At 55.5% G+C, this 57,671-nt stretch carries 49 protein-coding genes and 1 riboswitch (1 of these 50 only partly in view); of the genes, 34 read left to right on the top strand and 15 right to left on the bottom strand.

Features of this window, described 5'->3' with window-relative positions; translation table 11 throughout:
• Window positions 1–167: 167 nt before the first annotated feature.
• Window positions 168–872: an SDR family oxidoreductase gene (locus tag B1748_RS05665; protein ID WP_087566869.1), complete on the top strand. Its 705-nt coding sequence runs from the start codon at window positions 168–170 to the stop codon at window positions 870–872.
• Between the two features lie 53 nt (window positions 873–925).
• A complete protein-coding gene (locus tag B1748_RS05660; protein WP_087566868.1) occupies window positions 926–1,876 on the top strand; it encodes an aldo/keto reductase family protein in 951 nt (316 codons plus the stop codon).
• Window positions 1,877–1,952: 76 nt separating this feature from the next.
• Here the strand turns inward: B1748_RS05660 and B1748_RS05655 are convergent, their stop codons facing one another.
• From B1748_RS05655 to B1748_RS05640, 4 genes are all read right to left on the bottom strand, one after another.
• Window positions 1,953–3,032, bottom strand: a complete 1,080-nt coding sequence (locus B1748_RS05655) for a Gfo/Idh/MocA family protein (protein WP_087566867.1) — start codon at window positions 3,030–3,032, stop codon at window positions 1,953–1,955.
• A gap of 5 nt (window positions 3,033–3,037) precedes the next feature.
• Window positions 3,038–3,976, bottom strand: coding sequence for a helix-turn-helix domain-containing protein (locus B1748_RS05650; protein ID WP_087566866.1), 939 nt, complete (start codon window positions 3,974–3,976; stop codon window positions 3,038–3,040).
• Between the two features lie 6 nt (window positions 3,977–3,982).
• Window positions 3,983–4,972, bottom strand: a complete 990-nt coding sequence (locus B1748_RS05645; protein ID WP_087566865.1) for a Gfo/Idh/MocA family protein — start codon at window positions 4,970–4,972, stop codon at window positions 3,983–3,985.
• Between the two features lie 117 nt (window positions 4,973–5,089).
• Window positions 5,090–5,947, bottom strand: coding sequence for a helix-turn-helix domain-containing protein (locus B1748_RS05640; protein ID WP_087566864.1), 858 nt, complete (start codon window positions 5,945–5,947; stop codon window positions 5,090–5,092).
• Between the two features lie 131 nt (window positions 5,948–6,078).
• Between B1748_RS05640 and B1748_RS05635 the strand changes: the two genes are divergently transcribed.
• Window positions 6,079–7,374, top strand: coding sequence for a Gfo/Idh/MocA family oxidoreductase (locus B1748_RS05635; protein WP_087566863.1), 1,296 nt, complete (start codon window positions 6,079–6,081; stop codon window positions 7,372–7,374).
• Between the two features lie 25 nt (window positions 7,375–7,399).
• Window positions 7,400–8,806 carry a glucuronate isomerase gene (gene uxaC, locus B1748_RS05630; protein WP_087566862.1) on the top strand — a complete coding sequence of 469 codons (1,407 nt, stop codon included), beginning with the start codon at window positions 7,400–7,402 and terminating at the stop codon, window positions 8,804–8,806.
• A gap of 85 nt (window positions 8,807–8,891) precedes the next feature.
• Here uxaC and B1748_RS05625 read toward each other — a convergent pair whose 3' ends face one another.
• The 6 genes from B1748_RS05625 to B1748_RS05600 all read right to left on the bottom strand — a co-directional run bounded on the left by B1748_RS05625 (window position 8,892) and on the right by B1748_RS05600 (window position 15,391).
• Window positions 8,892–9,113 carry a hypothetical protein gene (locus B1748_RS05625; protein WP_087566861.1) on the bottom strand — a complete coding sequence of 74 codons (222 nt, stop codon included), beginning with the start codon at window positions 9,111–9,113 and terminating at the stop codon, window positions 8,892–8,894.
• 69 nt (window positions 9,114–9,182) lie between these two features.
• Entirely contained in the window at window positions 9,183–10,409 is a 1,227-nt protein-coding gene (locus B1748_RS05620; RefSeq protein WP_087566860.1) for an aspartate aminotransferase family protein, read from the bottom strand.
• Window positions 10,410–10,568: 159 nt separating this feature from the next.
• Window positions 10,569–12,068 carry an S-layer homology domain-containing protein gene (locus tag B1748_RS05615; protein ID WP_087566859.1) on the bottom strand — a complete coding sequence of 500 codons (1,500 nt, stop codon included), beginning with the start codon at window positions 12,066–12,068 and terminating at the stop codon, window positions 10,569–10,571.
• Window positions 12,069–12,209: 141 nt separating this feature from the next.
• Entirely contained in the window at window positions 12,210–12,902 is a 693-nt protein-coding gene (locus tag B1748_RS05610) for a response regulator transcription factor (protein WP_087566858.1), read from the bottom strand.
• Entirely contained in the window at window positions 12,899–14,389 is a 1,491-nt protein-coding gene (locus B1748_RS05605) for a sensor histidine kinase (protein ID WP_087566857.1), read from the bottom strand. The genes B1748_RS05610 and B1748_RS05605 overlap by 4 nt, the downstream gene beginning before the upstream one ends.
• A 129-nt stretch (window positions 14,390–14,518) precedes the next feature.
• Window positions 14,519–15,391, bottom strand: coding sequence for an AraC family transcriptional regulator (locus B1748_RS05600; RefSeq protein WP_087566856.1), 873 nt, complete (start codon window positions 15,389–15,391; stop codon window positions 14,519–14,521).
• Between the two features lie 164 nt (window positions 15,392–15,555).
• Between B1748_RS05600 and B1748_RS05595 the strand changes: the two genes are divergently transcribed.
• From B1748_RS05595 to B1748_RS05565, 7 genes are all read left to right on the top strand, one after another.
• Entirely contained in the window at window positions 15,556–17,544 is a 1,989-nt protein-coding gene (locus B1748_RS05595) for a glycoside hydrolase family 127 protein (protein ID WP_087566855.1), read from the top strand.
• Between the two features lie 238 nt (window positions 17,545–17,782).
• A complete protein-coding gene (kduI, locus tag B1748_RS05590; RefSeq protein ID WP_087566854.1) occupies window positions 17,783–18,613 on the top strand; it encodes a 5-dehydro-4-deoxy-D-glucuronate isomerase in 831 nt (276 codons plus the stop codon).
• An 88-nt stretch (window positions 18,614–18,701) separates the two neighbouring features.
• The gene (locus tag B1748_RS05585; protein ID WP_087566853.1) at window positions 18,702–19,496 is read left to right on the top strand and encodes a DeoR/GlpR family DNA-binding transcription regulator; all 795 of its coding nucleotides are present in this window, start codon (window positions 18,702–18,704) and stop codon (window positions 19,494–19,496) included.
• Between the two features lie 4 nt (window positions 19,497–19,500).
• On the top strand, window positions 19,501–20,256 hold the full coding sequence (gene kduD / locus B1748_RS05580; protein ID WP_087566852.1) for a 2-dehydro-3-deoxy-D-gluconate 5-dehydrogenase KduD: 756 nt from the start codon (window positions 19,501–19,503) through the stop codon (window positions 20,254–20,256).
• Window positions 20,257–21,299: 1,043 nt separating this feature from the next.
• Window positions 21,300–22,292: an ABC transporter ATP-binding protein gene (locus tag B1748_RS05575; RefSeq protein ID WP_087566851.1), complete on the top strand. Its 993-nt coding sequence runs from the start codon at window positions 21,300–21,302 to the stop codon at window positions 22,290–22,292.
• The gene (locus B1748_RS05570; protein ID WP_087566850.1) at window positions 22,289–23,095 is read left to right on the top strand and encodes an ABC transporter permease; all 807 of its coding nucleotides are present in this window, start codon (window positions 22,289–22,291) and stop codon (window positions 23,093–23,095) included. The genes B1748_RS05575 and B1748_RS05570 overlap by 4 nt, the downstream gene beginning before the upstream one ends.
• Before the next feature lie 10 nt (window positions 23,096–23,105).
• Window positions 23,106–23,888, top strand: coding sequence for an ABC transporter permease (locus tag B1748_RS05565; RefSeq protein ID WP_087566849.1), 783 nt, complete (start codon window positions 23,106–23,108; stop codon window positions 23,886–23,888).
• Between the two features lie 117 nt (window positions 23,889–24,005).
• Here the strand turns inward: B1748_RS05565 and B1748_RS05560 are convergent, their stop codons facing one another.
• A complete protein-coding gene (locus B1748_RS05560) occupies window positions 24,006–24,449 on the bottom strand; it encodes a hypothetical protein (protein WP_087566848.1) in 444 nt (147 codons plus the stop codon).
• Between the two features lie 3 nt (window positions 24,450–24,452).
• Window positions 24,453–24,629, bottom strand: a riboswitch (cyclic di-AMP (ydaO/yuaA leader).
• 165 nt (window positions 24,630–24,794) lie between these two features.
• Between B1748_RS05560 and B1748_RS05555 the strand changes: the two genes are divergently transcribed.
• On the top strand, window positions 24,795–25,751 hold the full coding sequence (locus B1748_RS05555) for an aldolase catalytic domain-containing protein (protein ID WP_087566847.1): 957 nt from the start codon (window positions 24,795–24,797) through the stop codon (window positions 25,749–25,751).
• 154 nt (window positions 25,752–25,905) lie between these two features.
• Here the strand turns inward: B1748_RS05555 and B1748_RS05550 are convergent, their stop codons facing one another.
• Window positions 25,906–27,927 carry an eCIS core domain-containing protein gene (locus B1748_RS05550; RefSeq protein WP_087566846.1) on the bottom strand — a complete coding sequence of 674 codons (2,022 nt, stop codon included), beginning with the start codon at window positions 27,925–27,927 and terminating at the stop codon, window positions 25,906–25,908.
• A gap of 256 nt (window positions 27,928–28,183) precedes the next feature.
• Here B1748_RS05550 and B1748_RS05545 point away from each other — a divergent pair, with 256 nt between their 5' ends.
• From B1748_RS05545 to B1748_RS05535, 3 genes are all read left to right on the top strand, one after another.
• Window positions 28,184–30,376, top strand: coding sequence for an ATP-binding protein (locus B1748_RS05545; RefSeq protein ID WP_179215409.1), 2,193 nt, complete (start codon window positions 28,184–28,186; stop codon window positions 30,374–30,376).
• 154 nt (window positions 30,377–30,530) lie between these two features.
• Window positions 30,531–31,109 (top strand): Pvc16 family protein, encoded by a 579-nt coding sequence (locus B1748_RS05540; RefSeq protein ID WP_087566844.1) that lies wholly within the window; start codon window positions 30,531–30,533, stop codon window positions 31,107–31,109.
• Window positions 31,110–31,112: 3 nt separating this feature from the next.
• The gene (locus B1748_RS05535) at window positions 31,113–31,919 is read left to right on the top strand and encodes a hypothetical protein (RefSeq protein WP_087566843.1); all 807 of its coding nucleotides are present in this window, start codon (window positions 31,113–31,115) and stop codon (window positions 31,917–31,919) included.
• A 491-nt stretch (window positions 31,920–32,410) separates the two neighbouring features.
• Here B1748_RS05535 and B1748_RS05530 read toward each other — a convergent pair whose 3' ends face one another.
• The 3 genes from B1748_RS05530 to B1748_RS05520 all read right to left on the bottom strand — a co-directional run bounded on the left by B1748_RS05530 (window position 32,411) and on the right by B1748_RS05520 (window position 34,486).
• Window positions 32,411–32,722, bottom strand: a complete 312-nt coding sequence (locus B1748_RS05530) for a hypothetical protein (RefSeq protein ID WP_087566842.1) — start codon at window positions 32,720–32,722, stop codon at window positions 32,411–32,413.
• An 82-nt stretch (window positions 32,723–32,804) separates the two neighbouring features.
• Complete coding sequence (locus B1748_RS05525; RefSeq protein WP_087566841.1) at window positions 32,805–34,184, bottom strand: Glu/Leu/Phe/Val family dehydrogenase; 1,380 nt, start codon at window positions 34,182–34,184, stop codon at window positions 32,805–32,807.
• 122 nt (window positions 34,185–34,306) lie between these two features.
• Window positions 34,307–34,486 carry a hypothetical protein gene (locus tag B1748_RS05520; protein WP_087566840.1) on the bottom strand — a complete coding sequence of 60 codons (180 nt, stop codon included), beginning with the start codon at window positions 34,484–34,486 and terminating at the stop codon, window positions 34,307–34,309.
• Between the two features lie 152 nt (window positions 34,487–34,638).
• Between B1748_RS05520 and B1748_RS05515 the strand changes: the two genes are divergently transcribed.
• The 19 genes from B1748_RS05515 to B1748_RS05425 form a co-directional block, all read left to right on the top strand.
• Window positions 34,639–35,988 (top strand): copper resistance D family protein, encoded by a 1,350-nt coding sequence (locus B1748_RS05515; protein ID WP_179215407.1) that lies wholly within the window; start codon window positions 34,639–34,641, stop codon window positions 35,986–35,988.
• A 32-nt stretch (window positions 35,989–36,020) separates the two neighbouring features.
• Entirely contained in the window at window positions 36,021–36,878 is an 858-nt protein-coding gene (locus tag B1748_RS05510) for a sensor histidine kinase (RefSeq protein WP_087566838.1), read from the top strand.
• Window positions 36,875–37,597: a response regulator gene (locus B1748_RS05505; RefSeq protein WP_373271252.1), complete on the top strand. Its 723-nt coding sequence runs from the start codon at window positions 36,875–36,877 to the stop codon at window positions 37,595–37,597. The genes B1748_RS05510 and B1748_RS05505 overlap by 4 nt, the downstream gene beginning before the upstream one ends.
• A gap of 145 nt (window positions 37,598–37,742) precedes the next feature.
• Entirely contained in the window at window positions 37,743–38,189 is a 447-nt protein-coding gene (locus B1748_RS05500; RefSeq protein ID WP_087566837.1) for an ATP-binding protein, read from the top strand.
• Window positions 38,190–38,207: 18 nt separating this feature from the next.
• Entirely contained in the window at window positions 38,208–38,552 is a 345-nt protein-coding gene (locus B1748_RS05495) for an STAS domain-containing protein (RefSeq protein WP_087566836.1), read from the top strand.
• 42 nt (window positions 38,553–38,594) lie between these two features.
• Window positions 38,595–39,797, top strand: a complete 1,203-nt coding sequence (locus tag B1748_RS05490; RefSeq protein ID WP_087566835.1) for a PP2C family protein-serine/threonine phosphatase — start codon at window positions 38,595–38,597, stop codon at window positions 39,795–39,797.
• Between the two features lie 380 nt (window positions 39,798–40,177).
• Entirely contained in the window at window positions 40,178–41,881 is a 1,704-nt protein-coding gene (locus B1748_RS05485; protein ID WP_087566834.1) for a phage tail sheath subtilisin-like domain-containing protein, read from the top strand.
• 40 nt (window positions 41,882–41,921) lie between these two features.
• On the top strand, window positions 41,922–42,356 hold the full coding sequence (locus B1748_RS05480; protein WP_087566833.1) for a phage tail protein: 435 nt from the start codon (window positions 41,922–41,924) through the stop codon (window positions 42,354–42,356).
• A gap of 364 nt (window positions 42,357–42,720) precedes the next feature.
• A complete protein-coding gene (locus tag B1748_RS05475; RefSeq protein ID WP_087566832.1) occupies window positions 42,721–43,101 on the top strand; it encodes a hypothetical protein in 381 nt (126 codons plus the stop codon).
• A gap of 17 nt (window positions 43,102–43,118) precedes the next feature.
• Window positions 43,119–43,292, top strand: coding sequence for a DUF6760 family protein (locus tag B1748_RS37930; RefSeq protein ID WP_087566831.1), 174 nt, complete (start codon window positions 43,119–43,121; stop codon window positions 43,290–43,292).
• A 7-nt stretch (window positions 43,293–43,299) separates the two neighbouring features.
• Complete coding sequence (locus tag B1748_RS05465; RefSeq protein WP_087566830.1) at window positions 43,300–43,761, top strand: phage tail protein; 462 nt, start codon at window positions 43,300–43,302, stop codon at window positions 43,759–43,761.
• A 38-nt stretch (window positions 43,762–43,799) separates the two neighbouring features.
• Window positions 43,800–47,450 carry a hypothetical protein gene (locus B1748_RS05460; protein WP_087566829.1) on the top strand — a complete coding sequence of 1,217 codons (3,651 nt, stop codon included), beginning with the start codon at window positions 43,800–43,802 and terminating at the stop codon, window positions 47,448–47,450.
• 68 nt (window positions 47,451–47,518) lie between these two features.
• On the top strand, window positions 47,519–48,145 hold the full coding sequence (locus B1748_RS05455; RefSeq protein ID WP_087566828.1) for a CIS tube protein: 627 nt from the start codon (window positions 47,519–47,521) through the stop codon (window positions 48,143–48,145).
• Window positions 48,146–48,150: 5 nt separating this feature from the next.
• Complete coding sequence (locus B1748_RS05450; protein ID WP_087566827.1) at window positions 48,151–49,230, top strand: phage late control D family protein; 1,080 nt, start codon at window positions 48,151–48,153, stop codon at window positions 49,228–49,230.
• Complete coding sequence (locus B1748_RS05445) at window positions 49,227–49,952, top strand: phage baseplate assembly protein V (protein ID WP_218781614.1); 726 nt, start codon at window positions 49,227–49,229, stop codon at window positions 49,950–49,952. Before B1748_RS05450 ends, B1748_RS05445 begins: the two co-directional genes overlap by 4 nt.
• A gap of 285 nt (window positions 49,953–50,237) precedes the next feature.
• Complete coding sequence (locus B1748_RS05440; protein ID WP_087566826.1) at window positions 50,238–50,639, top strand: GPW/gp25 family protein; 402 nt, start codon at window positions 50,238–50,240, stop codon at window positions 50,637–50,639.
• Window positions 50,640–50,657: 18 nt separating this feature from the next.
• Window positions 50,658–53,759 (top strand): baseplate J/gp47 family protein, encoded by a 3,102-nt coding sequence (locus B1748_RS05435; RefSeq protein ID WP_087566825.1) that lies wholly within the window; start codon window positions 50,658–50,660, stop codon window positions 53,757–53,759.
• Between the two features lie 21 nt (window positions 53,760–53,780).
• Window positions 53,781–56,012, top strand: coding sequence for a putative baseplate assembly protein (locus B1748_RS05430; RefSeq protein WP_179215405.1), 2,232 nt, complete (start codon window positions 53,781–53,783; stop codon window positions 56,010–56,012).
• 94 nt (window positions 56,013–56,106) lie between these two features.
• Window positions 56,107–57,671 carry the 5' portion of a phage tail protein gene (locus tag B1748_RS05425; protein WP_087566823.1) on the top strand. The gene runs 493 nt beyond the window's last position, so the window shows 1,565 of its 2,058 coding nt (coding positions 1–1,565); the start codon lies at window positions 56,107–56,109; its stop codon lies beyond the right edge, outside the window.

The following is a 57,671-nucleotide window of genomic DNA, read 5'->3' as shown; positions in this document are numbered from 1 at the left end:
AAATGCGTTGCTGTGCCTGCCGAGAGGTTGGGTCTGTCGTTGTGTGTACGCGCGTGCATAAAGTTATCCGTTGATTCTTGATGGGAACGAGGCTCAACGAGAAGATGGGCTTTGCGAGCAGTCAAGATGCTGGAGTTGCTGGAGAACGGTAAATAAGGAGTGTCATCATGAAAAATATCGTCATTACAGGAGCGAATCGCGGTCTTGGATACGAATTAGCCGCCGAAGCGGCGGCGAGAGGTTATCAAGTATGGGCTGGCGTGCGGGGACCGGGCTCCTCGGCCGAGAAGCTGCTTGCGCTGGCGGAACAATATCCGGAGCAAGTACATGTTCTGCCGCTCGACGTTACGGATGAAGCGTCGGTTCGATACGCATTCCAAGAGCTCGCCGCCCGCATCGACTCGCTGGATATCGTCATCAACAGCGCGGCGATCCTGCTTGGGCGGGACCAGAAGCTTGAAGGGCTTGAGATGGAATTGGTCGAGCAATCCTTCCAGACGAACTTGTACGGTCCCATGTTGGTCATGAAGCATGCGCTCCCGCTGCTGAAAAAAGGGTCGGACCAGGCCATCATCAATGTGAGTTCGGAAGCGGGCAGCATGGCCGGGGCTTACGGCGGCGATTACGGTTATGCGTTGTCCAAAAGCGCGCTGAATATGTTTACCGCGCAGCTGCGCAAACAATTCTCGCCGCTTGGATATGCGGTATACGCGGTGCATCCCGGTTGGATCCGCACGGATATGGGCGGAGAGAAGGCGCCTGGGGATGCCGGGGAATCAGCTGCCGGCATCTTGGATCTGGCGGAGCGTAAGCAAGGAGATGCGGAAGGCGCCTTCTTCGTAAATCAACAAGGCGAACCTATGAAGTTGTAATCTTACGAATAACGGATTCGGCAATATAGCAAAAATAGAGGAGGAACAAACAAATGGAATATCGCAGATTAGGAAGAACGGGGCTCAAGGTAAGCGAGATCAGCTTAGGGAGCTGGTTGACCTACGGCAACTCGGTAGATGACGGCACCGCGGCCCGTACGATCGAACAAGCGTATGAGCTCGGCATCAATTTTTTCGATACGGCCAACGTATACATGCGCGGCGCGGCCGAGGAGGTCGTCGGCAAGGCTCTCAGAGCCTATCCTCGCGAATCTTACGTGCTCGCGACCAAGGTATTTTGGCCGATGGGTGACGGAGTAAACGACCGCGGTTTGTCCCGCAAGCACGTGCTGGAGCAGGCGAATGCGAGCTTGAAACGTCTGGGACTGGATTACGTCGACATCTATTACTGCCATCGTTATGACAAGGAGACGCCGCTGGACGAGACGCTGCGCACGATCGAGGATCTTGTGCGGTCCGGCAAGGTGCTGTACGTGGGCGTAAGCGAGTGGACGGCAGCCCAAATCCAGGAGGGACTCGGCTTGGCGGATAAATATCTGCTCGACCGGATCGTCGTCAATCAGCCGCAATACCATATGCTGAACCGGCAGATCGAGAAGGAGATCATTCCGCTCAGCGACAGCAACGGCATCAGCCAGGTCGTATTTTCTCCGCTTGCTCAAGGCGTGCTGACGGGTAAATACCGTCGGGGAGAAGACGGAACGCCATCAGGCAGCCGTGCGACCGATAGCAGCTCCAACATGTTCATCGGCGGTCTTCTAAGCGACGAAAATCTGGAGAAGGTGGAGAAGCTTACCGGGATAGCGGGCGAGCTAGGCATCTCCATGGCTCAGCTTGCTATCGCATGGATTCTCAGGCTGCCGGGCGTAGCCAGCGCTCTCGTCGGCGCGAGCCGCCCGGAGCAGATCGTCGAGAACGCGCAGGCGAGCGGCGTGAAGCTGCCGGAGGAAGTTCTGGCGCGGATAGAGGATATTCTGGCGTAAAAAAACGGCAGTGCAACCGGGAGACGCGTCTCCCGCTGCACTGCCGTTTCTTTGTGACAGCCGAAAAATATACGGCTTAGAAATAGATTGCTTTACCCGTCTTCGAGGACTCGTAGATCGCTTCGAGGATCTGGGAAACCACGTAAGCTTGCTCCGGCGTGACGACAGGCTCCGTATCTTCGTCGATCGCCTTGATCCACAGTCTCATCTCCAGATCGGAATCCTTCTCGGACTTGCCCTCGTAGAAGGCTACGCCGCCCGCGTTCAGGTCGATCTCCTTCGTAAACAAGCGGCTGTGCTGTTCGCCGTTGATGCGAAGACCGCCCTTCATGTCGGCTCCGCCTTCGGTACCGCTCAGCGTACATTTCGCTTCGTCCACTTCCAGCGTGTTCAGCGCCCAGCTGGATTCCAGGACGATGGTAGCGCCGTTCTCCATGACGATCATACCGAAAGCGGAGTCTTCTACCGTAAAGAGCGCCGGATCCCATGGACCCCAGGCATTAGCGGAATTAGCGCGGCCGGACAGCTTGTGGTAAGCCTGGCCAAGCACGACCTTCGGCTTGTAGTTGTCCATCATCCACAGCGTAAGGTCAAGCGCGTGCGTGCCGATATCGATAAGCGGGCCGCCGCCTTGTTTCTCTTCGTCCAAGAATACGCCCCAAGTCGGAACGGCGCGGCGACGAATCGCGTGCGCCTTGGCGTAATACACTTCGCCGAGCTCGCCTGCTTCGCAGATTTGCTTGAGGGTTTGGCTGTCGGGACGGAAGCGGTTGTTGTAACCTACCGTCAGCTTTTTGCCTGTACGTTTGGCAGCTTCCAGCATGCGGCCAGCGTCGTGAGCCGTCTTGGCCATCGGCTTCTCGCTCATAACATGTTTGCCGGCTTCCAGCGCGGCGATCGCGATGTCGGCATGGGAATCGTTCGGCGTGCAGACATGAACGATATCGATGGACTCGTCCTTCAGAAGCTCCGTGTAATCCGTGTATACTTTGGCACCCTCAGCGCCGTATTTGGCCGCTGCTTCAATAGCGCGATGCTCCACGATATCGCAGAATGCGACCATTGCCACATTGTTTAATCTCTTCAAGCTTGGCATATGCTTGCCGTTTGCGATGCCTCCGCAGCCAATAATTGCAATGTTGTACGTTTTGGACATAAGAATTAGCCTCCCGTAATGGTTTGTTTCCGATAATCGGATGGAGTCATGCCGTACCGCTTGCGGAATACGGCATGCAAATAATTGCTTGTGGAGAAACCCGTCATCGTTGCAATCTCCTCAATCGACTTGACGCCCTCGGACAATTCCCGGCAGACGGCCGAGAGCCTTATATCTTCCAGCACGCGGCTGAACGTATGCTCTCCGTCCCGGTTCATTTCCTTGAACAGCCTTTGCATTTGACGAGCGCTTAGACGTTGCTTCTCCGCAACTTCCTCGAGTGACAACGGGCCGCCGTAGTTGGCTTGCATAAATTCCACCGCAAGCTGGTACCGGTAAGCCTTCATATCCTTCGTTGGAAGAAGTCTTGTCTCATTTACTGTATCATAGGCGCGGACGGAGCGCAGCAAAATTTGAATGACATTCTGCTTGATGGTCGTATAGCTGCCTGCATAATATTCGCTGCAGGCTTCGTACGCATTCAGGAAACAACGCATCGCGTCATAAGTATCAAGCGCCGGGAACAAAGGGAGACTCTTCAGCTTGCCGATGCAAGAACGGGCCTCTGCCCATTCCCAGTCCTCATCCGCCTCGTCGCCGGTCGCAATCCGTTCCGCGATATCGATATGAAGACACAGTTCATCCATTCCCTCGCGTTCGCCCGCCTCCTGATAATGCATGACGCCAGGTCCGGTCAAGTAGAATTGGCCAGGCTTGAGCGAATACTCTTCATTGACCAGAATCACCTTGCCCTTGCCCCTGGGAATAAAATGAAACTCATATTCCGCATGCTTGTGAAACGCGACGGCGCGTCCGGAAGGAAAATAGGTCAAATGAAATCGGAGCACGTGGATATCGAACGGTCCCCACTGAAATCGAAGATCGAGACGTTCCAGCGCATCCGGCCGCTCGCTCATGACGGAGTAGGGGAATACCGTTGCCACGGGGAGTTACCCTTCCAACTCGTCCAGACGCACGGCGCGTCCCTCGGAATTGGAGCGTCCCGCCGCTTCCATCAGCATCGTCAGCTCGCGTGCGTAGGCGATGTTTTCGTCCGCCGTCGTGCCGTTCTGAACATGCCCGACCCACTGCTCAAAGGCGCTTTCGCGGTTGGCAGGAATCTCGACCGACTCCCAGGCCTGATCGTCGCCTGTGCGAACCAACAGCTTGTTCTCCGGCGTGCCGTAGAACAGGGAACCCTTCGTTCCATGCACTTCGATGGAGAACGGCGAATGCGGATTGACGAATCCGGCTTCCACGATGCCGATCGCGCCGCCTGCTCCCCGTACCAGAGCAACCGCGTTGTCCTCTACTTCGCGTCCCGTCACATACCCGAATTGAGCCGATACCTCGGATGGCAATTCGCCAAGGAAAAGGCGGGTTAGATACATCGGGTGGCAGCCCAGATCGATCAGCGCGCCGCCGGCGCATTGCTCCAGACTATAGAAGTGTTCCGGCAGCCAATTAGCAAGCGCGCCGTTATGGGATAGTCTGACGCGAACTTGCGTAATTTGCCCCAAGGCTTCCTTCTCCAGAAGCCCGCGAATGGCCAGCGTGTAACCATCGTTCAGACGAGGCAGCGATACGGTCAGCTTCAAACCGTTGTCGTCAACCGCTTTCAGAATCCGATTTACTTCTTTAAGCGTAGGCGCGACAACCTTCTCCGTGAAAATATGTTTGCCGGCCGCAGCCGCGGCGAGCATAACCTCCGTATGGCGATTCGTCGGCGCGTCAACGATGACGGCGTCGATTTCTCCGCTCGTCAGCATATCGTCCAGATTGGCATAAAACGGTACGCCAAGCTTCTCGGCAGCGGCGCGACCGCGCTCCTCGTTCTCGTCCCACACAGCGGCCATGACCGTGTCCGGATGTTTTAAAGCCTGATTTGTATAATCCCAGGCATGTACGTGCCAGTAGCTAATTTTACCGATTCTCAACATTTCATCGTCTCCTTTGGGTCGCCTGACCACAGACTGATACATGCAAATTTATGACAACAAAACAAATTTACCATATTTATTATCCCAATATAAGTGTGAAAAAACGACTGTTTGAGTTTAAAATTGCGACATCGATTTTCGATATTCTCTTGGCGATACGGAGGAGATCTTTTTGAACGTCTTGCCAAAGTGAGAGAAATTATCGAAGCCGACGCGCTCCGCCACCGCGGAGACGGTAAGCTCCGACTCGCGGAGCAGGCGCTGAGCCTCCTTTACCCGCGTCAGCACAACGTAATCCGTAAACGCGAAACCCGTCACTTCCTTGAACATGCGGCTAAGATAATGCGGGCTGATGAAGAAACGCTCGGACAGATCCGCAAGCCGCAGCGACTCGTCGTAATGTCCGTTAATGTAACGGACGATCTCCGATATTTTGGCATGGAGAGGGGAGACGTGCTGGAACGGCTCCGGCTGATGGCTTGCCGAGTAGCGTCCGCACAGAAGCAGCAGACTTGCCGCGGCATTGCGGATCGCCAGGTGGTAGCCCGTCTCGCGAACGTCTGCCTCGAGACGCATGGCCCGGACGGACGCCTCGGCGGCAAGGCTTTCTTGCCGGGGCAGCCTCAGCACGCGGATCTCCGGGGAGAATAACGCGCCGAACATCCCGGACAGCTCGGCTCCAAGATCGCGCAGCCATTCATCCGAGAAGTGAAGAATCAGCCGTTCGTGTCGGGCGTCCCCGGTCTGCATCGTTCGATGGAGCATCTCTTTGCCGATAAAGACAAGGTCGCCTTGCTCCACGAAATAGGAGCGGTCCTCAATGAAATAGATTCGGCTGCCGGACAGCAAGTAATACACCTCGTAATAAGGATGGAAGTGATCGATTGTCATCGTGTACGGTTCGGTTCGTTTCATATATTCGATATAAAGTTTGGCGGGATCGCCGAAGCTGACGTAATCGGATAGAGCGGCCATATGAGATCTCCTCTTTTCGCAAGATATGCGTGGTTTGATGCAATTTGAGCATTAATTGACAAGTATTATAGCATTTCCTTGCTGTAAGATGAAGATGAGAATGGATAAGCGATAACTAGGAGGATAATCATATGACGAAAAAAAGATATGTACTGGTCGGAACAGGCGGACGCGCGGAGTTTTTCTACGGCGCAATTGCCAAGGACTTTAAGGAAACTTCCGAGCTTGTCGCGTTCTGTGATCTGAACTTGACGCGTATGGAATACGCCAACAAAATGCTCGTGACCAAATACGATTACGAGCCGGTGCGCACGTATGCCGCGGACCGCTTCGACGAGATGATTGAAGTCGAGAAGCCGGACGCCGTTATTGTGACAAGCGTTGACCGCACGCATCATACGTATATCATCCGCGCATTGGAGCTCGGCTGCGACGTCATCACCGAAAAGCCGATGACCGTGGACGAGAAAAAATGCCAGGAGATTCTGGACGCGGTAGAGCGTACGGGCCGGAACGTCCGCGTGACGTTCAACTACCGATATGCGCCGCATCATACAAAAGCGCGCGAGCTTATTGACAGCGGAGTCATCGGCAAAGTGACCTCCGTACACTTCGAATGGCTGCTCAACACGCAGCACGGCGCGGACTACTTCCGCAGATGGCACCGCAACAAAAACAACAGTGGCGGCCTGCTCGTCCACAAGTCGACGCATCACTTCGATCTCGTCAACTTCTGGATCGGTTCGGAGCCTGAATCCGTATTCGCCTACGGCGACTTGTTGTTCTACGGCAGGGAGAACGCAGAAGGCCGCGGCGAGACGAAGTTCTACGAGCGCGCCACGGGCAACGCCAATGCGAAGGAAGATCCTTTCGCGCTGCATCTGGACAGCAACGACCATCTGAAAGCCATGTATCTCGACGCCGAGCACGAAGACGGCTACCGTCGCGATCAGAGCGTATTCGGCGACGGAATCAACATCGAAGATACGATGGGCGTGCTCGTCAAATATAAAAACAACGCCATTCTTACTTATTCTTTAAATGCCTATATGCCTTGGGAAGGTTACCGTATCGCGTTTAACGGTACGAAAGGCCGCATCGAGATGAGCATTATTGAACAGTCTTACGTCAACTCCGGTGGCGACAAGGCGCTTGAAGGGGCGGTCATCGGCAAGACGCTGAACGTATTCCCGATGTTCGGTACGCCTTACACCGTCGAAGTCGAAGAAGGCAAGGGCGGCCATGGCGGCGGCGACCCCGTGCTGCTTAACGATCTGTTCGGCGTTCCGAAGGAAGATCGCTTCCGCCGCGCGGCGAACCATGTGGACGGCGCTAGATCGATTCTGACCGGCATCGCCGCAAACCGTTCCATTCAGACGGGGCAAGCCGTACAGGTTGATACTTTGGTGAAATTCCACCAGTCCTAATGAACCGATAAGAGGAGGGATACGTTTGAAGCCATTTTTGGACGATAACTTTCTGCTAAATAACGAGACGGCGGTGCAGTTGTACCATAACCGGGTAAAGAATCTTCCTATCATCGATTATCATTGCCATCTTAGTCCGCAGCAAATCTACGAGAACACAAGCTTCTCCACCATTACGGAGGCTTGGCTCTACGGCGATCATTACAAGTGGCGGGCGATGCGCGCGAACGGCGTGGAGGAGCGTCTGGTAACGGGGGGCGAAGGCGCTTCCGATTACGATCGGTTCCTCGCCTGGGCGAAAACGGTGCCGCAGACGATCGGCAATCCGCTCTACCATTGGTCGCATTTGGAACTGCGCCGGTTCTTTGGCGTGGAGGAGCTCCTTAACGAAGAAAACGCTCCCGTCATCTGGGAGAAAGTGAACGCGCAGCTGGCGACGGGAGAATTTAAAGCCCGCGATCTGATCAGGAAGTCCGGCGTCGAGGTCATCTGCACGACCGACGATCCAGTCGATTCGCTGGAATATCATAAGTTGATCAAGGAGCTCGACGGCTTCGATACGCTTGTCCTGCCATCGTTCCGACCCGACAAGGCGCTGGAGATCAACCGGCCGACGTTCCTCGGCTGGATCGGGCAGCTCGGAGAAGCCGCGGGGGTTACGATCAAGGATTATTCCGAACTTCTGGCGGCGCTGGAGTCCCGAATCCGCTTCTTCCACGAAGTCGGCTGCCGCGTGTCGGATCACGCTTTCGATTACGTGCCTTACGCGGAGACGACGGCCGAAGCGGCCGCAGCGATCTTTGCGAAAGCGCTGAACGGCGAAGTCGTTACCCTCGAAGAAGAGAAGCAATACAAAACGTTCACGTTCCTGTTCATGGGCCGATTGTACGCGGAGCTGGGCTGGGCGATGCAGCTTCATATCAATGCTTCGCGCAACAACAATCGCCGGATGTTCGGCAAGCTGGGGCCGGATACGGGCTTCGACTCCATCGGAGATGCCCCGGTCGCAGGGCCGCTGACGCGACTCCTGGACGAGCTTGACGGAGACGACGCGCTGCCGAAAACGATTCTGTATTCCTTGAACGCGCGGGACAACGAAGTGCTTGCGGCGCTGATGGGCAGCTTCCAGGGCGGAGGCGTGCCGGGCAAGATTCAGCTGGGTTCGGCCTGGTGGTTCAACGATACGAAAAACGGCATGCTGGATCAGATGAATTCGCTCGCGAACTTTGGTTTGCTGAGCCGGTTCGTCGGCATGCTGACGGATTCCCGCAGCTTCCTCTCCTATACGCGGCATGAATATTTCCGTCGTCTGCTCTGCAATCTGCTCGGCGAATGGGTAGAGAGCGGAGAAGCGCCGAACGATCCCGAGCTTTTGGGATCCATCGCGGAAAACGTCTCTTACCGCAACGCGAAAGCGTATTTCGGCTTCTAGATCGACAAGCGGTCAAGGCTCCTGAGCCTTCGACTGGAACGGCAGTCTTAAGTAGACACGAAACAGCGTCTTTCAGGAACGCCCATCAGGACGGTCCGCGAAAGACGCTGTTTGTGTATTTTAGCATCTGAGGACCTGCTACATTGGCGGCGATGCAGAACCATTCGGCTTGAGACATAACTTTGCCCGCAAGATAAAAGGCAAGTCCCCCTAAAAGCTCGAACGCAAAAAATTCCTTCCATTGCCATGCTTGCACCACCACAATGACATAACGCTTGTTTTTCGCCGACGGTATTCGTCCAATCATCCGTCATTCGCCCCTTCGCCTTCTCGAAATAACCGTAACTAAGGTATGCGAAGGGGCTTTTCCAAAATGCTAAGAAATATCAAGCAGGGCGGCGGTTAGAATGTCCGCCATCTCGTCGATATGCCGCTGCTCCGCGATCAGAGGCGGCATGAGCCGAATCGTCGATTCGCCCGTCACGTTAACGAGCAGTCCCAGCTCCATGCAGCGCGCGGCGAGCTTAGCCGCCAGTTCGTTCGGCATGTCGAAGGCGGCCAGCAGCCCAAGCCCACGCGGATTACGGACGAGATTATGCGACTCCAGCAGGCGGAGCTTCCCGAGCAGGTAGCCGCCTTGCCGCTGCGCGTTCTCCGTCAGACGGCGATCCAGCAGCTCGCGTACGACGGCATAGCCCACAGCCATGCCAAGCGGCTGGCCGATATACGTGCCGCCTTGGTCGCCCGGCTCGAAGAGATTGAACTTGTCGACGGCGAGCGTAGCCGACAGGGGGTAGCCGCCGCCGATTCCTTTGCCCAGCGTCATGATGTCCGGTTTGATGCCGTAATGCTCCCAGGCGAACAGCTTGCCCGTCCGGCCGAGTCCCGTCTGCACCTCGTCGAATATCAGCGCGATGCCGTACATGTCGCATATTTTGCGAAGTCCGAACAAGTACGCTTCGTCGACGGCATGCACGCCGCCTTCGCCTTGCACGAGCTCCAGCATGATGGCGCACGTCCGGTTGGAGACGGCGGAGAAGCAGGCGTCGAGGTCTCCCATAGGCACATGGATAAACCCGGGGACCTTCGGCTCGAACAGGCTTTCCCACTGCTGCTTGCCGGTTGCGGACATCATGGCAAGCGTCCGGCCATGGAAGCTGTTCCGCATCGTGATAATCTCGTACGCGCCGTCCAGATGGAGAGCGCCATGCTTACGGGCAAGCTTCACGGCGCATTCGTTTGCTTCCGCTCCGGTGCTGCCGAAGAATGCTTTGTCCATGCCGCTGATGCCCGTCAGCAGCTCCGCGAACCGAATCATCGGCTCGTTGAAATAGGCGGGACTGGCTAGCACGAGCCGGGAAGCTTGCTCCGTCAGCGCCTCGCGAAGAACAGCCGGGGAATGGCCCAGGGCGTTGACCGCCCAACCGCCGACAAAGTCAATATAGGATCGTCCTTCCGTATCCTGTATATACATGCCTTGACCGGAAGCCATGACGATTTCGGGCCGATTGGCGGTAAATAATAGATGCTTGCGGGCTGCCTGAAGCAGTTCGGCGGTCGTGCTTGCGGCCGTCGAGGGTTGCCCTGATAATACTTGTTCCATTGCCGATCCCTCCGTTTATTCAGTAATACTGTATAAATATACATTAATATAAATAAATATTCAACTTTATTTTAAAGTGTGCATATTTCTAAACGAGAATAAAGCCGATCCGGCCCTCCAAGGGCGCGAATCGGCTTTGTAGATTGAAAAAGGAAAGGATTAGTTGTCGAGCGTCACGGTAACTTGCTCGGAGACGGACCAGCTCCCGACCGGCACCACCTCATACGCTACGCCAGCCGTAAGTTTGCCATCGTTCTGGATCTCGAACGTGCCTGTGGCGCCCTTGCGCGTCTGAACTTTGTACTGCGCGGATAAAACGGAGCCGTCGGCACCTTTTAATTGGACGGAGCGGTAAGCGAACAGTTCATCGCCCGGATCCTCCGACAAGGTAACGAGGAGCGTCTTCTCGTCCTGCGCTTCTGCGGATGCGATCGTCAACGGCTGGAATTCGGAGGCTACGAACTCGTTTTCCTTTAGCTCGAACCAGTCGGACGTCAACGTGTACCGGACACCGGATTTCAGCGTTTGGCCTTGCGGCAGTCGGAATTTAGGCTCCTGCTTGCCATCCGTCGATTGCGTGAAACCTACATAGCTCACTTCGATCGGCTCGCCGGCTTCCGGCGTGAGAGTAGCTTTCCGCGTCGCCAGCGAGGAGATGATGGACATCGGTTTGCCGTTTAGCCGGTTTTCCTCATCCAGTATCACTGCATTGGCCCCTCTGCCTCCTGCATAAGCCGAAATCATGTAGCCGTAGTCGATGATGCCGTCCTCGCGGGAGGATACCGCCTCGATCGTATCGGCCGTTACCTGGCGAACATTGTTCAGGACGAGCAGGTCGTGATTGGAGTCGATCTCGAAAGATTGTTTGCCCTTGTAGCTCAGGGAATACGAATCCTCCGTCATCGTTTTGACCGGAACGATGTATGTGGCGAAGGAGCCGGTCTTAAGGCGAGGCTGGTTAACGAGTCCCAAGTCGCCGTCGAACTTAAAGTTTTCCGAAGCCGCGGCCGTCGTCTCGTCCTCCAGCGCAAGAGGGGCGTCGAACGTGACTTCCAGCGTTATCCGGTTAAGCGCCTTGACGGATACGATCTCGGCGTCTGCCGACCGAATTCCTTGCTCTGCGGATACTAAAAGCGCAGCCGTCTCGCCCCGCGTCAGCCCGTCCGCGCTGTTGATCGACAGCTGCTCCATCCAGTAGGCGACGGATTTGGCATCGCGTTGCAACGCCTTGGCAATCAGGCCGGTCAGCGAAGATGTCGTAGCAGAATCGTTCGGCACCAGTTCGTCCGCGCCGGCCAGAAGGCCATGCTCGACAGCCGATGCGATATAAGCGTCATACCAACGTGCGCCCGATCCTTGCGAAGCGGGTTCTGCCTCCACCTCGAGAGCCAGAAGCACCATTTTGATGAGCTCCGCGTTCGATACGTTGTTGTTGGGGCGAATATCGCCATTGCCGTATCCTTGCAGGACGCCTTTCTCGATTAGTCGTTCTATGGCATCGCTGTAAGCTGCGTCGAGCTTAACGTTGTTCAAGTTCTGTACGAGGGGCGCCGGCGCCGCTGAATTGGCGCTTGCTTGGACGGGCAGCAGGCTTCCGCCTCCCAGCAAAGCGGATATAAGCGCGATCGCGATTGCTTTTTGATTCGTAGCGTTTTTCATATTGGATTCCTCCCGAGAATGTGGTGAGTGGCTATAGCAATAGCATAAACGCCGACTCTAAACGGGAGGATAATAAAATATAAACATTTTATAAACGGAGCGTTAACAATCGGAAAAGGCGGCCGCCGGGCAGCGATGCGGCTAGACGTTGAACCGGTAACCGGCACCCCACACGGTCTCGATGAACTGCGGATTGGAGGGATCTCCTTCGATCTTCTCCCGAATGCGCGAAATATGAACGGTGACGGTGGCGATGTCGCCGTTGGAATCGAAGCCCCAGATCCGCTCGAACAGCTCGTCCTTGCTAAATACGCGGTTTGGGTGGGACGCGAGGAACAACAGCACGTCGTATTCCCGCGCCGTCAGCGCGATCTCGCGATCCCGGACGTAGACTCGCCGCGAGGTCTTATGCAAGGACAGCTCGCGAATGGCGATGACGTCGGCAGTGCCGTTATCGCGGCCGCCGTTGTATCGCTCGTACCTTGCCAGATGCGCCTTCGCCCTGGCGACAAGCTCGTTCGGACTAAAGGGTTTCGTAACGAAATCGTCGGCGCCGAGACCGAAACCTCTGATTTTGTCGATCTCTTCTTTTTTGGCGGAGACGATCAGGATCGGCATATCCCGCTTCTCCCGAATTTGTCTGCAAATTTCGAATCCATCCACGCCAGGCAGTTGCAGATCGACAATGACAAGAACGAAATCGCCGCGAAGCGCCTCCTCCAGACCTTGCTTGCCGTCCCCGCATATCGTTACAGAGAAGTCGTGAAGCTGGAAGTAATCCCGCTGCAGCTCCGCGATATAGTTGTCGTCTTCGATGATCAGTATTCGTCTCATGGCTCCGTACTCCTTGCTTCGTCTTCTAGAATAAGCGGGAATTCCAGCACGACCACGGTTCCTCGTCCAGGGCTGGACTCCGCCCGGATTAAGCCTCCGTGTCCTTCCATAATACCCTTCGCAATGGCCAAGCCGAGTCCGCTTCCCGGCGTATTGGGGCTCCGGGAAGCTTCTCCCCGATAGAATCTCTCGAAAATATGGGGGAGCGTCGAAGCATCAATGCCAATGCCGTTGTCCTTAATCGTGACGATAGCGAGCTCGTCTCGTTTCGACATGCCGATGGTCAGAATCTTCGGCTCTTCCTTCATGAACTTCATGCCGTTGTCCGTCAGGTTGACGACGACCCGCCGGAGCTTCTCTCGATCGGCCAGAACCGTTAGTGGCTTGCCGTCGCCGTGATCCCATACGAGCTCAACGCCTTGCTGCTCCAGCTCGATCCCCATTTCGTCCAATGTCGCGTGAAGGAAGGCGTGGAGATCCAGCTTCTCGAACGAATAGGGCTCCTTGTTCATGTCCAGCTTGGAGAAATAAAGCAGCTCGTCCACGAGCCGTTCCATGTCCGTGGCTCTCGTATGGATGGCGTTTACGTAACGCCGAAGCTTCTCCTCCGTATCCGTCACGCCGTCGCGAATGCCTTCCGCATACCCTTTAATCGTCGTGATGGGCGTTCGGAGATCGTGAGAGATGTTGGAGAGGAGTCCCTTCCGGTTCTCCTCGTAACGGAGCTGCAGCCTAATGGATTCGTCCAGCTTCAACCTCATTTCCTCGAAGCTCATGACAAGTTGCCCGACCTCGTCGCCGGATTGCGGACTCAGTTGGTAGGACAAGTTGCCTTCCTTGATAAATTCGGCTGATTTCCTCAGCTCGTCGAGCGGCTTGACGATTTTGCGCGTGACGTATCTGTATAGCAGCAAGCCGGTCAGAAGCAGCACCGCGACGAAGACGGCGATGAGTATGGGCAGCAGCGTGCGTACCAGCTCGGCGAACGGACTGCGCTCCCGCAGCACGTAGATGCTTCCAAGGTCGTTTGGAGAGTCGGCGAACGCGAAGTCGAATTTGGAGTAGGAGAAAAAACGGCTCTCCAGATTCATCGTGCCGCGTATGCCGAAGTTGCCCAACTCGTAGGGAGGAAGCAGCTCTGGGAGATTTTTTTGATTTAACGTCGGCGTCGCGTAGACGATCCGTTCGTTTTCCCGGACGACCAGGTTGGCTTGCACCATTTTGAGCGTCATGTCGTAGCTCTCGAGAAGCTCCGGGTCGCGCAATTGTCCGGGGTCGTGTTTGGCCAAATATTTGAGCTCCAGGAAGATGTTCTCTTCTTCGCCGGACAGCGGGTGAAGCGAATAATGGATGCGGTAGAAGCTGCCGATGCTTCGGAAGTCGCCCGTGACGGCTACCGAGAGCAGGTAGGCGGCCGCGACGAACAAAACGACGGACAAGAGGACGACGGACGAGAAAGATAGCAGCAATCGGAATCGGATGGACATGGCTGGCGGAAACCTCCTGCGCGGAGCGTGCTTGCAAAACATGCAAGTCCCGCGGTTTCTGTTGTTCGCCATTGTCGCACAGAAGCACGACCGATGCAACATGGTAGAAAGAGGGGCTGCAACGAAGGGCTAGAAGTGCGTGCGGTACCTGTCGCGGAATCTGGTGGGAGCAAGGCCGTGGGCCCTCGTAAAGCGGGTCGTGAAATAAGGGACATGCTCGAAGCCGACGCTGGCGGAGATCTCGGAGACGGGCCAGTCCGTCTTTAGCAGCAAGAGCCTGGCTTGCTCCAGCCGGAGTTCCATTAGATATTCCATGGGCGTCTGGCCGAATACGCTTTTCATGCAGCGCGTAATGTAGTTGTAATGAAAGTTGAGCGCGGCAGAAAGCATCCCCCCCGTTACGGGAGAACGGTAGTGGGTTTTCAGGTAGGCTTCCGCGTTCTCGGCGACCATGACGGCAGGACTCGCGTAACCTTCGTGCTGCCGCAAATCCAGCAGGCGCAGCAGCTCCTCGAACGTCTGCTGGCGCGTCCAAAAGGAACGGGACTGCTTCTCCGACGATGCCTCGTTCAGCTTGGACATTAGACGGAATGCCTGTTCCGGATACGGCAGCGTCCAGCTTTGACGGATTTGGAGAACATACGGCGCCGTCAAATATTGTTGCTTGTGCGGCTCGTGACTTGGCATGGGGGCCTGCGCATCCTCCGATACGGACCAAAAAGCCGGCACGTGGAAATGAACCCAATAGAAAACGGTCCGCTCCTCCGTGCCTTTTACAGAGTAATGGGTCCGATCCGGCAGGAGCAACACGCACTGACCGCCCGTCAGACTCCATTGCTGCTCTTCCTCTCCGATAAATAACGTGCCGGATTCCACTGCGATGAAATCGAATACGCCGAGGGCGGTTCGATTGGGATGGGCATCTCCAGGCTGATAGATCGTTTTGCCGCTCTCCAGACAATAGGGCAAAGGGGGGACGGCAAGGTTTAGGATGGATGACATGACAGCGGCTGCCTCCTCTAAAATGAAATGTAGTCATTGGAGTGTGAAATCGAGTAAGCGAATGGTTGCTTTTATTGATTTTATTACGCAGAAACCGTCATTACAATATAACTAAGAAGGATGAAAACGATTAAATAACAAAATGCGCGAAAGGGTGGAATGGAATGGCTGGTACGAATAGATTATTTGCGCCCACTGGAAATAACGTGAAGGTGGACGATGTTTTCTGGAACGGATATCGCGATCTTGTACGCAACGTGGTCGTTCCGTATCAATGGGAAGCGCTGAACGACAGGGTGGAAGGAGCCGAGCCAAGCCGCGCTGTACGAAATATGAAGGCTGCGGCAGGGGAACTGGAAGCGGAATTCGGCGGTTTTGTGTTCCAGGACAGCGATTTGTACAAGTGGCTGGAGGCGGTCGGATACTTGCTGCGGGAGAGACGGGAGCCGGAGCTTGAGGCCGTTGCGGACGAGCTGATCGCCACAATAGAGAGGGCGCAGGAAGCGGACGGTTATCTGAACACGTTCTACGCGTTGAAGGAGCCGGGCAAACGGTTTACGAATTTGACGGAATGCCACGAGCTGTATTGCGCGGGCCATCTGATGGAAGCGGCGGTGTCTTATTACGAGGCTACGGGCAAAACCGCGCTGCTGGACATCGCATGCCGATTCGCCGACCTGATCGGCGAGACGTTCGGGAACGGTCCGGGCCAAATACCGGGCTACGACGGCCATCAGGAGGTCGAGCTGGCGCTGGCAAAGCTGGCCCGCGCGACCGGCAACGACGGCTATATGGCGCTTGCGCGGTATTTCATCGACGAGCGGGGCAATTCGCCGAGTTTCTTCGAAGCGGAAGCGGATCGCCGCGGCCGGACGACGCATTGGCATAAAGGCGAGATCGGCAAGATCAACCATGCGTACTTTCAGGCGCATCTTCCCGTCCGGGAGCAGTCGGTCGCCGTCGGCCACGCGGTGCGCGTCGTCTATATGTGCGCCGGGATGGCGGACGTGGCGAAGGCGACGGGGGATGTTGCGCTCGCGGAAGCGTGCGAGAGGCTGTGGCGCAACATCACGGAACGCCAGATGTACGTAACTGGCGGCATCGGCGCGACGGCTGCTGGGGAGGCGTTTACAGTAGACTACGACTTGCCTAACGATACAGCCTATGCGGAGACATGCGCATCGATTGGCTTGATTTTTTTCGCCAAACGAATGATGGAGCTGAATCCTAAGGGGGAGTTCGCCGACGTTATGGAGCGCGCGCTCTACAACACGGTGCTTGCGGGCATGGCGCAGGATGGGCGCAGCTTCTTCTACGTCAATCCGTTGGAGGCAGCCCCTCATGTGTGTGAAGGAGGGAATCCTGGATTCAACCATGTGAAACCGGTACGTCAAGAATGGTTCGGCTGTGCATGCTGCCCGCCGAACATCGCGCGGCTGTTGGCATCGCTTGGCGATTATGTCTATACCGTTCATGGCGATGTCATCTATTCCAATCTGTTTATCGGCGGGGAAGCTGCCTTTGATCTGAGCGGCGGCTCGATTGGTCTCAAGCAGCGTTCGAGTTTGCCTTGGAGCGGCGAGACCGGCTATGAGATCAAGCTGGACGGATCGCTTGAATTCGAGCTGGCAATACGCATGCCAGGTTGGAGTCCGTCTGTATCCGTGAGGCTTAACGGCGAGACGTTATCGGGACTGCCGGTCGAGAGCGGCTTTATCCGGCTTCGCCGGCACTGGCAGGACGGCGATGTATTGGATATCGTCTTCGTGATGCCGGTACAGCGCGTTAGAAGTCATCCGCTTGTGCGTTACAATGTCGGCAAGATTGCGCTGCAGCGCGGCCCGCTCGTCTATTGTCTGGAGGAGGCGGACAACGGCTCTCAGCTTGACGGCATCATGTTGGCAGCCGGTACTGCTCTAGAAGCCCAGTGGCGTGCTGATCTGCTAGGCGGCATCATGACGGTGCAAGGAGCTGCATGCCGACTGGCCGATGACGACAGCGGGCAACAGGGCTGGGGTTCGGCGTTGTACAGAGCGGACGAGGCAAGGACTACGGTGCCGGCTTCCGTCACGTTTATCCCCTATTATGCCTGGGCGAACCGGGGCAAAGGCGAGATGGCCGTATGGATCAAGGAGCTTGCAGCTCAAGCCTGATCATCAGTCTTTATCATGATAGCGATGGAAGCGGGATAGGCCTCTTCGAAGGCCATTCCGCTTCCATTTATTTTTGGCAGGGAATTTCCTTTTTACAAAAGGAGTTTAAAAAATGGGGTCTATTTAAGTTCGAAAATGTGTGATATGATTATAAATGAACAAAAACAAACGTTTTCGGTATGTTTAGCGCCAGATGGTGCGAAGATGCCGGACAAAATCCTAAGGAGGCTATTCATTCATGGATATTCGTCATACGACCAACCCAACCGATGTAAAACAATACGATACGGAGAGACTGCGCCAGGAGTTTCTGATCGAAAGCCTGTTCGAGCCGAACAAGCTCAACATGACATACACGCATTATGACCGCATGGTAGTCGGCGGCGCTCAACCAGTGGGCGAAGAGATTGCTCTGGATGCGGGCGACGCGCTTCGCACGGAATATTTCCTGGAACGCCGCGAGATCGGCTTTCTCAGCATTGGCGGTCCTGCCATTATTACGGTGGACGGCGAAGCGTACGAGCTGGACAAGCTGGACGTGCTGTACGTTGGCAAAGGCAAACGCGATGTGAAGCTGGCGAGCAAGGATTCCGCGAATCCGGCCAAGCTGTACTTCTGTTCTGCGCTGGCTCATGCAGAGCTGCCTACCCGCAAGATGACGCGCGAAGAAGCGAACCCGCTTAATTTGGGCGCGCAAGAGACATCCAACGAGCGCGTCCTGTACAAATACATTCATGCCGACGGCATTCAAAGCTGCCAGCTGATGCTGGGCGTAACAAGCCTGCAGACGGGCAGCGTATGGAACACGATGCCTTCCCACGTGCATGACCGCCGCATGGAAGCCTATCTCTACTTCGATATGGCCGAAGAGACTCGCGTCTTCCACATGATGGGCGAGCCTTCGCAAACGCGTCATCTGGTCGTAGGCAACGAGCAGGCGATCATCTCGCCTCCATGGTCGATCCACTCCGGCGTAGGCACGAGCAACTACACGTTCTGCTGGTCGATGGCCGGCGAGAACTACACATTTACGGACATGGATGTTGTTCCGGCAAGCGGCCTGAAGTAAAAAAATTCGATCGAAGTTCTTCCCAGGTCACTTATAAATTCCTATGTGGTAGAATAGCTCCATGAAGCTTTAATGGAGGAGGGGCGCCATGCTTGCTGCAGAACGCCATCGGAGAATCATCGAGAAGCTGGGCGAGAGCGGCGCGGTTAAAGTGTCGGAGCTGAGCGAGTTATTTTCGGTAACGGAGAAGACGGTCCGCGAGGATCTGGAGAAGCTTGAGGAGAAGGGCCTGCTCAAACGGACGCATGGCGGCGCGGTACTGGAGCAGGGAGGCGAGGACAGCTTCCTGCCGCTTCAGATTCCGAATGCCAAACATCAGGCGGAGAAGGCGGCAATCGCAACCCTGGCGCTTAGCTGCATCGAACCGAACGACATCATCGCGCTCGATGCGGGCAGCTCCACGCTGGAGCTGGCGAGGCAATTGCCCAATATGCCGCTTACGGTGTTGACCAACGATCTGCTCATTATTCGAGAGCTGACAATGAAGGATGCGATACGGCTCGTCGTTCCCGGCGGGTATCGCTATAACAACTTGCTCATCGGCGGAGAATCGCAGGAGTGGATCAACCGGCTTAACGTACACAAGCTGTTTCTGTCGACGACGGGCATTCATCCGGAATACGGACTTACGATCTTTACCGAAGAGCTGGCCAAGCTCAAGCGGCTTTATATCGACAACGCCAGGCGGACGTATGTCATCGCGGACCACAGCAAATTCGACAGGGGCGCGCTTATTACGTATGCGGCGTTAAACGATGTTCATTGCATCATAACGGATGGCGGCATTTCGCCCGAAGTGGAGGAGCGTTACGAAGCGCTGGGACTGACGATTATGAAGGCGGAGGTTCCGGCTAGCGGAAAACGAACGAGAGGAAAGGTGTAGGCAAATGGCTTTATTTGATCTGACGGGCAAAAAAGCGATCGTGACCGGAGCGGGCCGAGGACTCGGCGAGGCTATCGCATTAGGACTTGCCCATGCGGGCGCCGATGTGGCGCTGGTCACAAACCGTACGCCGGCGGACAAGTCCGCTGCAAAAATCGCGGAGATGGGACGCAAAGCGATTACGATTCAGGCGGATGTGGGCGATCGCACCAAGCTTCCGGGCATAGTTGAGCGTACGGTAGACGAGCTTGGCGGCGTAGACATCCTGGTCAACAACGCGGGCATTATTCGCCGTACCCCTGCCGTAGAGCACAGCTATGAGGACTGGCAGGACGTAATGGACGTCAACCTGAATTCGGTGTTCGTCCTTTGCCAACTCGCGGGCAAACATATGATTGCCCAGGGCTCCGGCAAAATTATCAATATCGCGTCGATGCTCTCGTACCAAGGCGGCATTACGGTGCCGGGCTACGCGTCGAGCAAACATGCGGTTGCCGGCCTCACGAAGGCGCTGGCGAACGAGTGGGCGGCCAAGGGACTTCAAGTGAACGCGATCGCGCCGGGCTACATGAGCACGGACAACACGGAAGCGCTGCGCGAAGATCCTGTTCGCAGCACGCAGATCCTGCAGCGCATCCCGGCCGGCCGTTGGGGCACGTCCGAGGATCTGATCGGCCCGGCCGTCTTCCTCGCTTCTTCTGCATCCGACTACATGAACGGCCATATCCTAGCCGTTGATGGCGGATGGCTGGTTAGATAATAGATTGCAGGTAATATCTCCGAGCGGATAATGACTCCGCTTGGAGATTTTTTTTTGGAATTATACGACATACCAAACTGTGGGTAATGAGCTTCAGCAGTAAGATTAGCGTCCATAGGCGTTAGTCACGCTTATGGCACCAAAAAGTAGGCGAACGAGCAGCTGTAGGCGTTAAAAACGCCGATGGGTCGTAAAGTAACTCTGATTAGCAGCCATAGGCGTTAGTTACGCTTATGGCACCAAAAAGTAGGCGAACGAACAGCTGTAGGCGTTAAAAACGCCGATGGGTCGTAAAGTAACTCTGATTAGCAGCCATAGGCGTTAGTTACGCTTATGGCACCAAAAAGTAGGCGAACGAACAGCTGTAGGCGTTAAAAACGCCGTTGGAGCAGAAAGTAACTTTGATTAGCGTCCATAAGCGTTAGTCTCGCTCATGGCACCAAAAAGTAGGCGAACGAGCAGCTGTAGGCGTTAAAAACGCCGTTGGAGCAGAAAGTAACTCTGATTAGCGTCCATAAGCGTTAGTAACGTTTATGGCTCCAAAAAGTACAAGTTTAGCCACCATCGTGCATGCAAATCCGGTGAAACGCAAACGAAAGGACGAGAAAAGAAAAGGAAGAAAGGGAGCGAGTTTGGCGCCGGATCGAAAATTTGTGCTTGCCAATCACCCGTCAGGGTGAGCTTGTTCTGCAGCGGTAGACTTTAAAGTAGCGGAGTGGAGTTTGCCTTCGGTCTGCAGCGCATGAGCTCAAAACTCGGGATGCAGCCAGGTGGGGAGATCGATCTGGACGCTGCAAGCCGAAAAAATCGGGTTACAGAGAGCTGAGTTGCGGAGTCGCCGTAGCGTGGCCAGTTTAGTTGCAAAAGCCAGAAAATCAACTACTTCGCCGCACGATGCAAATATTGTGCAACGGCACCGGAAATCGGTGGAATGGGATAGCTTTTCTTTATTCACGAATCTTTTTTAAATTACCCCTTTACAAGCTCCGTCGTATGAGATATATTCTTCTTCCGACTCTAACAGGAGGATAACGCTTACAACTATGGAAAAAGGTATTATTCAGTTAACTGGCATCGGCAAAAGCTTCAAGGTAGCAGAGCGCACCGCGGGGCTGCGTCAGGCGGCGAAGGCACTGTTTGTTCGCAAGCATCGTATCGTGGAAGCATTAAAAGACATCTCCTTCACGGTCAACGAAGGAGAGATAGTCGGTTATATCGGGCCAAACGGCGCCGGGAAGTCGACGACGATCAAGGTGATGAGCGGCATTCTTGTGCCGGACGGCGGCACCTGCTCCATCATGGGGTATACGCCGTGGAAGGAAAGAACGGATTATGTACGGCATATCGGCGTCGTATTCGGCCAGCGCTCGCAGCTCTGGTGGGATGTCCCGGTCATCGACTCCTTCGAGCTGCTGCGCGACATCTATCGGATTCCGGATGAGATGTACAGGGAAAACCTGGTCGTATTGACGGAAATGCTTGCGCTCGCAGATCTGCTCGGCGTTCCGGTCAGGCAACTTAGTCTCGGACAGCGGATGCGCTGCGAGATTGCGGCATCGCTGCTCCACAGTCCCAAGATTCTGTTCCTCGACGAACCGACGATCGGGCTGGATGCCGTCAGCAAGCTTGCGGTCAGAAGCTTTATTCGCAGGATCAATCAGGAGCGGGGCGTCACCGTCATCCTGACGACGCATGACATGAGCGATATCGAGGCGCTCGCGGACCGGATTCTCATGATCGGCAAAGGAACGTTGCTTTATGATGGTTCGTTGGAAGAGCTGCGAAGCCGCTTCGGCACAGGACGTACGATTACGGCAGACTACCGCGAATACGTGGGGGAGCCGGTCGATATTCCTGGCGCGACGAGACTGCAATGGTCGACAGAGCGTGCCGTCTACAGCTTCGATACGGAATCCGTCGTACTGGCGGACGTCATTGCGCAGCTGTCGGGATCGGTCGAGCTGTTGGATATCAGCGTCGACTCCAAGGACATTGACGAGATGATCGTGCAGCTGTATGAGGAGCATCAAATATGAGAGCCTACGTTTCGATCTGGCGGCTGCGCTTTATCAACGGCATGCAATACCGCGCGGCGGCGCTGGCCGGCATGGCCACTCAGCTGTTTTTCGGATTTGTCTTCATTATGATCTTCGCGGCCTTCTACAGAAGCGGCGGCGGGGATTCCACTGCTTTTCCCCTTCAGGACTTAATTACTTACGTATGGCTCCAACAAATTTTTCTTTCCTTAATTATGTTGTGGATCAGGGATAACGAAATATTCGCCATGGTTACGAGCGGCAATATCGCATACGAGTTGTGCAGGCCGATGGGGCTGTACCCGTTCTGGTTTTCCAAGCTGCTTGCCCAGCGGGTGGCGGGCGCCGTGCTTCGCTGCTTTCCCATTACGACGGTTGTGTTTCTGCTGCCGGAGCCTTACGGGCTAAGCGCTCCTCCAAGCTGGACGGCGCTGCTGCTGTTTGTCGTGTCGCTGCTGCTTGGCCTGATTCTCGTCGTGGCGATTTCCATGCTGATTTACATCTCGGTATTCTGGACGATGTCGCCGACGGGATCCATGCTTATGATCTCGGTGGCGGGAGAGTTTCTGGCGGGCATGGTCATCCCTGTGCCGCTTATGCCGGAGTGGCTGCAGCGAATAACGTATGCGCTGCCGTTTCGCTGGACGACAGACTTCCCGTTCCGCGTCTATTCGGGACATATCCCGCAGCAAGAAGCGCTAATCGGCATCGGCGTACAGGTTGGTTGGATAGCGGCATTGGCGGCGTTCGGCATGTGGCTGATGCGCAAGGCGCTTCGCAACGTCGTTGTGCAAGGAGGGTGAGGAGAACACGATGTCATTATATTTCCGTTATTTGAATATTCAACTCAAGTCGCAGCTGCAGTACAGAGCCTCGTTCTTGCTGCTAAGCATAGGTCAATTTTTTATCCCGTTTATGGTATTCGGAGGGCTGTACTTCATGTTCGAGAGATTCGGGCAGTTGGAGGGCTGGAGTTTCTTCGAGGTGACGCTTTGCTTCGCGGTCATTCACTTGTCGTTTTCTCTTAGCGAATGCTTCGCCAGAGGATTCGACGCCTTTTCCAGCCTGGTCGCCAGCGGAGACTTCGACCGCTTGCTGGTAAGGCCGCGCGGCACTGTCGTCCAGGTGCTGGGCTCGAAGTTCGAATTCACGCGTATCGGACGTTTGCTGCAGAGCACGATTGTGCTGATCTGGTCCATCGCGAATCTGCCTCAAGTATGGAGTTTTCCCAAAGCGATTACGCTGTTCTTTATGGTATTTAACGGCGTGATGATCTTCACGGGCATCTTTATCCTGGCGGCTACATTCTGCTTCTGGACCATACAAGCGATTGAGATCGCGAACGTGTTCACCGACGGAGGCCGCGAGATGGCTCAATATCCGCTGACGATCTATGAGAAGTGGGTGACTCGCTTCTTTACGTTTATCGTCCCGTTCGGGTGCGTGACGTATTTGCCCCTTATGTATTTGCTGGACAAGGAGGAGGGGAGCTGGGTAACAGGAATGCTGGTGCCTTTCGGAGGTCTGTTATTTCTGCTCCCATGCCTGCTGGTATGGAGGATCGGTGTCAGGCATTACCGCTCAACCGGTTCTTGACGGCAAGAAGTACAGACCAAGAGCCCGAACAACATCCACCGTGGATGGTGCCCGGGCTCTTTTTCATTACGCGGCCCCATGAATTAAGGAGTCCGACATTTCCACTTGCAGTGCTCCCTAATCCAGCGACAGGTAGGCGACGGCGCGTTGTTGCAGCACGGATTCCTCGGCCTGGAAGGCAGTGACAGAACCGATGCCTGGCATCATGCCCATCTCCCGAATCTGCTCCATGCCGGTGATGAACATCTGACACACCCGCTTGTCGGATTCCCCTCTGCTCATAATAATTTCGGTCAAACGTTCGGTTACCGAAGTAAGCGGGAAGCGGCCAATGAACGATTGAAGTAGTTCTCTCCAATGCTCCAGATCGAAGCTGGCGTCGTTCTCGCAGATGAATTGTTCGCTCCAGCCGATGCCAAGATCGCTGGTCAGCCTGAGACATACACGAAATCCGGTCGAGTCGACGGCGAGAGCGGGAATGACGAATAGTTCGATGCGGCTGATGTTGACATGCTGAGGCAGCTCGATGGGGAATGAAGAATTTTCCAGGAATAAAGACATGTTCATCTCTCCTTCTTCCGCTGACGAGGTTAGCTGTCGGATTCGGGTTAGAGAGAAAACCCTACCGGGGGCACAAATCCCCGGATTCACCCCCTGCGTGCGGTCCATGCAGCCATGCGACCGGTTCGCGTTGGTTCCCCCGTTTTCTCCCTGGAAGGAGAAATTAAGCGTTATTGTTTACATAATATTTTAGCGTTAAAATATCCATTTGTAAATGAGGAGTTATTAGGACAAGAGGAGCGAAAAAATCGCAAAAAGCGACATATTTTCTTTGCGTTCCCGCGGCTTATCAAGTATGATGGTAGATAAAAATGAACTCATGTTCAATTCAAAGGAGCAGTACGTATGCAATCGAAAACAAGTCACTGCAAAATCGTCGACTGTACTATTCGCGATGGCGGACTCGTCAACAACTGGGATTTCAGCATCGAGTTTGTCCAGCACCTTTATAATAGCCTTAACGAAGCCGGAGTCGATTATATGGAGATTGGCTACAAAAACTCTCCGAAACTGCTCAAAGGCGCCGAAAACGCCGGTCCATGGCGTTTCCTTAACGACGACTTCCTAAAGAAGGTTATTCCAAACAAAGGCAATACGAAGCTGTCCGCGCTTGTTGACATCGGGCGCGTCGACGAAAACGACATTCTTCCCCGCAGCGAGAGCCTGCTGGACCTGATCCGCGTTGCCTGCTACATTCAAGACGTGGACAAGGCGCTTGAACTGGTAAAAGTGTTCCACGACCGCGGCTACGAGACGACGCTTAACATTATGGCATTGTCCAATGTCATGGAGAACCAATTGATCGAAGCGTTCCAAGCGATTAACGAGAGCGTAGTTGACGTAGTCTACATCGTAGACTCTTACGGCAGCCTGAAGCCTGAAGACTTCACCTACCTGGTGGATAAATTCCAGCAGCATCTCCCGAACAAACGTCTTGGCATTCACGCCCACAACAACTTGCAGCTGGCATTCGCCAATACGCTTCTTGCTGCTGGCAAAGGCGTAGAGCTTTTGGATGCTTCCGTATACGGCATGGGCCGCGCTGCGGGCAACTGCAACACGGAACTGCTCGTCTCCCAGCTTCAAAATACGCGCTACAACGTGCGTCCAGTGCTGGACATGATCGAGAAATACATGATTCCGCTTCGCGAGAAGGAAGAATGGGGTTACATTATTCCTTACATGATCACGGGCATTCTCGACGAGCATCCGCGTTCCGCGATGGCGCTGCGCGCTTCCGAGAACAAGGACAATGGCGTGGATTTCTACGATCAACTGACTACTCCGGAAATATCCAAATAAGAAGAGTCAGGAAAGTCACGCTCTAGTTAATCTTGTAAGATAGCTAAGCTCGCACAATGAAACACATCATAGACGCCGCAACAAAAGCGCCGTTCTGGTAAGCTAATCAGCTTCCGAAATGGCGCTTTTGTTGTTTTTAATATTACAGATGCGGTTATTCGTCTTCCGACGAGGGATCCTGCTGCGCCGTCTTAGACCGCGAATGCGACGCTGGCATGTCGAGGTACGAGCCATAATCCGTGTCGCCTTGGCTCAACCTTTCATTGACGGTACTCCATTCCTCTCTCGCCAGCAGTCTCGACGATTCTTTGCGAAGATGATTCTGGAGCTTGACGAGCCGGTCGACTAGAGCGTTAATCTCCGCAGGAGCAAGAAGATCCTCCATCAGTGCTCGCAGATCGTCCGGCTTGAGAGCCAAGATGCGTTTCGCCAGTTCTCTGTCTACGAACTTGCTAATGCCAGGGTATTCCTGATGATTGGAATCCAGATCAGTCTGCGCGCCGATTGCCGTATCGTTGCCTAGTCCCTTCACTCCAAGCACATTGCCGTCATCATCCCGTTCAATCATGAAGTTTCCGCCTTGGAGGTCAACTTGCATGGCGAGCGTATCGATTAACTGCAAGCGCGACATAGCCCGTTGGAAGACTGGGTCATCCACGTTAAACGATTCTTTGCGGCTCGCTTCGATATCATCGTTTAAAGGCTTCAGTGATTTATATCTTCCGCCGGATCCGCTAATTCCCGAGTTGTGTAATGCCAACTCCGCGCCGGCGATGACGCCTGCGTCTAGCAGCTTGTCCAATCGGGACATAGCTGCCAGGCGAGCGCTCGCCCGATCGATTCTGCTATCTATTGTCGCGTTGCCGTTTTCATCGTCTGCCGAATCCTTTTTATTCTCGGACGCCATCTCGGACATCTCCTCATAGGATCGCAGCGCGAGCTTTGTTTCCTTGAACATCCCTTTTTTATCTGGCCCGATTTCGAAGAGCGCGATCGTATTGCTGCCGCCCGTGCCCGTAACTCCGTTTATATCTTCCGCAAGCCCCGGCAGGCCTTTGCTCGTGAGGAGTGCCCATAACGGGCGATCCTTCGCCGGATCCAGCTTGTATTCGGCCGCGGAGGAGCGAACGGCTCTTTTCTCAAGAGGCAAGGCTTTCTTTAATCTGCGGATATAGTCAGCCCTTGAGTCCTTGTCGTCATTCTTATTGTGACTGATGCAGGCATCGCTTACGTTCTCGACTTCGTTGTAGAGCGACATTATCACATTGAGCTGATCGTCGATTTCCTCAGGCGTATTCCCAACGATCTCTTGGTCTACGTAACGGTCGAAGAGCTCCAGCTTCTGCAGGAGAGCGCGATAATGCGTGTTGTTCTTCGAAAGCGTCTCGCCCATGCCCAACTTCTTGTCCGGCTGAATCGTGGCATGCTCCTTCGGTTCGCCAAGCTGCTTTTTCGCTTCGGAAGGACGGGGCATACGCTGGATGGGCGAATCGGCGTAAGTGGATGAGATTGAGCTCCGTCCGCCTGTATCCTCGGTTTGGCGCTGAACGACATCCTGGAATTCCTCACTCTCGGACTCCGCTTGATTTTGATGCTCCGGTTCTGGGGCATTTGCTGCCATGGCTCCCATTCGATCGGCTTCTTGTTCGAGCGCAGGACTATCGTTAAGCGCGTGTCCGGTAGAGAGCTGGGCGGTAGGTGCGACGCGTCCTTCGCGCTGCTGGATAACGTGGGACAGCTCATGTCCGAGCAACTGCTGACCGTCGCGGCTATCGGGCTTATACTGTCCCGGGGCGAAGTGAATATCCGAACCTTGCGTATAAGCGAGCGCCCCGACTTGACTTGCTTGAGATCCGACATGGATGCGCACATTGGAGAAATCTGCTCCGAACGATTGTTCCATCTTGGCCTGCAAATCCTCGGGCATGCCTTTCCCCCCTCCGGAAGGGGAAGATGATGACGGCGATGCGGCATGCAGCTCCGTAGATTCGTCCTTCAGTCTCTGCAGAACCGCTTGATTGCCCGCAGATGCCTGGAGCCGAGCTAACTGGCCCGTCGGACTTCCATCCTTTCGGCGCTGAATGGCAGCCGAGTCCGGCTGGGACGATCGCGGCTGCCTTGATAGTTTAGGCTCATGTCGCGTTAGAGCGCGTCGTCGTTCAGCAGATTCCTTCATGGATTCACCATCTTCCTGGAGAATAAGCGCAAGATTCGTTTACTACGTTCATTTAAACTCTCGTAAACCGATTATATCCCATTGCCGCGGGAGCTGTCATACCCTTTTGCAAAATATGCCAAGCGCTCTGTCGAATTGGCCCTTGCATTCTATCATTCCACTCCGACGTATTTGGCAATCCTGTGATATAATGCAGAAATATAGGTTATTATCGCACGGGTTGACGGACTGTGCCGAATGCGGGGGAACGCTGGAAATGAATGCTGCGGACGAGACGATTGGCGTCTATGGAGCGGTTGATCATATTAGGGACGAACTAATCTGGCTGGACGCTGGCCTGCGCGCGCTGCTTGATCTCGGAGGCAACGATCCGTTCGTGGATCCGCTTGCAGCCTTTAGAGGACTGGTCGTGAGCAGGGAAGAGCTGCTGGAAGAGGAATCTGCGGAGATGGCCGAGAGCAAAGCTAGGGCTTGGCAGGATTATGCGGCGTTTCGGAGGGAATCGGAGGAACAAACCTCCGAACGGGCACGGGACATACCCGGTCTGCCGCTATACGCTCTGGCATCGTCGCTCCGGCTTACGGTATGGGAATATCGCTGCGTCGTGCTTTGCCTAGCCGTAGAGGTAGATCGCAACTATGAGAAGTGGTATGGCTACCTTAACGACGATGCAACTGCAAAAACGGCAACGGTTGATTTGGCCTTGAGGCTGTTGGGAGATTCGGAGGATGACAGGAAGCTGGGCAGAGTCCTGCTAGGAAGAGACGGCAAGCTCCGCCGCTGGCTGCTTCAACCGCCAGGGGACGAATCCTCCGCTCAGGCGCTCAAGTCGCCGCTTCGGCTGGACGAACGTGTCGTAACCTTCCTGCTGGATACGGAGAAGCTCGACGGAAGGCTGGGCGAATGTGTGGAATCGCTCGATCCGGAGCAATACCCCGAGCTTGCCTGGGAGGGAGCGGGGGAAGTTGAAGACGTGCTTCGACAGGTGATCGACAGCTGGCCGGCGGACAGTCTGCCTGTTGTCATGCTGTGGGGGGCGCGAGGCGGAGGCAAGCGGTCGCTGATGCACCGTCTTGCTGCCCGTCGGAGGCAGCGGCTGCTGGTCGTGTCGCTTGCTTCGCTGCCATCCGAACCCGAGAGACTTCGCACCGTCATGGATCACCTTATCCGCGAAGCGCTTATGACGGACTCCATTATCGCTTTCGAGGAAGAGAACGGCGGATGGAAGGAACGTTTGTCGCAGGGACAGCTGCGAGACTCTCTGCAAGAATACGCAGATCAGGCGGTCCGTCCGCTTGTCGCCTGGATCGCTCGCGATCGAAGCGCCGTCGGCGAATTGCCGTTGCCGGAAGGATCCGCCTTCTGGAGCACGGAGCTGCCGCCGCCCGTTGCCAGGGTTCGCGCGGAGCTGTGGCAAAAGCAAGCGGCTGAGCTTGGAGAAGCTGCCAGCTCACCGGGCGCTCCCGACTATGGGACTTTGGCCGTTGAGCTCGCGGATCGTTTTCATTTCACTCCTGGACAGATCGCGACGGCATGGCGGCAAGCGCTGGTGCTTGCAGCAGGGCGGGGGGACGTGCTGCCGAGCCGGGCCGATCTGGCCGCGGCGGCCAGAGGGCAGTTCCGACATCGGCTCGCGCAGCATGCCGTTGCCATCGAGCCGCGCCGAAGCTGGGAGGATCTCATCATTCCGGATGAATCGCTTGACCTCATTCGGGAGGCGTGCAAGCGTTACATGCTGAGAGAGCAGGTTCTTGGAGGATGGGGACTGGGCGGCAGATTGACTTACGGTACCGGAGTCCATCTCCTGTTCGCGGGGCCGCCGGGCACGGGCAAGACGATGGCTGCTGAAGTTGTGGCGGGAGAGCTCGGCCTGGAGCTGTACAGGGTCGACCTGTCGCGGATCGTAAGCAAGTATATCGGGGAGACGGAGCAGCGGCTGCGAGAGCTGTTCGAGGAAGCTCGGCAGAGCGGCGCCATCCTGTTCTTCGACGAAGGCGATGCGCTGTTCGGCAAACGGACAGAGGTGAAGGATGCACACGATCGTTACGCCAATATGGAGGCGGCTTATTTGCTTCAATTAATCGAGGCCTACGACGGGGTAACGATTCTGGCCACCAATCTTATGCAAAATTTGGACGAGGCGCTGCTGCGGCGCATGAGCGTCATCGTTAAGTTCCCATTCCCCAGCGCTGAAGATCGCGCGAGAATATTCGCGTCTCTCCTTCCCGTCGGCGTTCCCCGGGACGAGGATTTGGACCTGCCGTTCCTGGCTCAACGCGTAGAGGTATCGGGCGGCCATATCAAAAATATTGTGCTCGCCGCCGCATTCCTTGCCGCATCCGGACATCAGCCTATCGGAATGACGCATATGGTACGTTCGGCACGCGCCGAGCTTCAGAAACTTGGCAAAATTCCGATGCGGGGAGCTTTCGCGCCTTACAGCGAATGATAGTGAAACGAAGGTGCAGGACGGAAAAAGAGTAGAGTAGTCCGGTCGTAGTATTCGTAGTGTATGGTTGTATTCGCAAGGCCAATCATCATTATTTTTCCGGCCCGTACTTCGGCATGAAACCGATTGCCGGGCAGGTGGAGGAGAGAAGACAATGGGAAGCTACACGGTAATTGCCGACGCCGGCGCCAGCCTGCTCAAGCTGCTGCGCGAGGAAATGACGCCGGATCCGGTATCCCGTCCGGAGCTGATCGGGATGGCGAGTCCGGCGGACAAGGGAGACTTGAACATATCGGTATACATATGCGCGGTGAGGGAGAACAACGAATCGCGCCGAACGGAAATGCTGATCGAAGGCGATATGCTCCGTTATCCGCCGCGTTCCATTGATCTGGAATGTCTAATAACCGCACATTCCAGTGCGGATATATTGACTCGCACGCTTGACGAGCACCGACTGCTGGGCAAGGTTGCGCAGATTCTTCATGACAATAGCGTATTGCGGGGGCCCATGCTGGAGGGAACGCTGGCCGATTCCGATGCCGGGCTCAAAATATCGCCATTGCCTTACGGAACGGAGGATCTGACGCGTCTGTGGCAATTCGGGGATGCGCCTTACAAGCTTTCGCTGGCGTATCGGATCGGTCCCGTGCATCTGGATTCCAATCGCGTCAAGCCGGCCGCCCGCGTTGTGGAGAGACGCATCACGCTGCGCGAGAAGGAGCGGGGATAAGTCATGCACTCCTCTCAATCCACTACCGTATCCCGTTGCTCGCTTGTCATTCGGACGACTGATGTATGGACCGGCCGACCGGCCGCTGCTTCTGCGGTCAGGGTGAGACTCGAGGATGTCCGGGCGACTCCGCTTCGCACGTCGGAAGGCAGCTGGGCGTTTCTGGACATCCACGGTAATTTTTGCACAATAATCGTGGAGTCCGACATGTATCTGCCATGTACCAGACAAGTCGATCTGTCGACGTTGAAGCAAGGTCATCCCGTCGTCGAGCTCTTTTTAATGCCAAGCAGAAGATACACTCCTCCGGCATCCGCCTCCGGTATTATTCGCAGATTGACGGACGGTGCAGGGAAACCGTTGTCGGACGTGGAGGTTTTCGCTTATGTGGAGGACGACAGCATGGCTAGAGGACGAATTCTGGACGAGGAGGTTGCCACGGGCAGCACGAAGCTTCGTTGCTTGCCCGGCGCGACGAAGCTTAAAAACGGCGACGCGCTGGCCGTGCGCGGCAAAGACGGCAAGGGGGCCGAATGGTTCCGCGTGCTGCCGACCGAGGACGGGGAGGAGCTGCGGCTTGAGCTGGACAGGCCAACAGCAGGGCGGTGGAAGCGTCATACGCTGCTGCTTCCGGCAGCCGCTGCGGTGAGTGATCGGGACGGCTGGGTATTGCTGCCGTTCCGCGGACGCGTATCGCCAGTCGGTGGCGTCGCCGTCCGGCTAATGCACGAAGATCGTACGCTGGAGGAACGCTGGCCGCTGGAGCAAGGGAAGACAGACGTACTGCCTGACTTCGTCTGGGTGAAGTGAGTGGCTGGCGGCTGCCGAAGCGAAGCTCGCACTATCATAAAGGTACCAATGGTGCTTTTGAGTCGCGGCAGGTGTGGATGTGTATGGAAAAACATACACAATACATCGCTGAAGCGCCTGAAGAGGCAATGTGTATGAAATTTCGAGTAGAATGGTGCCGTAGAGGCGCAACTGGTGCGAATGTGTATGAAATTTCGAGTACAATGGTGCCGTAAAGGCGTAACTGATGCGAATGTGTATGAAATTTCGAGTACAATGGTGCCGCGGAGGCGCAACTGGTGCGAATGTGTATGAAATTTCGAGTACAATGGTGCCGTAGAGGCCCAACTGGTGCGAATGTGTATGAAATTTCGAATATGATCAAGCGCCAGGGTGACTGTAAATCCTATCTGAGCAACAAAAAGACCCGCGTCGTTCGCAAACGATAACGGGCCTTTTTCGTATTGGCGATAAAACTTGCTTTTATGCTACCGCACCGAACCGTCAACGCGTTACAGCCTGCTAAGCTCGCCCTCGCCGCGGATTGCGAGTCCGCGATGAGCGGCGTTGGGATGCGCGTAGGCAGCGCCCTGCAGCCGCTCGCCGTTATCGGCGACGGCGACGAATGTGACCCGAATGTTCTCGTTTTGCGAAAGCCAGTCCAGCACTTCCGCATCGTCCAATTCTGCCACGTCGACGTACCAAAGCTTATCCCCGTATTGAGTGACCAGCATCAGCTTGGCATCTTTGAAGCGGAGCTCGCGGTTCTCCCACTCGTTATTGCCGATTGTGATGCTGATTAAGTTAAATTCTTCTACTTCCATAGTTACCTTCCACCCCCAGCCGCCCGAAGCGATTGTTTCGCCGTTAAGTTACACCAGCCTCAGGCCGCAGCCGACTCAACTCTTAATACAGCTTGCCTTGCCTGAACAAGACCGAGGACAGCTTCATGACCGCATGCACGTAACAGCTCTGGCGAAGCGTCATCGAATCTCCGAAGTAGGCGGGAAGGATGCTGTTCATCGTCTTTTGCATCTTCGCGAACAGCAGTTTAAATATTTCGGTTTCTGTATAAAATTGCGTCTCCCGTCCCTGCAGCCATTCGAAGTAAGAGACGATTACGCCTCCGGCATTCGCCAAAATGTCGGGGATGATGATGGTTCCTTTCCCGGACAGGATAGCGTCCGCCTCGCCGGTAATCGGGGCGTTCGCTCCCTCCACGATAATGCGGGCTTGCACTTGCGATACGTTGTCCTCGCGGATCTGATCCTCCAAAGCGGCAAGGAAAAGCACGTCTACGTTTAATGACAGCACATCCTCGCGTCCGAGCACCTGCGCTTTGAGCCCAATCCCGTCCAGCGCTTCCGTCGTTCCGGGAAGATCGCCTTTGTTTGTGGAAGCATATTCGATCAAAGCGGGAATGTCCAGCCCTTCTTCATTGTACAAGGTGACGTTGCGATCGCTGACCGCTACGACACGGTTTCGCAATGCGGAGCACTTGTACGCTTCCAGAGCCGCGACCGAACCGACGTTGCCGAAGCCTTGTACGGCGACGGACAGCGGTCTGCCCGCGTGTTCCCGCGCCGTTTTTGCGAACGGGTTATCGCTGCCTGACAGCCAGCCGCCATGTTCGTTCAAGTAATCATGCAGCAAGTAGCGGAACGTGAAGTAGACGCCTTTGCCCGTTGCTTCGCGCCGGCCGAGAGATCCGCCGCTGACGATGCTTTTGCCTGTGAAGCTGCCAAGATAGGGATGGCCGGGATGAATGTTTTTGTATTCGGCCATCATCCAGTCCATCTCGCGTTCGCCCGTGCCCATATCGGGAGCGGGGATGTCCTTGTCGGGACCCAGTACGTCACTGAAGTATTGCACGTATTTTTTGCAGATGAGATATAAATCTTTATCCGAGAAGTTGCGGGGGTTGATGACCACGCCGCCCTTGCCGCCGCCGAACGGCACTTCGTGAAGCGCGTTTTTAAGCGTCATTAACGCCGCGAGATTGGTGACTTCCTCTTCGTTTACCGTCTCGTGAAACCGAATTCCGCCTTTGTAGGGTCCGAGCGCGTCATTGTGCTGAATCCGGAATGCGGGAATTCGGACGACGTTTCCATCCCCGAGCGCGATACGAAGAAATGCCTTATGTACTTTGTTCGGCGTGGACAGAATGGCGGCAAGCGACTGGAACGAACGTTCGCGGAGCTCGCCTTGCAGCTGTGATAGGAATTTGGGATCATCCATTAGAGCGGATAACGATTGTTGTACGATTGCGCCTGTCTGGCTAGCCATTAGTGATGTCCTCCTAGCAAGCGTATTGGTGTTAGCGACCCCATTGTACCATATGTTGCCTGCTACATTGAAATCGCTTATGTTTTGCCGAACAGGGCAATCGCGTTCACAATATTGTCATGTCAATGCGATCCGTTATCCGAACCGTCGAACCCGGACTGCTCTTTTTTCTCTTCGGCCGAATAGGCGACCAGAGCGATTTGACTGCCGTTCTGCTTCGAAAGCCTGTTTTCCAACTGGCGAATGGCGTCCAGCGCATCTTCTTGGTGACGAAGCTCCGCCACATGGTACTGATTGTCCACTACGATTCCTCCTTTCCGCCAATGGTCAACCCTCTACATGATGGGCGTTTTCCATCGCCGTTATGCACGAGTAGCCCTTCCGGGCCAATTGTCCTTTTCTCCGCGGTCTAGTACACTAGATGCTGACTTGGCAGGAAGGACAGGTGGTTTCATTGCATAACAAACAGGACTATAGTTCTAAAATAATATCCGGTACGGTTTTCGCCGCGCTGTTAATAGCAGGCATGGCGCTGCTGCCCCAGACTGCAGGCGCCGGCAGCGGCTTCGGTCCGGGGACGGCTCTGCATGCGCACGGAGAAGGCGGCGATACCGCCTACTGGTTGAAGGAAAGCGCAGTATACACTCTTCGCGCGCTCTATTATGGCATCTTGCTCGTCACGACGGGCCATATGTTGACATTCCTTGCCGTATCGCCCGGCGAGAGAGGCGCGCGGCAGCGGGAGTGGATGGGGAAGTGGTCCGGGCTGATGGCAAAAACGTTGCTTCTGGTCGTTCTGCTTCATGTGTTCGTTCAGTCGAACCGGGTGGCTGCGGGGCTTCAAGGCGGCTTTGACGACTGGCTGCGGGTTTTCACGCTGACATCGTCGGGACAAGCCTGGCTTGTCATGGTTGGACTTGCGGCTTTTGGTTTGATCGCAGCTCGCCTTCCGGATGCCATCAAGGCCGTTTGGGCATTGCTGCTGATTGCAACGGAGAGTTTGATCGGGCATCCGGCGGCATCGGACGAGTTAACGGTCGCGGTTTTATCTGATTTCATTCACTTGGCGTGTTCGTCTATGTGGGTATCCGGCGTTGTGCTGTTGCTGCTGTTCTGGAGGTACGACCGGAAGGAAGCTGGACGTTTCGCCGAGACGTTCTCGGGTATCGCTTGGCTAATGATCGCCATCTTGGTTGTTACGGGCGCTATAATGGCATGGCTGTTGCTGCCGGACTTGTCGGCGCTCTGGCGCGGCGCTTGGGGGAGATGGCTCATGGGGAAAACGGCGGTCGTGCTGCTGGTTATCGGGATCGGCGCCGCGTTGCGAAGGAGCGCGCGGCGCGGCGAGCTGCCGCGAGGCAGCCTGCTTAAGCTTGACGGGATCCTGATGGGGGCGCTCCTCATTATCGTGGCGGTGTTTACGACAATCAGCCCCGCTCCAGCCAGCCATCCCGTCAATTATCACAGAATGGGCAACGATCTGCATTATACCTTAAAGATCGAACCCAATGCGCCGGGACCGAACGACGTCGAACTCCAGATCTGGCTGCCGGAGGACAAAGGCGAGCCAGCGAGCATCGGCATGGTCATCATTCCGCAGAAGAAGCCGTCCGCTGCCGTTAATATAGAACTAGAATCCCGACCGCCGGGCATCGATATCCCGTTCCCGGGTTATAACGAATTCCGATTCGTGGCGAAGAAAACGGAGCTGTCCGGCGCGGGGAACTGGAAAGCGCGGTTCACCGTGCGGCTTGGAGACGGGACGGAGTTGGAACGGGAATTCGACTTTAAGCTGGGCTACTAGAATATGGATAGGGAAGGCAGGAGGACGCGATCATGACTTACAATTGGCTTCGGGGACTAATATTGTGGGTGCCTACGGCCGTTATTGGCATCTGGGAGTATGTCCGGCATGCGTTCCTGCTGCCTTACGTATCCATGGAGCTGGGCAACTGGCTGGCTCCCGTTATCGTGTTGCTGGTGACGCTTACGCTGCTCCGTCCCTTGTTCGGCAAGCTGGAGCATATGCAGCAGGCGCTGCAGCGGGAACAGGTGGGCAAGGCGGCGCTTGAAGAACGCGAGCAACTGGCGAAGGAGCTTCACGACGGAATTTCGCAGTCGTTATTCCTGTTGTCGGTGAAGCTCGACAGCCTGGACCGGTCTCGAAGCAAGGAGGAGTCCGGCCGGACCATGGAAGCGATTCGCGGAACGATCCGTCATGTACACGACAGCGTAAGACAATTTATCGCGAGTCTGCACGAGCCTCCGGCAGCCGCGGATACGGCTTGGGTGCAGAGCGCGCAAGCGCTCGCGGACGAGCTGGAGGACGCAAGCGGGACGGCGACTATTGTAGAGTGGGACATTCCCGACGGCTTGTTCGGACGCAAGGAGAAGGTGGAGCTGCTGGCGATTTTGCGGGAAGCGACAATGAATATTCGCAAGCATGCGGGTGCGGGAAGAGCTTCCATCCGGGCTGCGATTCTTAATCAAACAGGGCATGGGGAGACGTCATTCCGCTGTATCGTGGAAGATGACGGAATCGGCTTTAAGCGGGAGGATTTGACCGGGAAGGGCAAGTACGGCGTTCGGATGATGTCCGAACGGGCGGTATCGATGGGCTGGAACCTGCGGATCGACAAGGCGGAGCGAAGCGGAACGATCATTACCATTGAGGGCAGGTGCAATGAAACATGATGGAGAATGGACCGGTTGGTCAAGTGAGCGTACTGATCGTAGACGATCATCCGCATGGCAGGGAGGGGATGCGGGATCTGCTCGGCGCGGATCCGTCCTTTCGCGTCGTCGGCGAGGCCGTGAGCGGCGAGGAAGCGATCGCGAAGGCAGCCGACCTGATTCCCGACCTTGTGCTGATGGACATCCGCATGCCCGGCATGGGTGGGCTGGATGCGACCTTCAGGCTTAAGCAGCTGCTTCCCTCCGTCAAAATCGTCATGGTGACCGTATCCGACGATATTACGCATCTGTTCGAGGCGATTAAGCGAGGCGCGCAGGGATATCTGCTCAAAAATGTATCGCCCGCGTCCTGGCTGAGCTATTTGCGATCGGTCGCAATGGACGAAGCGCCGCTCTCCAAGGAGCTGGCGCTGCGCATGCTGCGGGAATTCACGGCGAAGGCCGACGGAGGCGAAATCGGCGATTCTGCCGGCACCGTTCCCGAGGCGGGGAGGGGCGCGGGCGTCGGCGTTCCGTCTAACGGGCTTACTCCAAGGGAGAAGGAAGTGCTGGAGCATATATCGACGGGCGCTTCCAATCGCGAGATCGCCTCCACGTTGTGCCTGTCGGAACACACGGTCAAAAATCATTTAAAAAATATTCTTCAGAAGCTTCATCTGAACAATCGCGTGCAATTGGCCAGATATGCAATGGAGAACGGTTTGCAGCGCAGAGAGTAGCAACTATGACAAAAACTTCAAAAATACGACGGCATCCGGCAGGAAAGCGGACGCAAGTGGAGAACTACAATTAAGGTTAACAGAGCTTACGCCGGGACGAGTCTGCGTCATTGAGATGTCTCCCGGAGAAATCGGAGGTTCGTGAATGTCCAATGAACCGCATTATACGGTTGACCGCTCGCTCCAATTGCGCAACGATATGCAGGAGCTCATGCGATTAAACGAAGAACTTGAAGCAATCGGCGCAGAGCTCGACTGGTCTCCGCGTGCCGTGCTGGATCTGTCGCTTGCATGCGAGGAGCTGGTGGTAAACATCGTCAACTATGGCTATCCTGTTGGCAGCGAAGGTTTTATCGAGGTTGGTCTCAGAGCCTCCAAGGATGAGGTGGAGATTACGCTGGCCGATCGAGGCAATCCGTTTGACCCGTTTAAGGATCCTGATCCGCTTGATCTGCTGGAGATGGATGTCGATGACAGGCCGATCGGCGGACTCGGCATTTTTTTTGTAAAGCGGTTGATGGACGAAGTGCATTACCAATTCGCGGACGGGATGAATCAGGTACGACTTCGCAAGAGATGGTCGAAGCAATAAATCGGGAGGTATGACATCATGAATATTCAAGTAGAAGAGATTGGCGGAGTAACGATTATTCCGCTTGAGGGAAGGCTGGACGGAAACAACGCGGGCGTGGCGGAGGGCGTATTTCTAGGGCTGTTCGCGGAAGGCAAGGGAACATTCGTCTTTGACTTCTCGGAATTGCAGTACATCAGCAGCGCCGGGCTGCGGGTCGTTTTGGTAGCGGCCAAGAAGCTGAGGGCCTCCAAGGGGCGCATGATCTGCGCGAATCTGGCGGAGCAGGTATACGACGTGTTCGAGATGTCGGGCTTTACGAGCATTCTGGAAATCGCGGGGACGAAGGAAGAAGCGCTGGCGAAGCTGCAGGCCGGTGCGTAACGGGACTGCGTCAATGCGACAGCACGAAAGGCGGAACTTATCTTGTCAGTAATTTATTTGGTCATCGGGGCGGCTGGCGTCGGCGCAGCCATCTGTGCAGCCATTGTCAATCGCCGTCTTGCCGCGAGATTAAAGGCTGCCGAGAAGCTGTTCGAGCTTAGCTCGGGACTCCATTCGTCGCTGCGAAGATCCGAGCTGCTGCAAACGGCGGAAGCGGCTGCCCGCGAGCTGGCGGGAGCCGGAGAGTCGGCGGTATCGGTCACGTATGGCGATACAACTGCTGATACACATGCGAATGTACCAATGGAGGGCGGTGGCGCGATCCCGATCGAAGCGGACGGCAAACGTATCGGGTCGCTGCAATGGACTGGCGGAAGGGATGCCGGGGCAGGAGCAAGAGGTGAGTTGTTGTCCCGGTTCGCGAGACCGCTTGCGCTGGCCATGGACAATGCCAATCGGTACGAGGCGCTGGAGGAATCCGTGGGCGAGCTCCAGACGGTATCCTCCTTAAGGGAACGACTGGAGAGCGAGCTGCAGATTGCGGGCAGCATACAACTCAGCTTCTTGCCGACTACAATGCCTTCTTCCAATGAACCGTTCGATGTATGCGCCTTGCTGAAGTCGGCCAAGGAAGTCGGAGGGGACTTCTACAACTTCTACAAAATCGACGACCGCCACCTGTTCTTCACGCTTGGCGACGTATCGGACAAAGGGATTCCCGCAGCCCTCTTTATGGCGATGACGTTGTCGCTGATCAAGGGAAGCATGCGGGCGGGACTGACTCCGGGCGAATTGCTCGGGAAGGTAAATGACATGCTCTGCGCCGACGACGCCCAGTTGTTCGCTACGATCGTATGCGGCGTGCTCCAGATCGATACGGGAGAAATCGTATTATGCGACGGCGGACATTGCACGCCTTATATCGTCAAAGCAGACGGCACTGTTATGCCGGTCAAGCTTAAGAAGGGGATTCCTCTCGGCTCATTTCCCGAGTTCGAATATACCAACGTGTCGCTTCAGCTTGACAAGGGGGATCGTCTGGTCGTCTATACGGACGGGATAACGGAAGCGGAGAACGGCGCTCAGGAGCAATATTCGACGAACAGGCTGGAGCGATTCCTGTCTCTCACGAAGGATTATTCCAGCGCGGAAATCATAGACGCCCTGCTCATGGACGTCTTTATGTTTGCCGACGGCGCACCGCAATCGGACGATATCGCCGTGCTTTGCCTGTCGCGGAGATAACGAAATCCCGAGACGGTTCATCTATCATTCGCAAGGAACTGACAGAACACTCTACGATGTGACAACTTTAGTTGTTTTCTCACAAAATATGATCAAATTTACGTAGTCATATGGACGTATTACAAGTATAATATGAAATGGACTTGCTAGAAATGACGACATTCGTAATAGGATGCAAGACGCATGGGCGATGCCAGGCCTGGCCGACCTATGCTTGTTCGTCTGCTGCTTTTCTACAAATGCCTGCACGCATCACGTTCAGTCATACGCCTGTGGGACCAACGGTCCCTGCATTCAGGCCATCTTCGGTCTTGGGGTGGCAGAGGACCTAAAGTCCCCGCCGAATGCCAATACATATATCGTTTGAGAGGAGATCACACATGGCTGAGTATTTATCGCCAGGCGTTTACGTGGAAGAATTCGAAAGCGGCGCTAAACCGCTCGAAGGAGTAAGCACCAGTACGGCCGGCTTTATCGGACTAGCGGCACGGGGGCCGGTATCCGGACTTCCGCTGCTAATCACAAGTCCTGCCGACTTTGCTAGGGCGTTCGGCTCTTACCTGTCGGAGAGCGCTTTCGGCACTTACCGTTACCTGGCGTACGCTGTCAATCAATTCTTCATGAATGGGGGTTCCCGTTGTTACGTGATGCGGGTTGCTTCAGAGGACGCGAAAGCCGCTTCGGGAGGCGGAGAGGTTTTGTCCGTAACGGCCAAAAATCCAGGCGCATGGGGCAATCAGATTCGCCTGTCGTTCGTTCCTGCCAGCAAAGCGAAGACTCAAATCTATGAAGAGCTGGACGGCAACCGCTACCGCGTGAAAAACGCATCCGCCTTCTATCCGGGCGATGTAGTCGTTTTTACGGACGGCGCATCCAAGCAAGGCAATACGGTCGTATCGGTTCACGACGGCGTAATTGAGCTGGCGTCCGCCCTGAGCGGAGACGTAACGGACACTTCGCTCGTCCCTTCCAAGGTCATCGCGACTTCGGAATTCACCCTTCAAGTAGCCTACGGCACGGAAAGCGAGACTTACGAAAAAGCGTCTCTTAACCCTGAAGCTCCGAACTACGTCGAAAAGCTTGTTGGACGCTCCAATCTGGTAGACCTCAACGTTGTTGCGGCTTCCTCCGCAGATGCTCCTTATGCGCTGATCGCAGGCTCCGCAGGCGGCGAATCGTATTCGTTCGCGCTCGCGGGCGGCAGCGACGGCTCTGCATCCAGCTTGTCCCCGGCTGACTTCATTGGCGTGGACGAAGGTCCTGGCCGCAGAACGGGCATTCAATCGTTTATCGACAATGACGTAGTCAGCATCATGGCTATTCCCGGCGTTACGGATCCTAACGTGCAGCTGTCGCTCGTTGCGCACTGCGAATCGCTGGGCAGCCGCTTTGCCATTTTGGATCTTCCGCGCGAAGCGACGAAAGTTCAAGACGTGCTGGCTCACCGCGATCTGTTCGACTCCAGCTACTGCGCATTGTACAACCCGTGGCTGCAAGTGTTCGATCCGCTCGACAAGCGCAACATCTTTATCCCTCCATCCGGCACGATCGCCGGTGTCTACTCCCGTTCCGATTCGACTCGAGGCGTGCAGAAGGCTCCTGCCAACGAGACGCTTCGCGGCGTAGTGGGATTGGATGTTCAATACAATAACGGCGAGCAGGATGTTCTGAATCCGGCCGGCGTCAACTTGATCCGCGCTTTTACGGGCCAAGGCATCCGCGTATGGGGAGCCCGTACTTGCTCTTCCAACCCGATCTGGAAATATATTAACGTTCGCCGTCTCTTTATCTTCCTGGAGAGCTCCATCAAAAACGGCTCGAACTGGGTCGTCTTCGAACCGAACACCGAGCAGCTGTGGGCTCGCGTTCAACGTACGATCGACGCGTTCCTGACGCGTGTATGGCGCGACGGCGCGCTGGCGGGCACCAGTCCATCGGAAGCGTTTTACATCAACATCGGACGCGACACGATGACGCAGGATGACATCGACAGCGGCAGACTGATCTGCGTAATCGGCGTAGCTCCCGTTAAGCCTGCGGAGTTTGTCGTGTTCCGCATGACTCAGAAGACGGGATCGGAATAATAGATTCATTTTTAATACCGAATAACGGAAGGGGATTCCCATGGCAGGAGATCGCACGGATCCATATCGCAATTTTAGATACCGGGTCGAGGTAGAAGGCCTGGAGCAAGCCGGCTTTAACGAGGTAACGGGATTCGACGCATCGCTGGACGTCATCGAATACCGCGAAGGCAACGAATTGACGACGCCTCGCAAGCTGCCGGGTCTGACCAAGTATGGCAACATTACGTTGAAGTGGGGCACGACGGAATCCATGGAGCTGTACGAATGGATCCAGGAATGTATGGAAGGCACCATCGAACGCAAGACGATCACCATCATCGCGCTTGACGAAGAAGGCAACGACGTTGCGACTTGGCAAGTTATCGAAGCATGGCCTATGCGCTACACCGCACCATCGTTTAACGGTCTTGGCGCCGAAGTCGCTATCGAGGCGCTGGAGTTCGCGCACGAGGGCTTGCTGAGAACGGCTTAGATCCTATAATGCGGCTCCCCCTGTCATTAAGTTTGAGGTGGGCGGAGCCTACACCGGACAAACAAGGGCCGGCCTCCGGCGTCGCGACGTCTAGGCGCCCCTTGTTTTCCGCATTTTAAATTGGAATCAAATTCAAAAAGTTCGGTTTTCAGTACCGAGAAGATTGGAGGCAACTAGAACCTGAGGAGCGGAGCGTAGTGGAAGCTACGTGAGCACCTGCAATGTTTCCGGAGGAAACATACTTCGTAAGCATATGCTTAGGTTCGGTTGCATTCAATATTCGACGTCGAATAAGCTTCTTGGATGACTTCGTAATGGAAAGCGAACTTTTTGAATTACCTTTAAATAATGGAGAGATGAAGAGATGGCGTTTCAGACGGAGTACGACTTTGAATTGCCGCGCGGTTACGTGGACGATCAAGGCAACCTGCACAGACGCGGTACGATGCGTCTCGCGACGGCTGCCGACGAAATCTTGCCGATGAAGGATCCAAGGGTTCAATCCAATCCTAGTTATTTGGCCGTCATTCTTATGGCGCGGGTCGTAACAAGGCTTGGCGACGTGAAACACGTGGACACAAGGTTGATCGAGAAGCTTTTTACGGCCGATCTCGCGTACTTGCAAAACCTTTATCGTCAGATCAATGATCTGGAAAGCCCGAAGGTGCTTGCGGTATGTCCGAAGTGTGATCACGAGCACGAGGTCGCGATCGATTTTTTGTCCTTAACGGAAGCCCTCTCCTAGCCTATCCTGTCGATCGGCTGTATGAGGAGGTCGGCTTCATCGCCTACTATTTCCACTGGACGCATGACGACATTATGAATATGGAGCATGCGGAGCGGCGCAGATGGTGCGACGAGATATCCAGAATTAACCGCAAGATGAACGACGACGGCGATAAGAAGAACGTCTTCGACGTGTTCGGGAAGAGGTGAAAACGTTATGGCAGCATTCAAGGTGCCCGGAGTGAACCGGATTCACCGGCTCGCGAGCTCGTTTCATTTTTGGGTGGAGCTGGATGGCATATATGTTGCCGGATTTTCGGAGGTATCCGGTCTCGAGGCGGAGACGGAAGTCGAGGAATACCGGGAAGGCGGATTAAACGGTTACGTGCATAAGCTGCCCAAGGGCATTCGATATCCCAATCTCGTGCTTAAGCGAGGCATTACGAAGTCGCCCGTGCTCTGGAACTGGTATGAGAGTGCCAAGAACGGTAAAGCAGTCCGCAAGTCGGGTTCGGTCGTTCTGCAGCAGTCGGATGGCAAGGAGTTCGGACGCTGGAATTTCTACGACGCCTATCCGGTTCGATGGAGCGGACCGCAGCTCAATGCGGCTTCAAGCGATGTGGCCGTGGAGTCGCTCGAGATTATTCATTCGGGGCTTCAGGGTGAATTCGGCAGATAACTACCATTAATATCCTGAATTGAAGGAGGATGCGCCACATGGATAGGAGCAAGGCGCCTAAGCAACGCAAGGCAGCCGATACCGCGGCTTCCGTCCAGGCATTCGCCGGGAGTATTCTTAACAAGCATCGTCCGGGTGGCGGCCGAAGCCAATATACCAGCATCCCGATGCTGCATGCCAAGCCCAAGGGCGAGCAAGCGGCGGTGCAACAGCGGATTCATATTCATGTGACGCCTCCTCGAGCAGAGGATCCGAGAGCAAGACGCAAGCCGGAGGAAAGAAAGACCGACCGGATTATAGAACGCGAGAAAGTCAGAGTCGAGCATAAAACGATCATTGTTCGCGAAATCGTAAAAATCATAGATAATCAACGGACGGTTAGAGCGCAAGCCATGGCCGCGCCGGTCCGATTGGAAGCATCCCCTCATGATCGACAATCCCCTGGCGCCGCAACATCGATGAAGCAGCAGGCTTCCAGCTCGCGGCGAGAGGATCCATATAGCGGCACCCGGCCCGCAGCAACAACGCTGGCAACAGGATTACATAAGGGAATGGGCAAGCTCGTACGGCAAAGCCCGTTCATAGAGAGACTCCGGAGCATTATCGCTTCCGTCGAAGCGAGTACCACTCCGGCTTCCGGACGGCAAGCGCAGCGCGAGAAGAAGGATGGCGGCATTGTTGCGGCTGCATCCTATGTAGCCGCCAAAAAAGCCCCGTTGATGCATGCCAAGCGCGAAGAAACGACCAAGCGGGAAACTCGCGCCGAGCTGTCTCCGAAGCGCCGAATCTTTGATGCTGATCAGTCAGTACGTCAAGCAAATACAACAGCGCAAGCTGCTGTGAACAAGGCAAAACGATCGAAACAAAAGGCTGAGCGAGCGGAAGAAAACTTGAAACGCCGAACGGCGGAAGCCGCCGATTCGGTACGCAAGTCTTTACAATCCGCGAAGGCTGCCGAGGACAAGGTCAAGGAGACGGAACAACGGGCTGGACGCAGAGAAGCTGCTGCGAAACGCCGTGCGACGGAAGCTGTGGAAGCCGCCAATCAAGCTGCCCGGTCGTCGCAAGTCGCAACGTCCAAGGCCAAGGAAGCGGAGCGGCGCGCTGACCATGCGGAGCAAATTTTACAGACGAAAAAGACCGGTACGAAGCGCCGCAAAGCGGATTCTGCCGTTCCGGAATTACAGCCCGTTCAATCCGAGGAGCTGACCGTGGACAAAAAGCAGACAGCGAAACGGCAACAGAAACGATCGGATCGCAATCCGCAGAACAACGAGGCAGTCAGTGATCGTGGAGAGAAGCTTCCCTCCAGCGGCAACTCCTCAATCAAGACGAAGGGGCGTCGTCAAACGCCGAATTTGGTGCATAAACAATCTAACTCTTCTGCAGGACCGGACCAGGTGATAACGTCAAGCGTGCAACGGCAACTGGTACCTGACTCAAAGGCTGAACTTCAAAATCCTGCGAATAAAGGCGGCAAAGGATTGCGGCAGCAAGGAACTAACGCCTCGACTGTCCGCAGCGGCCCTTCGAAGACAGTCGCCAACCCGAATCAAAACAAGTTTTCCAGAAACAACAAAAGCCATCGCAACAGTCGTCTAATCAGAGATTGGAATCCGGCGAATCCAACGAATTCGCCGGATTCGTTACCGGAGCGGGCCCAATCAGCTGGTGGATCAGCGAAGCCGCCAATTCAGGCCAAGAAGCTCGTCCATCGCCAAGTTGAAGATGCAGATGTGGCAAGTAGTACAGAGAGTTCGCCTCGCAAGAGGAACTCTCCAGCTTTCTCTCCTGTGGAAGAATCGTCAAGAACTCGTCTGAAAGCTCTGACCGGAACTGAGTTCCGAATGGACAATGCTGGTCCTATATTGCTAACGGCGCTAAAACATCACAGAACGTCTGCAGGCGTAAATGCCGGGCGACGCTTCCCTGAGCTGCTAAATGCGAGACGTCGGAATTCTGAGTCAGGAGCGCTTAATGTATCCGGGACCGGATCCCAGAAACGGCCGGGCTCAGTAAGCAGCCAGGAGCGGGAGGCTGCACCGGTGAATTCGCACGGGAGCGCATCCTATGAAGCAAGACGAGACAGGATCGGCGATCAGAAGCAAGCGAACTTATCCAACCAGCTGGTAACCGGAAGGTCCAGAAATAACACGGCGCAGCCATCGGCGCCGCTGTTGGTAAGACGGGCGCTGAAGGCGGGGACCTCGGCGGAGCTCATGGAAGAAGGACTTAAGAGTCCTCTTACGACGGGGCGAATCCATCGCCTCTTCTGGAACCGGGATTCGGCGGTACGGCGCATCCAGCGACAGCAACCTTCGGCGTTGGTGAACAAGTTGCAAGCGCAAGCGGGCTTTCCGCGGCTAAGCGGACCGCTCGTTCTGCGGCGCAACATAGCAAATCGCGATACAGAAAAAAAAGCTTCGGCTGTTAGCAGTCCGGCCGTTGCCCCCAACAGGCAAGAGGCAAATCGCAGCCACCGGACAACGGGGACTACGGTTGCACAGGCGAGTAGAAGCAACGATCATGAGACTTCACCCCTGCATGTTCCTGAAAATGCGGCTCCCTCACGGAGGGCGAACGTTCAGCAGCGGAGCGGAACCTACTCTCGCAGACATATGCCGGGGCAAGCTGCGGCATATGGGCCCTCCGGCTTAGTTCTCCGTCAACTGCCGGAAACCTTTGGTGCCCGAATGATGCGCTTGGCTGAGCAAGGCCATACAGGGCAGACGGCTTCATCCACCAGCCCAATGGCGCGGGGGATGCTTATAGGCAGAAGACGACCGTCCCTTGCCCCTTCGGTAGAAAAACGTTCACTAATCGCTTCTGCCGCACAGCGATCATTGGCAGCGGCGAAGCACGCAGAGCTTAATAAGCAAGGGGCTTCCCCCTCCTTGCCGAAGCAGGGGGCATTGGTTCAGCGCAGTGCCGAAAGCTCTCGGGAGGACCGTCGGCAGCATACGGCCAGAGTTGTTCGTCCCGGGAAAACGGCCCTCGCGGAAAGTACACGCGAGCAAGGGAGAACCATTGCCCATGTTGGGCCTGTAATTTCCCAGCCGCTAACCGTCGCACAGCGAACAAGCCAGAAGGAGTCTGCGCGCAATTCGGCTCCCGCGACATCCGGATTGACAAACAGGGAATCTGCGACGATATCTAATTCGGCTTTGGGCTCGGCGGCAATCGTACAAAGGGCCGGGAGCACGGGACAGGATTCGGTTTCAACATCGATGAGCAGCAGAGGCAGATTATCCTTGACCCCTGCAATAGCACGACGTACTGCCGAGAGTAAACGTTCTCCGTTGATTGGCAGACAATTTACGGCGTCGGCAATACGCGGCGATCATGATCGAACGGTTCGGCAGATTTCCAGCACCAATCCGGGGACATTTTCTTCTTTGGCTTATAATCGGCCGGCACTCAACGAAGCTGGTCTGGAATCCCAGCAGCCAGCCTTCGGAGCGAGCGCGCATAATGGTTCTCCGCTTGGACTGACGCATCGCTCAGCACCCCAGCAGCCCGCTGAGGCGTCCAGACAGATCAAGGTGGATGCCCCTCGCGAGCTGGAGCCGGAGAAGCTGCAACGGATGATTATGAAGCTGCCTCAATTAAATCCCGAAGCCATCGCAGACCGCGTATATAAGGCGCTCGAGAGGAAGATGAAGCTCGAGCAGCGTCGAAACGGATATTAAATAAGGAAACCGAACCGAGAAGATCGGGAGCGGTACCGTATATAAACGACGGTTGAGGAGGACGGACGATGGCTTTAACCAAAGCGCAGTTCATGATCTATAAGAGCAACGATACCGAAACCGTTGACGTGTTGTTCAACCCCACGGAATACGAGTTGACTGCAAGCAACAACTATCCTGATAATGATGTGCCCGGTTTGCAGTCTCCAACTACTCAATTCGTCGGAGGAAATGCGTCGACGCTGAGTTTAAACTTGTTTTTCGATACCTATGAGCTGGGGACGGATGTGCGTGAGCATACGTCCAAGATCGTAAGCATTCTTGATGTTGATTCCGACCTGCACGCCCCTCCGGAATGCCGATTTGTTTGGGGCTCGCTTAATTTCAAGGGAGTAATCGTATCCATTACGCAGCGTTTCACCATGTTTTTGGAATCGGGAAAGCCGGTTCGGGCTACGCTTGACGTCGAGATGCGGAGCACCCAGACGATGAAGGAGCAATACAAAGAAATTCCGAGGCAATCGGCTGATCGAACGAAACGAAAGACGGTTAAGCAAGGCGATCAGCTGTGGAGCATCGCGGCCGAGGAATACGAGGATTCAGGCAAATGGCGGCATATCGCCGAGGCGAATGGCATTGACAATCCGAGATTGCTGGCGGCAGGCAGAAACTTGACGATTCCCAGACTGGAGTGAGTGGTATGCCTACGCATAAAATGAGCGATCTAGAAAGCAAATACGGGAACTTCAGATCGCCGGAAGCCGACCTGTTGATCGAAGGCCAGGCCGCGCGCCTCGATAATATGGCGATTGGTTGGGTAGAGGTCGACTTGTCTACGGATGCGAAAGCAGACATCGTCCGCTTTAGCATTACGAATGCCTACGAGTGGAGCACAAGCCATCTCCAATGGGTAAATACCAAAATTGCTCCGGGCAAAACTTTGATCGTAAAGCTAGGGTATGCGGACAAGAAAGGCCAGGTATTCGACGGTATCATCACCGGCTTTACGGTCGATTATCCGGCCAGCGGCAGCCCGATTGTGACGGTGACCGCGATGGACCGTTCGTTCCTCATGATGAAATCGTCCAAATCCAAGGTATGGAAAGAAATGAAGGACAGCGACGTCGTCAGAACAATAGCTTCCGAATATGGACTTACAGCCGATGTTGATGCGCTTACCGTAAAAAAAACGACGATCGAACAGATTGGCATCAGCGACTACCATTTTGTCCAGTCGCTCGCCCAGGATAACGACTATCTCTTCCATGTTACGGGGAGCAAGCTGCACTTCCGCAAACGAAAGACGAGCGGTACGCCGCTCATCGAGTTGAAGTATGGCCTCAGCTTGCGTGAATTTACCTTCACGGCAGATGTCAGCGGGCAGACCTCCGAGGTAAAGGTGAGAGGATTCGATACGAAGACGAAGCAGTCGGTGGAAGGGAAATCTACTCCGATTACGGTTATCAGCGGCACAAAGAGCGGTCCCAGTCTTGCCAAGACATTGTCTTCACAGAAGGCGGAGACGGTCTATACGGGCGTAACGACGCTCGATGAGGCAAGACATCTTGCAACGGCGTTGTTGAACAGGCTGTCGCGTGATTTGATCCGCGGGCAAGGCAGCTGCATCGGTTTTCCGGAGCTTATACCCGGCGAATTGATTGCCATTTCGGGGATCGGCTCCGCTTTAAATCGCAATCTCATGTTGACCAGAGTTGTTCATCGGTTGGACTCATTGGACGGTTATGCCATTCAATTCGAAGCGGAGGGGAACGCATTATGAGATCGATGTATCCCGGTTTCTTCGATCTTCAGCAGCGATCGATGCCTTCCGAGCAATTATCCGGCGTATGGAATGCAATCGTGACGAATAACAAGGATCCGGATAAGCTTGGCCGAGTCAAGCTGAAATTCCCGCATCGCGAAGGCGAGCTGGAGACGGATTGGGTAAGGGTCGCTTCTATGTCAGGCGGGAATGGCAAGGGATCTTATTTCATCCCGGAAGTAGATGACGAGGTGCTTGTCGCTTTCTTGATGGGACGTCTCGACCAGCCCGTCGTGGTGGGCTCATTGTGGAACGGCAAGGACAAGCCGCCGCCAGGCGACGATAACAACGACATCAGCATGATCAAAACAAAAACCGGCCATGTGATCGAGTTCAACGACAAGTCGGGCGAGGGCACAATCACGATCAAAACCAAAAAGGGCCATACCGTTCTGCTGTCCGACAAGGACGGCAGCGTCAAGGCCGAAACGGCGGATAAACAAAATTCGCTGATGCTGGACGAAAATGGGAAGAAGGTAACCGTAAAGTCGGGCACATCGAAAGTAGAAATAACATCGAGCGGAAACGTGACAATAAGCGGCACATCAACACTGGAGGTCAAGGCGGCGCAGGTGAAGGTCGAAGCGTCGGCAACCTTGTCTCTCAAAGCATCCGGCATGCTCGACATCAAGTCGGATGGGATGATCAACATCAAAGGCTCCATGGTCAAAATCAACTAGGTTCGCTTTCCATTACGAAGCATTCCAGGAAGCGTACTCGACGTCGAATATTTCCTGATACCCACGAAAGTGAAGGGAAGCTTCGATGCCAATTCCGATTACTTTCGCGGGGCCCGAGGTTGCCGAACCTAAGCATAGCTGTTTCCTCCCGGAAACATTGCGGGTGCTCACATAGCGCTGCTATGCTCCGCTCCTCAGGTTCTAGTTTCATCCAATCTTCTCGGTACTGAAAACCGAACCTTTTTAAACGTTATTAAATTGATTTAGTCGAAGGGGGAGTTCGTCATGTCTGCGCCATTTCTGGGGAAGGGCTGGAAGTTCCCCGTTCAGGTGGACAAAACGACGGGGCGGATTATGATGTCGGAAGGCGAAGAGGACATCAAGGAGGCCATCCGCATCATCATTCGCACTTCGAAGGGCGAGCGGCTTATGCGTCCCGACTTCGGCTGCGGGCTCAAGGACTTCGTGTTCGGCACGATGGACGATATGTCGATGCAGCTCATCGCAAGTGATGTAAGGGAAGCGATCCGCGATTGGGAGCCCCGCATAAAGGATATCGAAGTGAAGGCGCAGCCCGATCCATCCATGAACGGCCGCGTGCTGCTCGAGGTTAGCTATACAGTAAGATCGACGAACAATCTCTTTAACCAGGTCTATCCTTTTTATCTGGAGGAAGGCACGAAATAACGGGAGCGGGCATCGGACATGAAACATGCGGGAACGGGCGGCAATCGTCGGCCTCCGATAATCAATACAAATAACTTGTCCACCTATTTGGAGAAGTTCAAAGAGATGGCGCCGCACTATACGCCAGAATGGCGGTTTTCGCTTGATGGCAGCGATCCGGGAGCCGGTCTTGCCTATATCGTGGGCGAGATGCTGGAGGAGACGGTACAGAGGCTGAACAAGGCGCCGATGAACCATCTGCTCTCCTTCCTTGACCTGCTGGATGTAAAGCTGGAGCCGCCGCGGCCTGCCAGGGCCAGGGTAACGTTTCGGCTAAGCGAGGGCTCAACAGAGTCTGTTTATGTACCTGCAGGACTTAAGCTGACGGCGAATAACCCGCAAGGCGGAGAGCCGCTTGTTTTCGAGACGGAAGGGGCCCTGGCGGCAACGCCGGCCAAGCTGACCGAGATCGTGAACGTCAACCCTGCCAGGGATGAGATCGTGACGGTCGCTACCGGCTACGACGAGAAGCTGGAGGCCGGGACGGCAGAAGCCGTACCGCTGTTCGATACGCGCTCTGCTCCGAACGAACAGGGGCATGCCTTGTTCATCCGGCATGACGAGCAGTTTCTGGTGGATCGCCCTTGCCGCATCTACATAAATGTTTTCCACGGAGAGAAGCGGTACGCCGAACCCGAATTGGCGGCTGCGCTTTCTTCCGATCTGGTGGAGTGGAGCTACCGCAGCGATGGCGAGTGGAAGCCGTTCCGGTCGGCGATAGCCGCTGGCAACCTTATCATTCTTCATAAGAGCGAACCCGGCAAGCTGGAGCTGATGGAGCATCAAGGCGTCGAAGGCAGGTGGATCAAGTGTGCGGTGAAGCCGCTGGAAGGAACGGCTTCCCCCATCCTGGATAAAAATCTGGAGATGGACAAGCTCCGGCTTCGCGTATCTCATGATGTTGCAGGCGATCCGGAGCGGATTGCGCCAGATTCTATCTACTTCAACGACATGGCTTTGGCCGATGACGGCTGTTATCCTTTCGGCGAACATTTTGTTCCCTACTCCGTCTTCTACCTTTCCAGCGAGGAAGCGTTTAGCAAGCGGGGGAGCAAGCTGGAGTTGACTTGTTCGGCGATGGCGAAGCCCAATCGGCTGCGCATGGCGCCGGATCCCGAGGTCAAGTGGAAGATGGTCATGCGCACGTATGATTTCGAGGAGAAGGATCCCCCGCGCATTCGAATTCGCCAGGTTGTATGGGAATATTGGAACGGCAGCAATTGGAACGTCTTGCCCGGCAACGAACGGCATGCCGCTTTCTTCGAGGATTTGCCCGAGGGGGACGGCAAGCCGTTTACGCTAACCTTTGATTGCCCGGAGGATATGGACCGGACATTCGTAAACGGCGTGTTCCAGTACTGGATTCGTGCCAGGGTGCTGCAGACGGACCCCGTTATCGCGCCTATCATGCAATACATGTCGCCTTGGGTGGAAGCGCCGAGATTATCCTATTCCACCGGTTCCCAGACCGTATTTGCGCCTTATAACGTCTATACAAGGAACAACGCGGACGACCGGGATCGCAGTTTGTCGGCGGTACAAGGGACGAAAGCCTATAAGCCGTTCGAGCCGATCCCGTCCCCCGCTCCCTCTCTCTACCTGGCGTTTAACGGGCCCCCGCTCAAGGGACCGCTTCGACTGCATCTGGAGCTGTCCCGGCGATTTGCCGCAGGAAACGAGAGACCATGGCTGGATTGGGAAGCGCTCTGCAGAGAGAACGGTAGGCTGGCCTGGAAGCCGATTAAGGTCGAGGACGGCACGGACGGACTGGGCATAAGCGGAGAATGGTTATGGGCCGGTCCGCCTACGATGGCGGCTGCAAGGTTGTACGGTCATGATCGCTACTGGATCCGGTCCATTAACCGGGACAGCCGGATCAGCGATGCGTATCCGGATATTCCCGTTGCGGACAGCGTCCGGATTAACACGGTTGCGGTTACCCAACAGATCAGCCAGGAGCGCGAGATGAGTATTCCTGCTGACGGACTGGTCCACTTGACCCCTACAGCGTTCGTTAACGAGCAGGTATGGCTGGATGAGCTGGATGAGCTTGCGCCTTCGGATCGGGCAGACATGCTGGAAGGCGAGCCGGATCGATGTTACGAACAGCTCGACGGCGAAGGACAACCCATCCGTTTTTGGGTGAAATGGCAGCCCGTTGCCTCTCTGGCCGACTCCGGTCCCGATGATCGGCACTATTCGCCGGATCGTGCCGGAGGCTTGCTTCGTTTCGGCGACGGGATGAAAGGAAGATCGCCTTCCGCCGAGCACGATCGGCTAGCGCGAATCTCGTTCCGGACTACGGCCGGCGCCGCCGGAAGAGTAGAAGCCAATCAAATTACGGGCATGCAGGTACCCATCGCTTACATCGACAACGTCACCAATCCGTTGCCGGCTATTGGCGGCAGCCATACGGAGGCGATGGAGGAAGTGCTGCTTCGCGGTCCTCAGCGGCTTAAAAACCGCAACAGAGCCGTTACGGCGAGAGATGTGGAATGGCTTGCGCGGGAGGCCTACCCGGGAATTGCGAAGGTGAAATGCTTGAGCAATCGCAATGCCTTGCTGGAGCGGGCGCCTGGTTATGCGACCGTGGTCGCTTGCACGGACGGGGGCGTTGCTGATACGGCGCAATTCCCGGAGCTTCGCAGATCGGTCGAAAGCGAGCTGCTGCGCCGCGCGGCAGGCGTCCTGACTGTAGGAGGCGGTATTCGCGTCATCGAGCCGGCTTATCTGGAAGTATCCGTGAACGCGACGGTAGCGGCGGAATCGGTTGGGAGCCTGCTGCCGCTGGAGCGAGCCTGCCATGACAAATTATCGACGTTCTTGAGCTTTATGAGCGGCAACACCGACGGACAGGGATGGAATATAGGAGAATCGCTCCACTTGTCGCTGCTGTATTCTCTGCTTCACTCGGTTAGAGGTTTGCTGTATATAGACAGATTATACGTGCATGTAGTTAAGATCGAAGGGGGAGTCCGCACCGAATGGGATCCCGCGAGAATGAATGAAGTGATGCATGGCCTCGTCACGAACGGCACGCACCGAATAACGGCCGTGCCTGCCGAAGGGGCTTCGCGCTAAAAGTGGGAAGGAGGGACAATGATGCTGCCAAGGCTGCCGCTTGATGATCTTTCGTACGCGGAGATCGTCCAGCAATCCAGAAAGCTGATACCGAAGCGATTGCCGGAATGGACCGACGAAAATGCGCATGATCCAGGCATCACGATGATGGAGCTCTTTGCATGGCTGACGGAAATGCAGCGCTATTACATCGGCCGGGTACCTGACCGGAATCGGAGAAAGTTTCTTGATCTGCTCGGCGCGGAAGCTCGCGATACTTTATCCGCCGAGGCGCTTGTCGCCTTCTCGGATGTGCGCGAGCCGGTCTTGCTGCCGGCAGGAACAAAGCTTTTGGCGGAGGATCAAGTGTTCGAGACGGTGAGCGAGACCGAGCTGAGACCGCTTAAGCTGGAACGCATTTTGTGCCGGACGGAGAAGGAGAGCAGCGATGTGACGGCGTCCAACGACCATCACCATGTATCCTTCTATCCATTTGGAATAGACGCGAGGGCAGGGGCCAAGCTGTATGTGTCCTTTGACAGGGAGCTGCATCCCGGTGTTCCTGTATCGCTGACATTTAAAATGCTAAAGTCTGACGCAGCGCTGAGAGACATTTACGATTCCGCGAGTGAAGAAGAGCTTGCCATGTTGATTCCTTCGGCCAGATTGTCGTGGAAAGCATACGGTTGGGATGAGGCCGTCGGTAAGGCTTCATGGCTGCCGCTTACGGTCATCGCGGATGAAACCGGGCATTTGACGGTCAGCGGCACCATTACCGTCACTCCGGCGTTTCCGATGAGAGCCGTTACGGTCCATCCGGCTGGAGACCGACCCAGGTATTGGTTTTGTTGCACGATAGAGGAGGACGGGTACGAGATGCCGCCGAGAATCGGCAGCATCCTCCTCCATACGGCCCATGCCGCACAGCGCGATACGCTGAGCGAATATGTCGAGCTCGAGGCTAGCGGAGAAGAGAACGAAAGCTTCTCTATGCATACTTATCTGGCTGCGTACGGCGATGTGCGCCTGCAATTGGAAGCCGCTCCGGGCGGCGGCTGGATGGAATTGTCCGCAGAGTCGTACAAGGTGGAGCGACACGCGGGAGGGGCGACCGTCGCTTTGATCCGCAAGGATTCCGTAAACCAGGGCGGCATGCTCCATAAAGGCCGAAGAGTTCGGATCATCGCCAGTACGCCGGATTTTTATCGATACCGCATGGTCGGCAGGAGCAACGGATTGCCCAATCAGCGGTTCGAGGTGTATGAGCTGCCTTGCAGGAAACGCGGCGCCATCGGCTTGCAGGCAGGGCGCTGGAATGTCGCATCCGGGGCGATGATATGGGAGGATTGGAGTGTTGTCGACAGCTTCGATCGATCGGGACCTGAAGATCGCCATTACGTCTATCTTCCCGAAGAGCGAATAATCGCGTTCGGCAACGGAGAACGGGGTGCGATACCCGACGCAAGTTCAGACGGCAATATAAGCTTGATTTCCTGCGAGCTTGGCGGGGGCGAGCGCGGCAATGTGAAGCCGGGGCTTATCCGGGAATGGGCGCACGAGGAGCAGCGAAGACTGGGGATCGAAGTGTCTAATCCCTTTTATGCTTCCGGCGGGGGAGAAGCCGAGACATTGCATGATGCGCTGGCAAGAGCCGCTTCGGAGCTGAAGCGGGCCTTCCGCGCCGTCACGGACGAGGATTACGAGGACATCGCGAGGTCGACGCCAGGCGTCGAGGTAGCCAGAGCCAAGGCGATTCCGCTCTATAAGCCCGGCCTTCCCGACTACCCAAGAGAGAAGGCGCATGGACAGCTGTCACTGGTCGTCGTTCCGCAGGGTTTGTCAGCGACTCCGATGCCAAGCCCAGGATTCTTGCAGACGGTAAGCCGATATCTGGATTCACGGAGACTCATTACGACGGAGCTGCATGTCATTCCTCCCGTGTACGTCCAGGTGACGGTTCATGCGGTTATCGTCGTGGAGGCGCCGTTTGCGGACGAGAGGGAACGTTATGCGGATCTGCTAAAGGGACTGCTCAGACCGCTTGACGGAAATCAAGGGGAGCGCGGCTGGACTTTCGGCAGAACGGTATACAAGGGCGACATTTATGGCTCCCTTACCAAAGGAAGCGGAGTCGTATTCGTCCAGGATCTGTGGCTGGACGCGGACGGGCCGCATGTGACCAAGACGGCGGGCGGCGACATTGTTCTGCCGCCGCACGGCTTGATCTATTCAGGAGAGCACGAGATCGAACTCATCAGCAGAACACGCTTGTAGGCTGCGGCACAGCCACCGGGCGATCGGCGGGAAGGGAGGAATTTCACTGAAGGAGCATAATCAATATTTCTCCGTCAACCGTCAGCAGGATTGGTTGAAGGGAACCGCCTACAATCTGGAGAATGGAATGGCGGGGCTTGGCATTCGACGCGACAAGCGATATGGCATAGCAGGCACGTTGCGGCTGGATGCGCTGGAAGGGTTGTCGGCTGTCAAGGATATGGCGGTCGGCGAGCATGAACGCATCTATCTGCTGGATGATCGGGCCGATCTCTGGAGCTACGATTGGCGGATAGGCGATCATAAGCGCTTATTCCCGCAAGGACATGGATTATTCGGCGAAGATGCCAGAATAGCGGCTTCGGGACCGTTCCTGTTCGCCGCTGACCCCGGTGGCGATTGTTCATTGTCGGCATTCCACACCGGTAACGGCCAGACGATGTGGTCGCGGCAAGGCGGACGGATCGAGGACGCCGTCTTCCATCCGTTAGCCATTGGTGCGGATGCGAATCATGTCTATGTATTGTCCCCTCTGGATACGGACACTGGGGGAGACGAACCGGCGGTTCCTGAAGGCGGCAAGCTGTCCATTCTTGTATTTACCCATGGCGGAATGCTGGTCGATGTAATCGCTAATCCTTCATTGCGTCAACCCGTTAGGGCGAAGCTGAAACATCTGCGCGGCGCCTATTATCTTGCTGTCAAGCCTGATGGAGGCCTGGCCGTATTAGATACGATTTTCGCAACGGTCACGATTGTGGAACAAGGCGGAGCTGCTAGCGTCGAGTCTCTTCCAACACGCACCTATGCGGGGCTGGCCTGCGACCGCAGCGGCATGATGTACGTCGGTGACGCGAGAGGTCTTGCCGGCGACGATGAGGATGACCGCTTTATTGTGACACTCGGAGCCCGCGGGGAGGTTAACGGAGCTGTTACGAGCTACCGCGGGCGCGCAGCGGTGCTTCTCGCGGATGCATCCGATCGACTATACGTGCTCGGCAACAGCGACGATACAACGATTACGATGCTTCATCTGCAGCCGCAGACTCTTGCCATGTCCGAGACTGGCGTGCCAGAGGGCGTATGGCTTTCCAGCGGGTTCGACAGTACGGAGAGCGGCACGGTGTGGCATAAGCTGACAGCCGATGCATTCGTTCCCGGAGGGACGCAGCTGCATTTATCCTACTTCTGTCTGGATGATGAACGAGCCGTTATCGCGGGCGCCTATCGTTCTGTGGACGATTGGATTCATGATCCGTTCATTCCGTACAAGGAAAAGCTGGAGGGGCTCGCGCCGTTTTGGTCGCCGCCGATACCGAATCCGAAGGATGCTCTCTTCATGGAGGCGCAAGGCCGCTATATGTGGCTTAAGCTGGAGTGGATCGGCAACGAGCGGCATACCCCAATGGTGGAGAAGCTAAGACTTTATTTCCCCCGGGAGACGTACTTGGAGTACTTGCCTTCCGTCTATCAGGAGGACGAGGAGAGCCGGGACTTTCTGGAGAGGTATTTGTCCATTTTCGGCACGGCTTTTATCGAGCTGGAAGAAGAGATCGGCGATCTGTCCCGCTATATCGATCCCTATCGGGCGAAAGGCGAGCATCTACGCTGGCTGGCTACGTGGATCGGACTGGAGACCGACGATTATTGGACCGATGA

The organism is Paenibacillus sp. MY03, assembly GCF_002165585.1.
GTDB lineage: Bacteria > Bacillota > Bacilli > Paenibacillales > Paenibacillaceae > Pristimantibacillus > Pristimantibacillus agaridevorans.
This window is presented reverse-complemented; position numbering and strand designations above follow the sequence as displayed.

What these genes read in the sequence shown, in the direction of transcription:
- B1748_RS05615 (WP_087566859.1), bottom strand. Translation starts at nt 12,068, where the DNA reads ATGAAAAACGCTACGAATCAAAAAGCAATCGCGATCGCGCTTATATCC.
- B1748_RS05620 (WP_087566860.1), bottom strand. Translation starts at nt 10,409, where the DNA reads ATGGAACAAGTATTATCAGGGCAACCCTCGACGGCCGCAAGCACGACC.
- B1748_RS05440 (WP_087566826.1), top strand. Translation starts at nt 50,238, where the DNA reads ATGTCTGCGCCATTTCTGGGGAAGGGCTGGAAGTTCCCCGTTCAGGTG.
- B1748_RS05570 (WP_087566850.1), top strand. Translation starts at nt 22,289, where the DNA reads ATGAGAGCCTACGTTTCGATCTGGCGGCTGCGCTTTATCAACGGCATG.
- B1748_RS05540 (WP_087566844.1), top strand. Translation starts at nt 30,531, where the DNA reads ATGGGAAGCTACACGGTAATTGCCGACGCCGGCGCCAGCCTGCTCAAG.
- B1748_RS05465 (WP_087566830.1), top strand. Translation starts at nt 43,300, where the DNA reads ATGGCAGCATTCAAGGTGCCCGGAGTGAACCGGATTCACCGGCTCGCG.
- B1748_RS05450 (WP_087566827.1), top strand. Translation starts at nt 48,151, where the DNA reads ATGCCTACGCATAAAATGAGCGATCTAGAAAGCAAATACGGGAACTTC.
- B1748_RS05645 (WP_087566865.1), bottom strand. Translation starts at nt 4,972, where the DNA reads ATGTTGAGAATCGGTAAAATTAGCTACTGGCACGTACATGCCTGGGAT.
- B1748_RS05485 (WP_087566834.1), top strand. Translation starts at nt 40,178, where the DNA reads ATGGCTGAGTATTTATCGCCAGGCGTTTACGTGGAAGAATTCGAAAGC.
- B1748_RS05500 (WP_087566837.1), top strand. Translation starts at nt 37,743, where the DNA reads ATGTCCAATGAACCGCATTATACGGTTGACCGCTCGCTCCAATTGCGC.
- B1748_RS05600 (WP_087566856.1), bottom strand. Translation starts at nt 15,391, where the DNA reads ATGTCATCCATCCTAAACCTTGCCGTCCCCCCTTTGCCCTATTGTCTG.
- B1748_RS05475 (WP_087566832.1), top strand. Translation starts at nt 42,721, where the DNA reads ATGGCGTTTCAGACGGAGTACGACTTTGAATTGCCGCGCGGTTACGTG.
- B1748_RS05435 (WP_087566825.1), top strand. Translation starts at nt 50,658, where the DNA reads ATGAAACATGCGGGAACGGGCGGCAATCGTCGGCCTCCGATAATCAAT.
- B1748_RS05610 (WP_087566858.1), bottom strand. Translation starts at nt 12,902, where the DNA reads ATGAGACGAATACTGATCATCGAAGACGACAACTATATCGCGGAGCTG.
- B1748_RS05430 (WP_179215405.1), top strand. Translation starts at nt 53,781, where the DNA reads ATGCTGCCAAGGCTGCCGCTTGATGATCTTTCGTACGCGGAGATCGTC.
- B1748_RS05455 (WP_087566828.1), top strand. Translation starts at nt 47,519, where the DNA reads ATGGCTTTAACCAAAGCGCAGTTCATGATCTATAAGAGCAACGATACC.
- B1748_RS05585 (WP_087566853.1), top strand. Translation starts at nt 18,702, where the DNA reads ATGCTTGCTGCAGAACGCCATCGGAGAATCATCGAGAAGCTGGGCGAG.
- B1748_RS05605 (WP_087566857.1), bottom strand. Translation starts at nt 14,389, where the DNA reads ATGTCCATCCGATTCCGATTGCTGCTATCTTTCTCGTCCGTCGTCCTC.
- B1748_RS05480 (WP_087566833.1), top strand. Translation starts at nt 41,922, where the DNA reads ATGGCAGGAGATCGCACGGATCCATATCGCAATTTTAGATACCGGGTC.
- B1748_RS05575 (WP_087566851.1), top strand. Translation starts at nt 21,300, where the DNA reads ATGGAAAAAGGTATTATTCAGTTAACTGGCATCGGCAAAAGCTTCAAG.
- B1748_RS05505 (WP_373271252.1), top strand. Translation starts at nt 36,875, where the DNA reads ATGATGGAGAATGGACCGGTTGGTCAAGTGAGCGTACTGATCGTAGAC.
- B1748_RS05445 (WP_218781614.1), top strand. Translation starts at nt 49,227, where the DNA reads ATGAGATCGATGTATCCCGGTTTCTTCGATCTTCAGCAGCGATCGATG.
- B1748_RS05560 (WP_087566848.1), bottom strand. Translation starts at nt 24,449, where the DNA reads ATGTCTTTATTCCTGGAAAATTCTTCATTCCCCATCGAGCTGCCTCAG.
- B1748_RS05525 (WP_087566841.1), bottom strand. Translation starts at nt 34,184, where the DNA reads ATGGCTAGCCAGACAGGCGCAATCGTACAACAATCGTTATCCGCTCTA.
- B1748_RS05495 (WP_087566836.1), top strand. Translation starts at nt 38,208, where the DNA reads ATGAATATTCAAGTAGAAGAGATTGGCGGAGTAACGATTATTCCGCTT.
- B1748_RS05665 (WP_087566869.1), top strand. Translation starts at nt 168, where the DNA reads ATGAAAAATATCGTCATTACAGGAGCGAATCGCGGTCTTGGATACGAA.
- B1748_RS05660 (WP_087566868.1), top strand. Translation starts at nt 926, where the DNA reads ATGGAATATCGCAGATTAGGAAGAACGGGGCTCAAGGTAAGCGAGATC.
- B1748_RS05530 (WP_087566842.1), bottom strand. Translation starts at nt 32,722, where the DNA reads ATGGAAGTAGAAGAATTTAACTTAATCAGCATCACAATCGGCAATAAC.
- B1748_RS05625 (WP_087566861.1), bottom strand. Translation starts at nt 9,113, where the DNA reads ATGATTGGACGAATACCGTCGGCGAAAAACAAGCGTTATGTCATTGTG.
- B1748_RS05510 (WP_087566838.1), top strand. Translation starts at nt 36,021, where the DNA reads ATGACTTACAATTGGCTTCGGGGACTAATATTGTGGGTGCCTACGGCC.
- B1748_RS05565 (WP_087566849.1), top strand. Translation starts at nt 23,106, where the DNA reads ATGTCATTATATTTCCGTTATTTGAATATTCAACTCAAGTCGCAGCTG.
- B1748_RS05635 (WP_087566863.1), top strand. Translation starts at nt 6,079, where the DNA reads ATGACGAAAAAAAGATATGTACTGGTCGGAACAGGCGGACGCGCGGAG.
- kduI (WP_087566854.1), top strand. Translation starts at nt 17,783, where the DNA reads ATGGATATTCGTCATACGACCAACCCAACCGATGTAAAACAATACGAT.
- B1748_RS05555 (WP_087566847.1), top strand. Translation starts at nt 24,795, where the DNA reads ATGCAATCGAAAACAAGTCACTGCAAAATCGTCGACTGTACTATTCGC.
- B1748_RS05595 (WP_087566855.1), top strand. Translation starts at nt 15,556, where the DNA reads ATGGCTGGTACGAATAGATTATTTGCGCCCACTGGAAATAACGTGAAG.
- B1748_RS05655 (WP_087566867.1), bottom strand. Translation starts at nt 3,032, where the DNA reads ATGTCCAAAACGTACAACATTGCAATTATTGGCTGCGGAGGCATCGCA.
- B1748_RS05545 (WP_179215409.1), top strand. Translation starts at nt 28,184, where the DNA reads ATGAATGCTGCGGACGAGACGATTGGCGTCTATGGAGCGGTTGATCAT.
- B1748_RS05640 (WP_087566864.1), bottom strand. Translation starts at nt 5,947, where the DNA reads ATGGCCGCTCTATCCGATTACGTCAGCTTCGGCGATCCCGCCAAACTT.
- B1748_RS05550 (WP_087566846.1), bottom strand. Translation starts at nt 27,927, where the DNA reads ATGAAGGAATCTGCTGAACGACGACGCGCTCTAACGCGACATGAGCCT.
- B1748_RS05460 (WP_087566829.1), top strand. Translation starts at nt 43,800, where the DNA reads ATGGATAGGAGCAAGGCGCCTAAGCAACGCAAGGCAGCCGATACCGCG.
- B1748_RS05535 (WP_087566843.1), top strand. Translation starts at nt 31,113, where the DNA reads ATGCACTCCTCTCAATCCACTACCGTATCCCGTTGCTCGCTTGTCATT.
- kduD (WP_087566852.1), top strand. Translation starts at nt 19,501, where the DNA reads ATGGCTTTATTTGATCTGACGGGCAAAAAAGCGATCGTGACCGGAGCG.